A 57671-nucleotide genomic window follows, 5' to 3' on the forward strand; every position below is an offset into this window, starting at 1 on the left:
TTATATGTTTAAGTTTATTTATTCAGTAGATAAAATACTAAATAAAACTAAAGACAGGGAAGGAAGGAAGCCTCTACTTTACTGGGATGCAGATGAGTTCAAGTCTGATTTTTTACATAAAAATATATTGCATTTCATTAAGTTAAATGGCTGCCTTATAGATAGCTATTCTGAGTTTAAATATGCGATAAATAAACTGTTTGAGATTAAATCGGTAAAGCGTAAGTCTCAGGAGAATAATGAGACCATATATTACACTATAGAAGAATTGTATTCCTCTATAAAATACCTAGATAACAAAGAGTTGGCTGAAAAATTCAGGTATAAAAAGCGCGGCAAGTATTTAACGCTTCAATTGGATACGGAAAGCAGTGATTGGCTTTTGAATCATGCTTTTGAGGAAATGTATTGTGGGTATATGAAAAAGGCGAGTAATGGTGACTTCAATTTAAATGCTTTCAAGAATGTTATTCTTTTGCTTGCATTTTCAGATGAGCCCCATAAAGATAAAAGCCCTCTTCACAAGAAAATAACCACACTTGTAGAAAACGGTTTTTTCTATTCCGATTTAATTGAATGTATTTCTGACTACGTTACAATTTGCTTCAATAATAAAAGAGATGGCTTTGATAAGAGTTTTGTGGCTGAACTGATGAACTCCATGATAAAGTTATCTACTTCTACATTTGAAAATGACCATGGCTATCTTATTCTTAGAAAGGCTCATAATATTTTCTTGATTGCATCAGAGTTAAGCGTGGAATTCAATGACATTAATCACCTTAAAGAATTAATATCCTCGATTAGTGAACTACCAGTTACTCGACAGGCTAGTTACATTGAGTCATTATTGTATGATTTATTTATTGTTGGTGATGATAAAATAAAGGATGATATTAAGGAATATGTTAAGAATATGGGGATTGAAAAGCTTGATTATGAAAAGAAAAATAGACTTAAGCTTTTTTTAGTTGCATCAAATATAATTGAAAAAGAAGAAGGTTTAGAACATGAAATACTTGAGATGATAAGGAAGTTACCTGCTAATAAATTTAGCACGGAATTGTATTCCATTCGTAGCATGTTGGATTTTTTAGTTAGAAATGGCGAAGATTCATTTACTGTAGCTCTTGAAGAGCTGAAAGAAACGATAGCTAAATTAGAAAAGAAATTCTTTAATTGAAGATTATATGGGATAGTTAATGAGAGTGAGTCTTAGAGATGTAATCTGCCTGGATTTGATAAATTTTCTTTATCAGACCTCAGCGTGCAATGCTCTCCCCGCCACGTCTGCCCGCTTAAGGGGGCGCTTTTAATGCAGGTGCATGACCAGCCTCAGGGCAGCCAATGCTAGCGCTGGAAGGGGATCCAGTGTCGCTAAACGCATGCAAAACCATGCACCTTATGCATGCATGGCTTTTATACGTAAAAATTGCGGGATTTTCGGGGTTTTTAAGCGGACTACTGAAGCAGAACCTGATTGGGGAATTCGAGCACGCAGTTACTGGTGCTGCTATCATTGTCACTTCGAACAAAATAAGAGCGGCTAAATAGAGTCTTTTGTATCGATTGTTTTTATGCTGGCACAGTGTACCTTGGAGAGCCTCGGTCTGTTCGGTTAGTTGCAGGGCAATACTTCCAGAATGTACTGACAGCGGCAGCAGTGCCAGTACATAAAATACGGTTATCTTCATTATTATCTCTTGTTAGTAGAAATCGCATCTTTCCACGCTGCCGGAATTTGATCTCATTTCTGACGATACCGAGCTTTGACACATGGTGAGGGATGGTAGGAATCTGCAACTTCATAACCACGAGCCTTTAGCCCTTTTCTCGCTTTTTGGGCCTGTTCCACTACAAAAATTATGGTTTTTAGGTTAGATAGTAAATGGAGTAGCTCATCAAGAATTTCAATGCCTTTACGAACATGTAGGGCCTGATATGCTCTTGAGTTATCCCAAGCAGGAATGGTATTCCAAAGCAGCGTTCGTTTTCTATCCAAGCCTATACTTTGCATAAAGCAAAAGATTGCTTTGGCCGCGTCATCGTTATTATCACGTGAGATAAAACCAGAACCACCGTATCTAAGGTCAGTTTGGGGGCCTGGTTTCTCGAAAAGGAAAATAAATTCGGCATTGATCCCACCATCTAAAGGATCAAAGTCAGGGATGAATACATTGTCACCAAGCCTTTCACGTATGCTTTTGACATACGCTGTTAACGGCCGCATATGAGGAGCTGCGAGTAGGCTCTGTCTGTGGCGTATGTTTGATTCATACTTGAGTGATTTTGGTTCTGTTGAAAGAACTGACTCCACAACCATTTTCTACCCTCATGAATACTTAAGCTCTTTCTTGAGTCAGTTTACCTCCTCCTGCTTAAAATATCCTCAGTTCTATTGACGATCTGTTCGGCAGCTGCTTTGGCCGCTAACTTTCTTGCTGGGATCTGTGGCAAATATCCTCACGCTACCCCTGGGGCCGACCCACTTAAATTCCATGTTCTTATCGCTGAGCCTGGGCATCAAAACTGCCATCACTGTTCAGAGAGCTCCCCATGGACTTACAAGTACCTCGATTATCCATAGCTCATAGCCCCGTTAAGAAAGTGGCTATGAAGAGTGATGTCTAGATAATATTTTGCGCCCAGGCCCCCCTGTTCAAACCGTTAATCCAGTAATTTCATCTCCAGCGCCCGGCTCATCGCTTGAGTGCGGCTATTCACTTTAAGCTTCGCGTAGATGTTTTTGATATGCCATTTGACCGTCTCGGCAGAAATAGCGAGGGAGCGAGCGATTTCTTTGTTCATCTGACCTTCAGCGATCAGCTGTAATATCTGCAACTCTCGCTCGCTGAGCTCCTCATGAATATCGGGGCTTCCACTATTAAACGGTGTTCTATCTGCAGGCCAGCGCTTGTCGGCCCAGGGACCTTGCACTCCCCCTTCCTCTTTACAAGCCGAAGAGGATTCATTCATACCGGCAAGCAAAGGTTGCAAGGTATCGCCAGCGTCAAGAAAGAGGCCTTTGAGATGCTGTTGTTCAGCCAGCTGCAGCACTGGTTGAAATGTCATGCGCGCAGCGGCAGTTTTGCCGCTGTTCCACAAGGCTAATGACCAGAGCGTACGCAGACGCGCTGCGGTTAACCTGTCCCCCCGGCTCTCCTGATCGGAGACCATCTCAGCCAGTAAAATGCAGGCTTGCGGCGCCTGGCCTCTGGCGAGAAGAAGCCGGCTGCGGCTAAGGGATGCAGACATAACGATGGCGCGTTGGCGGGGATGTTCGGCATCCATTCTGAAGCTGGCGGCCATTTGTTCAAGCTGCCGTTGCAGTTGCTCTGCGCCGGTGAAATTGCCGCGCTGCAGCCGCACCCTCACCTGCTCGGCTAACATCATGGCCTGGAGCCGTTGCCAGCCGCGAGACACCGCAAGGCGCTGCGCATGCTCCAGCAATCGCTCGGCCTCATACGGCATATCGCCATCCAGAGCCTGACGCGCGAGATAGGTATAGCAACGACTCAGCGCGTCGGGTGGACTGAATCGGTCGATGAATTCGAGCCGGTCGGCTAACAGATGCTCGGGCGAGTCACCCCTCTGACATTCATAGGCTATCTCCGCCAGCAGCGGCGCCAGCGTCGCGCCACTGGTCGACTGGGTACCGGTATAACATTCAGCCTGACGCAACGTTTTCTCTGCATACCACCCGGCTTTTCCCAGATCGCCCTGACAAAGATGGCACTGGGCAATAATAAAAGCGCGATAAACCGAGACAAACAGATTATCTAAAGGACTTTCCGGAGAGGGCATATGCTGTTGAACCTCCAGCGCGTCGTGATAGCGCTGGTTAACAACATGGCAATAGCTGAGAATATTGCATATCAGACCATCAACCCAGGTGTCACCGCAGGGCACTTCGGCCAGCAACGGCTGAACAATAGCCAGACTCTCCGGGATGTTTTCAGCAAAGGCTTCGCAAATTGCCCGCACAACGCGCAATTTACACCAGGTGCTGCGGGTTAAATCCTCACGATGATGAAGTACCATCTGATCGAGGTTATCAAGCAGCTGCCTCGACTCATCAAAGTGGAAATAATGCGCCAGTGCCCAGGCCAGGTTAATTTGCAGGTCAATGCGCGAAGGATCGGTGCTGGGCGGTAAATGATGCATCCATGAGATCAGGGTATCGATATCCCCTTCTTCCGCCAGTGACTGAGCGCTTGCGCCATCCTGCACGGGGCTATGCACCGGCTTGCCTGCGCTGAGCGCATGGCGTACCGCCTCAGACCACAGCTTCTGTTCGACGAACCAATGACTGGCTAATTCATGTAGCTGTTTGCGATCAATAGCGTTGTTCTGCTGCAGCATAGTCCGAAGATTTTCCTGTAACAGAGGATGGTAGCGGAACCAGTAGCCTTGTTCGTCAAGGGCTGACAAAAAAAGGTTGTGTCGCTCAATCCATGCCAGCATCGCTTGACTATCATCTCGTCCTGTCACTGCATTGCATAGTTCGGCATTTAACCGGCTGAGGAAGGACGTTTTTACCAGGAAATCGAGAACCTCTTCCGGCAGCGGGTCCAGTACCACCTCTTTCAGATAGCGGGCAATGGACCGTGTTCCTCCATGCATATTGCGCAACAGATGCTCGGGATCATGCTGTAATTCTGCCGACAATGAAGCGATCTTCATCCCTGCAATCCAGCCCTCTGTCACGGACTGTAGCCGCTGTGCATGGTGGTTGCTGAGGGGTAGCGCAACCGTGCGGCTAAAATAGTGTTTTGTTTCTTCGAGCGTGAATTGCAGGTCTCGATCATAGATCTCCACCAGTTGGTCCTGGGCCTGCAGCTGGCTCAGCGCAAGATTCGGGTGGAAACGGCTGCCAATGATCAGATGCAAGGCGGCAGGCGCATGCTTGATTAAATACCCCAGCGCTTCATAGACCCCACGATCGTTAATCACGTGGAAGTCGTCGATAATCAGGTACACGTCATGCGGGCAGTAGTGTAGCTGGTTAATGAGCCCGGCCAGCAGTTGCTCGGAGCTGGAGAGCTTCTGTTCTTCCATATCACGCCAGAAATCGGCGTCCCAGTCAGCATAGAGTGGACGCAATGCTTGCAGCAGATAAGGAATAAACTGCCATACGTCATCATCATCCTCATCGAGGCTCAGCCAGGCGATACGTTCGCCCTGGGCGACCATCTGCTGATGCCATTGCGCCAACAGCGTGGTTTTGCCAAATCCAGCGCCGGCGCAGACGACGCCCAGCCGGCACTGCTGAACGGGACTGAGAAGCTGAAGCAGCCGGGGGCGCTCCAGCAATTGTATCGAGGAGCGAGGCGGGACGAATTTGGTCAGGATTAGCGGCAAGCCTCGCGTCAGCCGCAATGGCCCGGAGACCAGTGAGGGTGATTGGCGACTTTCTAAATCCGATGGCTTCATCCGTGGTTATCTACTCGCTTTGTTTTTTTCAATTGTACGCCAGCCCCCGGGATGACATGGGACAGCCAAACTTTATTACTACACAAAATTTAGAAAGTTTGACCTCAAGCATGAAAACCCCCACCTACCCCCCCATGAAGGTGGCTTCGCACTCCCTTTAACCGCTCGTAGATTCATTGCATGGGTGTGGCCAGGGTTATCCGCCCTGTCTGTTGGCCCCGCCTGGGTGACCTTTATTGAGGAGAATTAAACGATGCTCAGCAAACAGGCGTTATTGCAGGCTTACCGCAAGATGCGGGAGATCAGGACCTTTGAAGAGCGGTTGCATCAGGAAAATACCAGCGGTGATATTCCGGGCTTCATTCACCTTTACACCGGCGAGGAAGCCATCGCGGTGGGGGTCTGCGAAAATTTAACGAGCGCAGATTTCATTGGTTCAACACACCGTGGACATGGCCACTGTATTGCTAAAGGTTGCGACATTCACGGCATGATGGCCGAAATATTCGGTAAGGACAGCGGGTTATGTCGCGGTAAGGGCGGGTCGATGCACATTGCCGATCTGTCGAAAGGAATGCTGGGGGCGAACGCTATCGTTGGGGGAGCCCCTCCTCTGGCCATCGGCGCCGCGCTAACGGCAAAGACGCTAAAAACCGGCAACGTCGGTGTCTCTTTTACGGGCGATGGTGGTTCTAATCAGGGCCTGGTCTTTGAAGCCATCAATATGGCCGTCGTGCTCCAGCTTCCAGCCGTCTTTATTTTCGAGAATAACGGTTACGGCGAAGGGACCGGCCATGACTACGCCGTGGGTGGGCGTGATATCGCCCGGCGCGCCGCTGGCTTCGGCCTGCCGGCAGTGACCGTCGATGGCACCGATTTCTTTGCCGTTTATGAGGCAACCTCAGAGGCGGTCAAGCGTGCGCGAGAAGGCGGTGGCCCAAGCGTCATTGAGGCCAAAGCCTTCCGCTGGCACGGTCATTTTGAGGGGGATCCCGCGCTATACCGCGCGGAAGGTGAAGTGCAACGCCTGCGTGAACAACATGATCCGCTGAAGATTTTCACCGCTAAGGTCAAACAGCATATCACCCAGGAAGAACTGGCGGCGATTGACGAGGAAGTAGAAGCCCTGGTCAACGATGCGGTATTGAAGGCCCGCGCCGCTGCCTATCCGGCTCCGGAAGACCTGCTGACAGACGTTTATGTCTCATACTGAGGGTGATAACTATGGCGATTAAAACCTATCGTGAAGCGGTCAAGGAAGCCCTGGCTCAGGAAATGGAACGCGATGAACGCGTGGTGCTCATCGGTGAAGATTTGCGTGGCGGTCATGGCGGAAATGCGCCCGAAGAGGCGAAGATAGAAGCTTTTGGCGGTGTGCTCGGCGTCACTAAAGGGCTGTGGACGCAGTTCGGCTCCGATCGGGTGATCGACACGCCCATTACCGAGTCGGCCATCATCGGAATGGCGGCCGGCGCCGCAGCGACGGGTCTACGGCCGGTCGCGGAATTGATGTTCATGGATTTTTTTGGCGTGAGTCACGATGCGCTGTACAACCAGGCGGCTAAGTTCCGCTACATGTTTGGTGGCAAAGCCAGGGCCCCGCTGGTGATGCGAGGTATGATCGGCGCGGGGTTTTCCGCCGCGGCCCAGCATTCACAGTCACCCTATAATATCTTTGCCACCACCCCAGGGCTGAAGGTGGTGGTGCCCTCGACGCCTTATGACGTCAAGGGTCTGTTAATCCAGTCCATTCGCGACGACGACCCGGTGGTATTCTGCGAGCATAAAATGCTGTACGACCTCAAGGGCGAGGTACCGGACGAGAGCTATACCATCCCGCTAGGTGTAGCCAACTATACCCGCGAAGGAGAGGACGTCACCATCATTGCGTTGTCGGCAATGGTGCATAAAGCCAACCAGGTGGCGGACAAGCTGGCTAAAGAGGGGATCTCGGTCGAGGTAGTCGACCCGCGAACCATTTCGCCGCTGGATGAGGAAGGGATTCTGGAATCGGTGGCTTCCACGGGGCGGGTCGTGATTGTCGACGAATCCGCAGCACGCTTCGGTTTTGCTCATGATGTCGCGGCGCTGATTGCGTCCCAGGCATTCCATTTCCTCAAAGCGCCCGTTCTGCTGGTGACGCCGCCACACACGCCGGTCCCGTTCTCCCCTGCTCTCGAAAAACTCTGGATCCCTGGTGTAGAACGTATCGAAGCCGCCGTCCGTCAAGTGCTGGAGGATTAACCTATGAGCGAAATCAAGACGCTTGAAATGCCAAAGTGGGGGCTTTCCATGGAGGAAGGCTTGCTCGCTCGGTGGGCAATCCAGGAGGGTGACAGCTTCACCCCAGGGCAGGAAATCTGTGAGATTGAAACCAGTAAAATCGTTAATGTGCTGGAGGCACCCTTTGCTGGTACGTTACGTCGGATAATCGCCCGCGAGGGTGAGACGCTTCAGGTAGGCGCCGTGCTGGCCCTGGCGGCTGACGCGTCGGTCAGCGATGCTGAATTGGACGAATTTGCTGCCAGCCTGGCTTCGGCGAAACCCGCAGCCCCTGGCCCGGAGTCTGCCGCGCCGGGCATAGCGGCACAGGCAGGCGCTAAGCCAGCTTCCGTTGTTTCCCCGCCATCCAACAGCCCCGAGCCCCCTGTTGGGCAGACCGATATCCCCGTCAGTCTGCAAGGCGTGACCGATGTGACTCAGGTTAATGCCACGCCCCATGCGTTAAGACTGTCTGCCCGCTGGGGTGTCGACCTGAAAAAAGTCCGCGGCAGCGGGCGCGGGGATCGTATCTCTGTTTCTGATCTGGAAAGCGCGATCGTTGCCGCCGGCGGTCGTCTGGCCTCTCCGACGCCCCCCGTTCGTCGCAGTAAAGCGCCCCGCTCGCATGCCGATGATAGCCAGGTATCGGCCACCCCGCTGGCGCGCCGTCTGGCCGGCAAACTGGGTATCAACTTACATGACTGCCGAAGCAGCGGTTCACGCGGTCGAGTGAGTCGCGATGATGTGCTGGCCGCGGCGTTGTTACTCGACGAGCACCCGCAGACCAGCCCTGTGCAGGAGAGTGCCCCGGCACCCTTTGAGAGCATCTCGATGTCCGGTATGCGGCGGGCTATCGCTTCTCGCCTGCAAACGTCCAAGCAACAGTCTCCCCACTTCCGTTTGAACGTCGATCTCGATCTAGAACGACTGTTAGCGTTACGTCAGGACATTAACCGCGAAGTACCCGGCGTCAAGATTTCGGTTAATGACCTGTTGGTGAAGGCCTGCGCCCTGGCTCTGGTGGCCGTGCCTGACGTCAACATCCAGTTTGATGAAGCGACACAAAGTATCCGCCGCTTTGCGGATGCCGACATTTCGGTGGCCGTTGCGCTGCCTGCCGGGCTAATTACCCCTATTGTTCGCTCGGCGAACCGGAAATCGATTAGCGACATATCGAACGAAATTCACTCGCTGGTGACCAGAGCCAAAGCGGGCACGCTGAAGCCGGAAGAGTTCCAGGGCGGGACCTTTAGCGTGTCAAATCTGGGAATGCTCGGCGTCCGGCAGTTTGACGCCATCATCAATCCACCGCAAAGCGCAATCCTCGCCATTGGCGCCGGCGAGCTCCGGGCGGTAGTACGCGACGGGCAAATCGTCGCGCGCCACCAAATGACGGTATCGCTATCCTGCGATCACCGGGTCATCGATGGCGCGGCAGGTGCGGCTTTTCTCCGGGAACTCAAGCGACTGATTGAAACCCCGACCTTGATGTTTATCCAGGAGACGAGCTATGCACGATAAATACGATGTGCTGATCATCGGCGGTGGTCCTGGGGGATACGTTGCCGCCATCCGTGCCGGTCAGCTAGGGTTTCGTACCGCATTAGTGGAAAAACAGCATCTGGGCGGCATCTGCCTGAACTGGGGATGCATTCCAACCAAGGCGCTGCTGCATGGTGCTGAGGTTGCGCACACTATCACCCATGCCAGTCAGCTGGGCATCAGCGTGGGCGAGGTGAACGTCGATCTGCAAAAACTGGTGCAGTTTAGCCGTACCGTATCGCAACAGCTCACCGCAGGGGTTGCGTACCTGTTGAAGAAAAATGGCGTGCAGGTCATTGATGGCACAGCGCGGCTGCGCGGCAAGGGGCAAATAACGGTCGAGGATGGCCGAGGGAAGGCGCGCGATTACCGGGCCGATCACGTGATCCTGGCAACCGGCGCCCGGCCACGCGCATTACCAGGCATCGCACCAGATGGCGAATATATCTGGACCTATTTCGAGGCGCTGCGGCCTAAGCGATTGCCCAAGTCGCTCTTAATCATCGGTTCAGGGGCGATTGGCGTCGAGTTCGCCAGCCTTTATAACGATCTGGGCTGTAAAGTAACGCTGGTCGAGCTAGCTTCGCAGATTTTGCCAGTGGAAGATGCCGAGGTGTCTGCAGCAGTGCGTAAGTCATTCGAAAAACGCGGTATTCAGGTCCATACCCAGACCCTGGTGACGCAAGTACAGCTCACCGATACCGGGGTGCGCTGCACATTGAAAAACACCGGCGGCGAATATTCCCAGGATGTCGAACGTGTGCTGCTGGCGGTCGGCGTACAGCCGAATATTGAAGATCTGGGGCTGGAAACGCTGGGCGTTGAGTTAGACCGCGGTTTTATCAAGACGGACGCGGCTTGTCGCACTAACGTATTCGGGCTTTATGCCATCGGCGATGTAGCCGGCCCGCCGTGTCTGGCGCACAAGGCCAGCCACGAAGGCGTGATCTGCGTTGAGACACTGGCCGGTATCGAAGGCGCCCATCCGCTTGATCGCGACTATGTGCCCGGTTGCACTTATGCCCGGCCTCAGGTTGCCAGTCTGGGCCTGACGGAATCGACGGCTCTGGCCAGGGGACGGCCCGTCAGGATCGGTAAGTTCTCTTATCAGAGCAATGGTAAGGCGCTGGCCAGCGGCGAGACAGAGGGTTTTGTGAAGACGATTTTCGATGCTGAAACCGGCGAGTTGCTGGGCGCGCATATGGTTGGCGCACAGGTCACGGAACAGATCCAGGGCTTTGGCATCGCCCGTCACCTGGAGGCCACAGACGAAAGTCTCCTGTCGATGATCTTTGCGCATCCGACACTTTCCGAAGCGATGCATGAATCCATACTCGCGGCCTGCGACCAACCGTTGCATCAATAAAAAATAAGGGAGGCGATAGCTGTGCGATACGGAGTAAGTTCCCGTTATCCCTCCCGCACTCCCCGACAGAAGATCCCCAACAACGGTTACGGCAGGATCTATTGATCTGAAACGCTAAGCACCATGCGTAAATTCTGTATGTTTAGTAGACAACCAAACGACAGGAGGGGCGATCTATGACACAGCACGAAAGGTTTTGCCAGGCCTGCGGAATGCCGATGTCCGCACCTGATGCGCAAGGGGCCAGCGATAAATATTGCGCGTATTGCAGCGACAGCGACGGTAATCTGAAATCCTGGGAAGAGGCCGTATCCGGTCTGGCGGCTTTTCTCGACTCCTGGCAAAAGGTGGGCGTAGCGGAATCACGGAAACGGGCAAAACGTTATCTGACGGCGATGCCTGCCTGGGCGCACAAAGCGGACGAGTAATTTACCCGGGCGGCAGGATGAAATCAGTAGGGACAGATCGCCATGCCGACAACATTGCTATAGCGTTTTTGTACGCCATCCGGACAGGAATAAATGCGCGTTGTAGATGACGACCTGCAGGCATAGGCATGCATGGATGCGATCTTCATGCGGATGAAATAAACGCCTGGCGTTCTCCCCCTTTTCCGGATGCGTTATTGCCTGGTTTTTAAAGGTTCTGTTTCTGTATTTAACCCGGCACTTCTCATGGAATACAACATATTGATGTGATGAATCTCTCATTTCAACGATACCAACTGGACAATAAGTTATCGCGTGTGTTAGTTATTTAATCACGCAAGAGAACAGATTTAATTTAAAAAAGTTAAACCTTTCTCACTTTGCTAAAAAATTACATTGATAATGCTTTGGAATCCCGAACCATTATCAAAAGGGTATGTGAACAGAAAGCCCTCAGAGACGCGAGTCTCTGAGGGCTTTTTTTTGTTTTTTTATCTCAGGAGTAAATAAATGTCTAAAGAACGTCGTCTCTCAAGAATATTCGCAAAAGACGGTAAATCCGTGACCTTAGCGCTGGATGGCTACTATTTTTCCACGAAAACAAATGGTATTGATAATACGATAAATCAGCTCCCTGCTCTGGTGGAACACGGCCTGGATTGCGCGCTCGTCACGTACGGCATGTTGAAGAATTATCGGGAAGCATTGAACAGCGTTCCCGTTGTGTTACGCGTCGACAGCACGGTCAGTATCTTTGACAATACCGTTCCCGATACTACCCCCGTTTTTTCCGTCGAAGATGCGCTTAAAGTCGCTGCCGAGGGCGTGGTCTGCATGACCTTCCCCGGCGCCTTCAATGAAGAAAAAACCCACATTATGGCGATGCAACTCGCACAGGCAGCGGATCGCTGGAATGTACCGCTGATTGTCGAATCGCTCCCGTATGGTTATCCCGTCACCAGCGATGACTCTAACAATCCGGCCATCATCGCTGCATCGGCCCGCGCAGCGGTGGAGCTGGGCGCGGACGTCATCAAAACGCGTTTTACCGGTTCACCAGAGGACCGACTGATCGTTGAAGCTGCTGGCGTGCCGGTGCTTGCCTTAGGAGGGCCAAAAACCGGCATCGACGGTTACTTCAAATTTGTTCAGCACTGTATGCAGATGGGTGCGAAAGGCGTGGCTGTGGGACGAAACATTACCCAGGATCCGCAGCCGGCGAAAGTGGTAGCAGGTCTGAATGCCATCATCCATGAAAACGCAACAGCGGAAGATGCATACAGCCTCTACATGGCTAAATAACATCGGAAATTAATATGATTTCAAATAACACCATCATCCCTTCCATCAGGAAGTATAAATACTTTGAGAAAGCATTATCCTGCCAGTCAGAATATGTGCTGCTATCCGAAGCGAATATCGGCAATCTGCAGTCGCTGATTGGCAAATGCCATCAAAGCGGTAAGAAGGTCCTCGTTCACCTTGAATTACTGGGCGGCTTTAAACCGGATCAGGCGGGGATCAATCTGCTGAAAAATTATTACAAGGTTGATGGTGTTATTTCTTCCAATCTCTCCGCGCTACGCTACGCCAAAAAAGAGGGATTGCTGACCGTATATCGGGTTTTACTTATCGATTCGCGATCGCTTGATCAGTCGCTCGATATTGTTAAACACAGTCCACCGGACGCAATTGAAATCTTACCTGCTGAATATGCCTGCCAGTGTCTGGAGTTGATTAGCCGAAATTTGAAAGGCTTTGATGTGGTATTCATCGCCGGAGGCTTTGTTAAGCGCAAATACCTTGTAGATAAAATATTCCATGCCGGATTTAAAGGGATAACCACCAGCGAGCCCGGCTTATGGTAACCAATAAGGAGTCCACGCGAATGAAAGATGAATACGTCATGGGCATCGACAATGGTGGAACCGTCACCAAGGCAGCCATCTATGACCGTAAAGGACAGGTGCTCGCCATCGCCTCAAAATCCACGCAGATGCTGACACCCCGGGAATTCAACACAGAGCGCAGTATCGATGAGCTGTGGGCCGCGAATGTCGAAGTGATTAAAAAAGCGATTGAGCAATCAGGTATCGACGCCAGCCAGATAAAAGGAGTGGCCGTCACCGGTCATGGTAACGGTCTGTATCTGGTCGACGAAGAAGGTCACCCGGTGCGTAACGGCATTATATCCACCGATAGCCGGGCAAAAGAGTACGTTGAGAGATGGCAACGCTCACCAGAATTCCTTACCGACATTTTGCCAAAAACGATGCAGTCCATCTGGGCCGGACAACCTGTCGCCCTGCTGGCATGGCTGAAGGATTTCGAGCCCGAGACGCTGCAAAAAGCGCGTTATATTTTTATGGTCAAGGACCTGATCCGTTTTTACCTGACCGGAGAGGCTTTTCTTGAGCTGACCGATATCTCAGGGACCAACCTGATCAACGTACGTGACTGCCAGTATGACGATGAACTACTGGCATGGTGGGGACTTGATGAACTGCGGGACAAATTGCCCCCCATCAAACGCTCAACAGAATGCTGCGGAAAAATCACTGACGACGTGGCCCGTCTGACCGGTTTATGCGCAGGTACGCCGGTTTCTGGCGGGGTGTTTGATATCTCGGCCTCTTCCATTGCCTCGGGGATTAACAGTCTCGATAAGATGGCGATCGTCACCGGCACCTGGAGCATAAACGAATACGTTACCGACCACCCGGTTATTGATAAAGATCTGTTTATGACCTCCATTTATCCCATTGAAGGTAAATGGCTCATCACCGAGGCCAGCCCCACCTCCGCGAGCAACCTGGAGTGGTTTATTAACAACTTTATGGAGAGCGACCGGAAAACCTCCGCCGAACAAGGATCGTCGGTCTATGACCTGTGCAATAAGCTGGTTTCATCAACGGCGCCGGATGAAAGTCACCTGCTGTTCTTTCCGTTCGTGTTTGGCTCTAACACCATTCCCGACGCCTCGGCCGGCTTTATCGGTGTCAACAGCTTCCATAAAAAAGCCCATTTTCTGCGGGCGATTTATGAGGGCGTGGCCTTCAGCCATCTCTACCACACCGAACGCTTACGCAATATTAACCCAAAGTTAAGCCGCACTATTCGTATTGCTGGCGGCGTCACGAACTCCCCGGTCTGGCTGCAGATATTCGCCGATATCTTCCAGGCCACGCTGGAAATCGTTGACGTCAAAGAGCACGGGACCCTGGGTACCGCGATGACCGCCGCCGTCATGGTGGGCTGGTTTGCAGAGGTATTTGCTGCCTCAAACGACATGGTCCATGTCTCACGCACCGTCTCCCCTAATCCGGAAAACCACCGGGTCTACCAGACCAAATACCAGCTTTATAAAAACCTGTTATCAGAAATGCAGTCGCCGTGGAAAAGCTGCAGCAACTACATCGCGCACTAAGTGAGGGAAAAATGGATCTGAATTTAACGAATCGTACGGCCATCGTGACAGGCGGCGCAACCGGCCTGGGGAAAGAGTTTGTTCTTTCTCTCGCCAAAGAAGGCGTCAATATCTGCTTTACCTATATGCGTGAGGAAGAGCATCCCGAACGGCTGATCGAAACGGTGAAGGCCAGCGCGAACGTAGAGATCATTGCGGTCAAAACCGATCTCTCTGACGAGCAGAGCCGGGAAAATCTGTTTGCCACCTGTATCGACAGACTGGGCAAAGCCGACATTCTGGTGAATAACGCCGGGATCTGGCTGAGCGGCTACGTCACCGAGATCAGCCCGCAGGACTGGGATCTGGTGATGAATGTCAATCTGAAAGCCATCTTCCATCTCAGCCAGCTGTTTGTAAATCACTGCCTGCAGCATGACCAGATGGGCAGCATTCTGAATATTACCTCGCAGGCCGCGTTCCACGGCTCCACGACGGGACATGCGCACTACGCGGCAAGTAAGGCCGGCCTGGTCGCCTTTGCTATCTCTCTGGCGCGGGAAGTCGCCAAACAAAAAATCAATGTGAACAATATCGCCGTTGGGATCATGGATACTGCGATGATCCGTAAGAACATTGAGCAAAACCCTGACTATTACGTCAGTCGTATTCCGGTGGGCCGCGTGGCCCAGCCGCAAGAAATTGCCGACATCGGAGTCTTCATGGTTTCTCCTAAGACCAGCTATATGACGGGAGCAACTCTGGACGTTACCGGCGGTATGTTGATGCGTTAATCTAGGGAGAATCATTATGAAATGTCTGGCAATTGCCGATCTGTTTATCAATGCAGCGATGATGGAATCAGGCCTGAAAGCGCTCAGGGATAAGGGAATTGAAGTGGAAATACGCGAGTGGTCACATGACTCCGTTGAGAAACTTCAGGAAGATAATCTGCGGGTTGAACAGGAAGGAGCAGAAGCGGTGGCCTTACCGGAAGCGCTGCTTCAGGGAACGGATGATATTGACATCCTGATCACTCAGTTTGCCCCCGTCAATACTGCGGTGTTCGATAAAATACCAAAGCTGAAATATGTAGGCGTGCTCCGCGGTGGCGTGGAAAACGTGAATCTTCAGGTGGCGAACGCCCGGGGCGTTGAGGTGATAAACACACCGGGGCGTAACGCTCGCAGCGTCGCCGAATTCACGGTCGGCATGATCCTGGCGGAAATGCGCAATATCGCCCGTTCACACGATGCCCTGCGTGACAAATACTGGCGTAAAGACAGTCCGAACCATCAGGCGATCCCGGAACTTGGCGGAAAAGTCGTGGGGCTGGTTGGCCTCGGTCATATTGCCCAACTGGTCGCGGGATTTCTCAGCGGCTTTGGCACGGAGATTATCTTTTACGATAAGTACGTTGCAGGCCATGAACGTTATGAGAAAGTCGATTCTCTGGACGAACTGGTACAACGCGCCGACGTTATCTCGTTACATGCTCGCCTGACGCCGGAAACCGAAAATCTGATTAACGCACACCATTTCGCGCTGATGAAGCGCAGTGCCATCATTGTTAACACGGCACGCTCCGGGTTAATCAATGAAAAAGAGATGATTGATGCGCTCAGATCCGGGCAAATCATGGGCGCCGCGCTTGATACCTTTGATGACGAGCCACTCCCTGACGACAGTGCATTCTATACACTGAATAACGTGACCATTACGCCGCATATTGCCGGGAGTACCATTGACGCATTCAGTAATTCGCCCAAACTCTTCGCTGAGATCCTTTTAAAGAAACTCAGTTAAATACTAAAAGAACCATTAAAGGTATTAACAGGGCCCAATGGGCACGGGTTAACTCGTGCCCAATTCGCCCGCCTTTTAAGGAATCATTATGGATATTATCAACAGCATTATTAGTCTGGGGGCATCAGTAATGATGCCAGTAATATTCTTTATTATCGCGCTTTGCTTTGGCGTTAAAATCGGTACGGCATTTAAAGCAGGAATGCTGGTAGGCATTGGTTTTGAAGGGGTGGGGCTGGTGATTGGCCTGCTGCTGACAAATCTGGGCCCCGCATCGCAGGCGATGGTTGAGCGTATCGGCCTGCAGTTAACGGTCGTTGATACCGGTTGGCCTACCGCATCGACCATTGGCTGGGGTTCGCCACTGATGCTGCCCGTCGTGGTGGGCTTTATCGTCATCAACTTGGCTATGCTTCTGTTGAAATTAACCAAAACGGTGAATATCGATATTTTTAACTACTGGATTTTCCTGATCATGGGGTCTGTGGTCTATGCCGGAACGGGAAATTACTGGCTTTCGGTCGGTATTACATTCGCTATTTTTGTGTTGACGCTATTGGCGGCAGATTTAACGGCTCCATATTTACAAAAAAACTATAATCTTAAAGGGATATCATTCCCACATCTTACCTGTATAGCTTACGTGCCGTTTGGCATTGCCTGTAATTACATCATTGATAAGATCCCGCTTATCAATAAAATCAATTTCGATCCGGAAAGTATTAATAAAAAATTCGGCGTTTTTGGCGAGCCTCTTACCCTGGGATTTGTGCTGGGACTGCTGTTGGCCTTCCTGGCGGGATATGACGTTTCTGCTGCCGTTTCACTGGCCATTAAGGTTTCAGCCGCCATGCTGCTACTGCCTAAAATGATTGAAATTCTGGTGCAGGGATTGTTGATTGTCCGTGATGCCGCTGAAGCAAAACTGAAGGCTAAATTCCCGGGGCGCGATTTTTACATCGGGATGGATACGGCGTTACTGATCGGTGAACCTTCGGTACTGGCGACCGGTCTGCTGTTAATCCCTATGGCTGTGGTGCTGTCTATCATTCTGCCCGGCAACCGCGTACTGCCCTTTGTCGATCTGGCTTCATTAATGTTCCTGCTGGCAATGGTCACGCCGTTCTGTAAACGAAATATGTTCCGCATGTTCATAACCGGAACCCTGATCGTGACCTGCATCCTGTATGTCGGGACGGACATTTCGCAAGAATACACTCAGGCGGCGGTGAACTCGCATATTCCAGTGCCGGAAGGGATGGCCGAGATCACCAATATCGTCGGCGGCGCCACGACGCCTGTCGGCTGGCTGGCCGTCAAGTTTGGCGAGTTTTTTAGCGCCACACCTTAGTACAAGACCACACAAGTAAACAGAGGGCAAACTGCTGCCCTCTGTTTCTTCCTCTTATACTGTGTACTGAATAGCTGGCTCAGCTACGCCCCTGGTTTGAACATCTGACCAGCGCGTCCGCCCCCTGCGCGGCGAGGTGGTTCATTTCTTTTGTGCCCCCTCCTCTTTTCAACCCAACCTGCTATGCTCCTTCTTTCATTATTCTCTGGAGATCCCGATGTTGACCATCTGGGGCCGAAAAACCTCCTCTAACGTGCAGGCGCTGATGTGGTGTGTTGGCGAGCTTGGGTTGGACTATCTCCGGTTCGACGTGGGGCATCGCTATGGCGGTACCGACAGCGAGGCGTTTTATCAGCTCAATCCCAATCGTACGGTGCCAGTGCTGCAGGATGACGAAAATCCGCCGCTGTGGGAAACCGGCGCGATCCTTTGCTATTTAGCCAGTCGCTACGCCGACGACGCCTTCTGGCCGGGCGAACTGCTGGCTCGTACTGAGGTTGATCGCTGGGCCGAGTGGTCAAAGCAGAATATCGCCCTCGGCTTTACGGCGCCGGTGTTCTGGCACGTGGTGCGCACGCCCGCCGCCGAGCGGGATCCGCGGGCCATCGCCGCGGCGGTGACGGCCCTGGAGCAAAAGCTGGCGATTGCCGAGGCACGTCTCGCCGGCAGTCGCTATCTGGTGGGCGATACCTTCACCCTGGCCGATATCCAGTTTGGCCATGTGCTGTACCGCTACTTTGCCATCGATATCACCCGTCGTCCCCTCCCCCACCTTGCGGCGTATTATGCACGGCTAACCGCACGGCCCGCCTTTCGCCAGCACGTCATGGTCAGCTACGACGAGCTGAAGGTCTGAAAATGGTCGGTAGCGCCTCCTGACGCTACCGACATACCGGTTAACGCGCCATCAGGACAAACACGCCCCAGCCGAGATATTCCCGGGTCCAGGTGACGTGGTGTAGCGGCGCAGTGGTCAACTGCTGGCGAACCTCCGGCGCGAAGTCATCGTGCGGATTGGCCTCCAGCCAGCGGCGCATCGTCAGCCATTTCGCCGCTTCATAACGATCCCAGCCCTCCTGGTCGGCCAGTACCATCTCCACCACGTCATAGCCCAGTTCGCCAAAGTGAGCGACCAGCGCCGGCAGCGTCAGGAAGTCATCGGGTGACTGCGCGCCGCAGGCAACCGCTTCTTCCGCCGTGGCGGGGCGTTTGCGCCACCATGGCTCGCCGATAAGCAGCATGCCGCCTGGGTTAAGACTCTGCTTCAGCAGCGCAATCGTGCCTGCCACTCCGCCGCCGATCCACGTTGCCCCCACGCAGGCGGCAATATCGCACGGCTGACTGGCGACATACCCGCTGGCATCCTGGTGTATGAAGGTCACCCGGTCGCTCACCCCGAGCGCTTCTGCCCGGGCGGCCGCCTGCTGACTGAATAGCAGACTCATGTCCACCCCGGTGCCGACGATCTGATGATCGCGCGCCCAGCTACAGAGCATCTCGCCGGAGCCGCTGCCGAGGTCAAGAATGGCGGTGCCCGGCGCCATTCGCAGCGCCAGTCCCAGCGTGGCGTACTTTTCCGGGGTAAAAGGGTTATGAATACGGTGTTCGCTTTCACTGATAGTAAAAATGCGAGGGATATCGATCATGGGTGTTTCTCCTTGAGAGCCATACGCCCGGGCAGCGACCCTGCCCGGGTCGCTGTATCAGCGGTTGTCCGCCTGTGCGCGAACGTTATTCAAACCGGTGGTGTTGATCCGGTACGGCTGGCCATTCACCGACTTAATCAGCTTTTTGGTTTTGAGCTTTTTGAAGACCGCGAGGGTACAGTCGCTCAGCAACAGCCCTTCCCGGGTGTAGCATTCGACGGCGGTAATGCGGCCGGAGGTATCGCGGACGTGCGCAATACGGCCACCTTTGGCGAGTACGTGTAAGGTCCGTTGTTCCTGACGGGATAAATTCATACTGAAACCTGTTCATTATCATGTGCGAAAACATGCCTACACCCGCAGGTGTGTGCGTAAGGTTTAAGCGCAGCGATAATCAGTCCGGCCTGGGCAGGTCGGGAAGCTGATTATCTGATAATGACATTCTCCAGCATCGAAGCCTCGGTGAGCATTGAAAGGTATTTACCGGCTGAATATTAACACCTTCATCTGGTAAGGGTATTGTGCAGATTAAAAACTGTGACCGGTATTACGATTTCCCGTCAGCCTACCCCCCATTTTTTGCGCTATCCGCCGCTCGCTCTGCTCCTCAACTTTCACCACCACCTTATCCCCCTCCCGCATTGTTAAATAATTGTTGTCAGATCACAAAATGGAAACAAAAAGGCCATTTCGTACGCATTTTATAAAAATGTAGATATTTTTAATTTATGGCTACGAAATGAACATCACCCTGACCTTACAGCGAGGAACGATCCTGATGAACGCCCTGACCGCAGTAAAACCGACACCCGCGCCGTTAGCCCAGCAATACCCTGGCTTTACCGTCTCCCCTTCCGCCCAGTCGCCGCGCCTGCTGGAGCTCACCTTTTCCGCGGACACCACCACCCAGTTTCTGCAGCAGGTCGCGCAGTGGCCGGTGCAGGCGCTGGAGTACAAATCTTTCTTACGCTTCCAGGTGGGCAAGATCCTCGACGATCTGTGCGGCAACCAGCTGCAGCCGCTGCTGATCAAAACATTGCTCGATCGCGCGGAAGGCGCGCTGCTGATCAACGGCGAAGGGATCGATAATGTCAGCCAGGCCGAAGAGATGGTCAAGCTGGCCACCGCCGTCGCCCACCTGATTGGCCGTTCCAACTTCGACGCCATGAGCGGCCAGTATTACGCCCGCTTCGTGGTGAAAAACGTCGATAATTCGGACAGCTACCTGCGCCAGCCGCACCGGGTGATGGAGCTGCACAACGACGGTACCTACGTCGAAGAGCAAACCGACTACGTGCTGATGATGAAGATCGACGAGCAGAACATGCAGGGCGGCAATTCCCTGCTGCTGCATCTCGACGACTGGGAGCACCTCGACGAATTCTTCCGCGACCCGCTCGCCCGCCGCCCGATGCGCTGGGCCGCGCCGCCGAGCAAAAACGTCAGCAAAGATGTTTTCCACCCGGTGTTCGACGTCGACCAGCTGGGTCGCCCGGTGATGCGCTATATCGACCAGTTCGTCCAGCCGAAAGATTTCGAAGAAGGCACCTGGCTGAGCCGCCTCTCCGACGCGCTGGAGACCAGCAAAAACATTCTTTCTATACCGGTGCCGGTAGGCAAATTTCTGTTGATTAACAACCTGTTCTGGCTGCACGGCCGCGACCGCTTTACGCCGCACCCGGACCTGCGCCGCGAGCTGATGCGCCAGCGCGGCTACTTTGCGTATTCCACGAATCATTACCAGACTCATCAATAAGGGTTTTCAGGCGAAGGAATTGAGCGGATGTATGATTTCGTGATTATCGGCGGCGGCATCATCGGCATGTCGACCGCCATGCAGTTAATTGAGATTTACCCGGACGCCCGCATTGCGCTGCTGGAAAAAGAGTCCGGCCCGGCCTGCCATCAGACCGGCCACAACAGCGGCGTGATCCACGCCGGGGTGTATTACACCCCCGGCAGCCTCAAGGCGCAGTTTTGCCTCGCCGGCAACCGCGCTACCAAGGCCTTTTGCGAGCAGAACGGCATCCGCTATGACGTCTGCGGCAAGATGCTGGTCGCCACCTCGCCGCTGGAGATGGAGCGGATGCGCGCCTTGTGGGATCGCACCGCCGCCAACGGCCTGCAGCGGGAATGGCTAAGCGCCGGGGAGCTACGCGAGCGCGAACCGAACATCAGCGGGCTCGGCGGGATATTCGTCCCTTCCAGCGGCATCGTCAGCTACCGCGACGTGGCGGCGGCGATGGCGAAGAACTTCGAATCGAAAGGCGGCGCCATTGTCTACAACGCCGAAGTCAGCGCCCTGAAAGAACACGCCAGCGGCGTGGTGATCCGCACCCGTCAGGGCGGTGAGTATGAGGCCTCGACGCTGATTACCTGCTCCGGGCTGATGGCCGATCGGCTGGTGAAAATGCTCGGCGTCGATCCCGGGTTTATCATCTGCCCGTTCCGCGGGGAGTATTTCCAGCTTGCCCCGCAGCACAATCAGATCGTCAACCATCTGATCTATCCGATCCCCGATCCGGCGATGCCGTTCCTCGGCGTCCACCTGACCCGCATGATCGACGGCAGCGTCACCGTCGGCCCCAACGCCGTGCTGGCCCTGAAGCGCGAAGGCTATCGCAAGCGTGATATCTCGCTGGCCGATACCCTGGAGATCCTCACCTCGCCCGGCATCCGCCGGGTGCTGCAAAACAACCTGCGCTCCGGACTGGGCGAAATGAAGAATTCGCTGTGCAGAAGCGGCTATCTGCGGCTGGTGCAGAAATACTGCCCGAGCCTGACGCTCAGCGATTTACGCCCGTGGCCGGCCGGCGTGCGGGCGCAGGCGGTGTCGCCGCAGGGCAAACTGATCGACGATTTTCTCTTTGTCACCACCGCGCGTTCCATTCACACCTGTAACGCGCCGTCGCCGGCGGCGACGTCGGCTATCCCGATCGGCGCGCATATCGTCAGCAAGGTGCAGACCCTGCTGGCCAGCCAGAGCAATCCCGGACGCACGCTGCGTGCGGCACGTAGCGTGGAGACACTACACGCCGCTTTTACCCGTTAACCCCCTGAAGACAGGAAGCGATTATGCAACTCAACGATATGACTCTGTTTCGCCAGCAGGCGCTGATTGATGGTCAGTGGCGCGATGCGCCCAACGGCGACGTGATTGCGGTGACCAACCCGGCCAACGGCGAGCAGCTCGGCAGCGTGCCGAAAATGGGCGCCGACGAAACCCGACAAGCGATCGAGGCCGCTAACCGCGCCCTTCCCGCCTGGCGTGCCCTCACCGCCAAAGAGCGGGCGAACATTCTGCGCCGCTGGTTCGATCTTATGATGGAGAATCAGGACGATCTCGCTCGTCTGATGACCCTCGAGCAGGGGAAACCGCTGGCGGAAGCCAAAGGTGAAATCAGCTACGCCGCCTCCTTTATTGAGTGGTTCGCCGAAGAAGGTAAGCGCATTTACGGCGACACCATTCCTGGCCACCAGGCCGACAAGCGCCTGCTGGTGATTAAGCAGCCCATCGGCGTTACCGCCGCCATCACCCCGTGGAACTTCCCGGCGGCGATGATCACCCGCAAAGCGGGCCCGGCGCTGGCTGCGGGCTGCACCATGGTCCTGAAACCGGCCAGCCAGACGCCGTTTTCCGCGCTGGCGCTGGCCGAACTGGCCAATCGCGCCGGGATCCCCGCCGGGGTGTTCAACGTGGTCACCGGCTCAGCCGGCGCGGTCGGCGGCGAACTGACCAGTAACCCGCTGGTGCGCAAGCTCTCCTTTACCGGCTCGACCGAGATTGGCCGCCAGCTGATGGAGCAGTGCGCGAAAGACATCAAAAAAGTCTCCCTGGAGCTGGGCGGCAACGCGCCGTTTATCGTCTTCGACGATGCCGACCTCGACAAAGCCGTCGAGGGGGCGCTGGCGTCGAAGTTCCGCAACGCCGGGCAGACCTGCGTTTGCGCCAACCGCCTGTACGTCCAGGATGGGGTATATGACCGTTTCGCCGAGAAGCTGCAGCAGGCGGTGGAAAAACTGCGCATTGGCGACGGCCTGCAGGACGGGGTCACCACCGGCCCGCTGATCGACGAGAAAGCCGTCGCCAAAGTTGAAGAACACATTGCCGACGCCATCGCCAAAGGCGCGAAGGTGGTCACCGGCGGCAAACCGCACGCCCTGGGCGGCAACTTCTTCCAGCCGACCATCCTGGTCAACGTTCCCGACAGCGCCAAAGTGGCGAAAGAGGAGACCTTCGGCCCGCTGGCCCCGCTGTTCCGCTTTAAAGATGAAGCCGACGTCATTGCCCAGGCCAACGATACCGAGTTCGGCCTCGCCGCCTATTTCTACGCCCGCGATCTGAGCCGCGTTTTCCGCGTCGGCGAAGCGCTGGAGTACGGCATCATCGGCATCAATACCGGCATTATCTCCACCGAAGTCGCCCCGTTCGGCGGCGTTAAGGCCTCCGGCCTCGGCCGCGAAGGGTCGAAGTACGGTATCGAAGACTACTTAGAAATCAAATACATGTGTATTGGCCTTTAACAGGAGTGTCGGATGAACAGCAATAAAGCATTAATGGCGCGTCGCAGCGACGCGGTCCCGCGCGGCGTCGGCCAGATCCATCCTATCTTCGCTGAGCGCGCGGAGAACTGCCGGGTGTGGGACGTCGAAGGGCGGGAATATCTCGATTTCGCCGGCGGTATCGCGGTGCTCAATACCGGCCACCTGCATCCGCAGATTGTCGCCGCCGTGGAGGACCAGCTGAAAAAGCTGTCCCATACCTGCTTCCAGGTGCTGGCCTACGAGCCCTACCTGGCGCTGTGCGAAAAGATGAACCAGAAGGTGCCAGGTGATTTCGCCAAGAAAACCCTGCTGGTCACCACCGGGTCGGAAGCGGTGGAGAACGCGGTGAAGATCGCCCGCGCGGCAACCGGGCGCAGCGGCGCTATCGCCTTCACCGGCGCCTATCACGGCCGTACCCACTACACCCTGTCGCTGACCGGTAAAGTGAATCCTTACTCCGCCGGTATGGGCTTAATGCCGGGCCACGTCTATCGCGCCCTCTACCCGTGCGCGCTGCACGGCGTCAGCGATGACGAGGCGATCGCCAGCATCCATCGCATCTTCAAAAACGATGCCGCGCCGGAAGATATCGCCGCCATCATTATCGAGCCGGTGCAGGGTGAAGGCGGATTCTATGCCGCCTCCCCGGCCTTTATGCAGCGCCTGCGCGCCCTGTGCGACGAGCACGGCATTATGCTCATCGCCGATGAGGTTCAGAGCGGCGCGGGCCGCACCGGTACCCTGTTCGCCATGGAGCAGATGGGCGTCGCGGCGGATATCACCACCTTCGCCAAATCCATCGCCGGCGGTTTCCCGCTGGCGGGCGTCACCGGCCGTGCGGAGGTGATGGACGCCATCGCCCCCGGCGGACTGGGCGGCACCTATGCCGGCAACCCCATCGCCTGCGCCGCCGCCCTGGCGGTATTGCAGATTTTCGAGCAGGAAAACCTGCTGGAAAAAGCCAACCAGCTCGGCGATACCCTGCGCCAGGGCCTGCTGGCGATCGCTGAAGATCATCCGGAGATCGGCGATGTCCGCGGTCTGGGAGCGATGATCGCCATCGAGCTGTTTGAAGAAGGCGACCACAGCAGACCGAATGCAAGACTCACGGCGGATATCGTCGCCCGCGCGCGCGACAAAGGCCTGATCCTGCTCTCCTGCGGGCCGTACTACAACGTACTGCGCATCCTGGTGCCACTGACCATCGAAGAGGCGCAGATCGAGCAGGGGCTGAAGATCATCGCCGACTGCTTTACCGAGGCGAAACAGGCATAAAACAACAGATATGCGGACACGAAGTACGTTAGTAAGGGAATGAAGACGAGACCTGCAAAACAACAATAATACGCGTGCCCCGGCGCGGGAATGTCGGGGCGCTCTCCCAGGTGACACACTTCGAGAGGGTAAATGATGGGGCAACTGTCGCAATCACAGGATTTAGGGGCGGGACTGAAGTCGCGCCACGTCACAATGTTATCTATCGCCGGGGTGATCGGCGCGAGTTTATTTGTCGGATCCAGCGTCGCCATTGCCGAGGCGGGCCCGGCAGTGCTGCTGGCCTATCTGTTTGCCGGGCTGCTGGTGGTGATGATTATGCGTATGCTGGCCGAAATGGCGGTCGCCACGCCGGATACCGGCTCCTTTTCCACCTATGCTGATAAAGCCATCGGCCGCTGGGCGGGGTATACCATCGGCTGGCTGTACTGGTGGTTTTGGGTCCTGGTTATTCCGCTGGAAGCCAATATCGCGGCGATTATTTTGCATTCATGGGTGCCGGGCGTCCCGGTGTGGTTGTTCTCCCTGGTCATCACCCTCGCCCTCACCGGCAGTAACCTGCTGAGCGTCAAAAACTACGGCGAATTCGAGTTCTGGCTGGCGCTGTGCAAAGTGGTCGCTATTCTGGCGTTTATCGTACTGGGCGCGGTCGCCATTACCGGTTTTTATCCCTATGCCGAGGTGAGCGGCATTTCGCGGCTGTGGGATCACGGCGGCTTTATGCCCAACGGCTTCGGCGCGGTGCTCAGCGCGATGCTGATCACCATGTTCTCGTTTATGGGCGCGGAGATTGTCACCATTGCCGCCGCCGAATCGGATACTCCGGATAAACATATCGTGCGCGCCACCAACTCGGTGATCTGGCGTATCTCTATTTTTTATCTGTGCTCGATCTTTATCGTCGTCGCTCTCATCCCGTGGAATATGCCGGGGCTGAAGAGCATCGGCTCCTACCGCTCGGTGCTCGAGCTGCTGCATATTCCCTATGCCAAGCTGATTATGGACGGCGTGATCCTCCTGTCGGTCACCAGCTGTCTGAACTCGGCGCTGTATACCGCTTCGCGGATGCTCTACTCCCTGAGCCGCCGCGGCGATGCGCCGGCCATCATGGGCCGGACCAACCGCAGCAAAACGCCGTACGTGGCGGTGCTCCTCTCCACCGGCGCGGCATTCCTCACCGTGGTGGTAAACTACTACGCGCCTGCCAAGGTGTTTAAATTCCTCATCGACAGCTCCGGCGCCATCGCCCTGCTGGTCTATCTGGTGATCGCCGTTTCGCAACTGCGGATGCGCAAAATCCTTCAGGCGCAAGGCGGCGAGATCCGTCTCAGAATGTGGCTCTATCCGTATCTGACCTGGCTGGTGATCGCCTTTATCACCTTCGTGTTGGTGGTGATGCTGTTCCGTCCGGCGCAGCAGCTGGAGGTGATCTCTACCGGCCTGTTAGCATTGGGAATTATTTGTACGGTACCGATTATGTCGCGCTGGAAAAAGCTGGTATTGTGGCAAAAACTGCCGCTGCAAAATACGCGTTAACCCTCTTCCCGGCGCCCGCCGGGAAGAGTATTCAGGAGTAAGAACATGACCGCCATTTCCCAGGCGACGGCCATTGACGGGTACCGTTGGTTAAAAAACGACATCATCCGCGGGGTCTACCAACCCGATGAGAAGCTGCGGATGAGCCTGTTGACCTCGCGCTATGCCCTGGGGGTCGGTCCGCTGCGCGAGGCGCTTTCGCAGCTGGTGGCCGAGCGGCTGGTGACGGTGGTCAATCAGAAAGGCTATCGGGTAGCGCCCATGTCGGAACAGGAGCTTCTCGATATCTTCGACGCGCGCGCCAACATGGAAGCCATGCTGGTGCGCCTCGCCATTGAGCGCGGCGGCGATGAGTGGGAAGCCGAGCTGCTGGCCCGCGCCCATCTGCTCAACAAGCTGGAGTCGTGCGAAGCGAGTGAGCACTTACTCGATGAATGGGACCAGCGCCATCAGGCATTTCACACCGCCATCGTCGCCGGCTGCGGTTCGCAGTATCTGCTGCAGATGCGCGAACGGCTGTTCGACCTGGCGGCCCGCTACCGCTTCATCTGGCTGCGCACCACTGTGCTGTCGGTGGAGATGCTGGAAGATAAGCATGTCCAGCATCAGACTCTGGTGGACGCTATTCTGGCGCGCGACGCTGAACAGGCCAGCGCGCTGATGCGCGAGCACTTACTGACTCCGATCCCGATTATTCAGCAGGCGATGGCCGGCAAGCTGCAGCCGCAGGTAGTGTGAGTCAGGCGGCGGGGTAGAAAGTACGGGGATGCCGGCAACGTCTTCGTCACGCTCCTCCACGCCGCACGGGCGTGGAGAAATCGTATCCGTAGATCAATCAGGCCCGCAGACGAACCGGCTCGCTGAAATCGTCGGCCGGTTCCAGCTTCAGATTAAAGGTGGTCAGCAGCGCTGCCGCGCGCTCGTGAAACTCGCGCAGCGTTTTTTCCAGTCTGTCGCTCACTTCCGGGTCGTCAATGTCGACCGCCTGCCATGACCCTTCTTTATTGAACAGACCAAACTGGTAGCTATAGGTGAAACGTGACTCTTGTGCTTCCATTTCCATCCACCAGCCCCAGAATTCACGCTTCTCCGGCGCGGGCTTAACATTGACGCAAACTGCCAGGCAATCGAAAAAGAAACGGTTGTCATGGCACTGCTCTTCGCGAATGTAAGGCCCTAGCGCCGTGAATTTCTTGATCAACTTACTTTTCAGGTGTCCACTCGGTAACGTCATTGCGATCTCCTTTAGTGATGCAACTGTTTTACCAAACCAATAGAATTTAGCAATAAATTAACCAAATCTATGATTGATCCAGCGGGCGATCTGTCGCAATGCGTGATCAAAATTGCGATACACCGGGTTAAACGGGATCTCCAGCAGTTTGCCATCGGCAGATGACGAGGTGATTAACCGCGACTCCTCTTCAGGGCTGAACGGATCATCCTTCCAGAAGCCGGAGAGCATCGGCGTCGGGCAACGGCGCCCCAGCAGTCCCTGGGTTTTGAGCGAATAGCGATTGAGCTCCACGCGCAGCGCTTCATCGGATGCGTCATGCATGCCCAGCCGCGAGGCCAGCACGTCGAGGTACATCTCCGGCACGCGCCCCTGATGCAGGGGATCCACCAGCAGACCGTGGACCACCGGCCCCAGACAGGCTACGGCCTTCAGCCGCTGCGGCTCCAGGTAACCGAGACGCACCGCGATATTGGCGCCAAAGCGGAAGCCGAAGGCGGCGACCCGGGTATGGTCAATCCACGGCACATTTTCCAGATGGCGCAGCGCGTGCTGATGCAGCAGGCTGGTGTCCTGATTCAGCGTCCATTTTGATGAGAAGCCGATGGAGGGCATATCAAGGGTCAGCATGGCAATGCCGAGCGGTGAGAAGTAGTTTTCATACAGGTTGTAATAATCGGTCTGCAGCGAGTCCAGCCCCCCGCACATCAGCACCGTCGGAAACGGCCCCTCGCCTTTCGGCATATGCAAAAAGCCGGTTATCGGCGAGCCGCCAGGGATAGTAAACTCCAGCTCGCGCAGGGCGCCAGGCAGTCGCTGGGCGGCCTCTTCATACGCCCGGTTGGCTAAAGCCTGCGCCTGTTCCGCCAGCTCATCGCCTTTGATATGCGGATAAGCGGCAATGCTGTACAGGTTCGAAGCATGCAGCCAGTGGCGGCCGCTCAGCAAAGGATCGGCTTCCTGCCCGGCCTTTTGCTGCCACTGCATGGCTTCTTTCGCCCACTCAAAAATCCAGTTGCCGCCGCGATAGCCGATAACGGTATCGAACAGCTCGGGATCGGTTCGTTCGGCCTCGCTCATCACAATGCGCGCTTGCACATCGAGGATCTCCTGCGGGGTTACGCCGCGCCAGATCCACATTAAGCGATTGATCAGACGGTACCAGTGATCGACGTGATTGCCGCTCAGCGCTGACTGCATCGCCTGGGGTTTTCCGGCAGAAAACCGGCGCACCAGCGTAGAGGTTTCGGGATGTTTGAAGCGAGGTTTAAACAGCGTTTCGCTAAGGTTAGCCTGTGACATGTGCAGTCTCCGTCGTAGTGCCACTCCGGATATTGTAACCTGCTAAAGGATAAAAAAAACCACGCCCGGCAAGCCGGGCGTGGTAAATAGCACTGTCCTGAAGAATTAACGACCTGCGATAGGCGGTACAAACACCACGCCCATATCCCACGGCTGTTCAATCCAGGTATCCTGCGGAATATCAACCACGTAATCATCCACCAGCGGACGGCCTGCCGGTTTGGCGAAAATGGTGACAAAGTGCGCTTTGGGATACATTTCGCGGATCGCCACAGCGGTCCCGCCGGTATCCACCAGATCGTCGATAACGATAAAGCCTTCGCCATCGCCTTCCGCACGTTTCAGCACTTTCAGCTCGCGCTGGTTATCATGGTCGTAGCTGGAGATGCATACGGTATCAACATGACGAATGCCCAGTTCACGCGCCAGTAACGCTCCCGGTACCAGTCCGCCGCGGCTAACGGCAATAATGCCTTTCCATTGCTCAACCGGCAGCAGACGGCTGGCCAGTTTGCGGGCGTGAATCTGCAACATGTCCCAGGTGACGACGTATTTTTCGCTCATGTGAAGTGTCCCAGCCTGTGTAATACGGCTTAAATAATGTTCGAGGGGGAAAATGGTTGCGCGAGATTATAGAGATCTGACGCACTAAAAACCAGTGTTAAGCGGTTTGCGCAACGCTTTTTGCGTTGTTTACACTACCTGCGGCGGTGGAAAGTGGTATTCTCAACCCCATCGCGCAAGCCCGGGCTTGTTGTGTATTTTAACGCTAACCCTCGTCCTGCAACCGCTGTATGCAGGAGTCTGTAAGGAGACTTACCGTGTCTGAACTGTCTCAACTATCCCCGCAGCCGCTTTGGGATATTTTTGCCAAGATTTGCTCCATCCCGCACCCGTCCTATCACGAAGAACAGCTCGCCGAGCACATTATGGGTTGGGCAAAAGAAAAAGGCTTACACGCGGAACGCGACCAGGTTGGCAACATTCTGATTCGTAAAGGCGCGACTGCCGGTATGGAAAACCGTAAGCCGGTAGCGCTGCAGGCGCACCTCGATATGGTGCCGCAGAAAAATAACGACACCGTCCACGACTTCGCCAAAGATCCGATTCAGCCGTACATTGACGGCGAATGGGTGAAAGCGCGCGGCACCACGCTGGGCGCGGACAACGGTATCGGGATGGCGTCCGCACTGGCGGTACTGGCCGACGACAGCGTCGCTCACGGCCCGCTGGAAGTGCTGCTGACCATGACCGAAGAAGCCGGCATGGACGGTGCCTTCGGTCTGCAGGCCAACTGGCTGCAGGCCGATATCCTGATCAACACCGACTCCGAAGAAGAAGGCGAAATCTACATGGGTTGCGCCGGCGGGATCGATTTCACCTCTAACCTGGCGCTGACCCGCGAAGCGATTCCGGCCGGGTTCCAGAGCTTTAAAGTCACCTTAAAAGGGCTGAAAGGCGGCCACTCCGGCGGTGATATTCACCTTGGTCTGGGTAACGCCAACAAGCTGCTGTCGCGCTTCCTCGCCGGCCACGCCGATGAGCTGGATCTGCGTCTGGTCGATTTCAACGGCGGCACGTTGCGCAACGCCATCCCGCGTGAAGCTTACGCTACTGTCGCCGTCGCCGCGGATAAAGCCGATGCGCTGAAAGCGCTGGTGAATACTTACCAGGCGCTGCTGAAAAACGAGCTGGAGGCCAAAGAGAAGAACCTGGTGGTGCTCGTGGAAGCGGTCGATAACGACAAAGCGGCGCTGACTCAGGCTTCCCGCGACACTTTCATCCGTCTGCTGAACGCCACGCCGAACGGGGTTATCCGCAACTCTGACGTGGCGAAAGGCGTAGTGGAAACTTCGCTGAACGTCGGCGTCGTCACCATGACCGATGACAACGTACAGATCCACTGCCTGATCCGCTCGCTGATCGACAGCGGTAAAGACTACGTGGTCAGCATGCTGGATTCTCTGGGTAAGCTGGCGGGGGCGAAAACCGAAGCCAAAGGCGCTTACCCTGGCTGGCAACCGGACGCCAATTCGCCGGTGATGCACCTGGTGCGCGAGACCTATCAGCGTCTGTTCAACAAGACGCCGAACATCCAGATCATCCACGCCGGTCTGGAATGCGGCCTGTTCAAAAAACCGTATCCGGAAATGGACATGGTCTCCATCGGGCCGACCATTACCGGTCCGCACTCTCCGGATGAGCAGGTACATATCGAAAGCGTCGGCCAGTACTGGACGCTGCTGACCGAGCTGCTGAAAGCCATTCCGGCTAAATAAGCACCACCACCGGCGGCAGTCCGCCGCCGGTTTTTCACCCGCCTCACCTTAGCGACCCGCGCTTTCCATCCGGTAGTTAATAAACCACTCTCCGCGCGCCGCTACCCGCTGCTCAGCCACCACCTTAAAGCCATGGGCTGTAAAACAGGGTTTTGCCGTAATGCTGGCGTCCACCGTCAGGATTTGCGCAGGATACTGAGCGCAGAGCGCCTCGATAAGCGCGCCGCCGATACCCTGCCGGCCATGATCCGGCGAGACGAAGAGTAAATCGATATGCGTCCCGATGGCGGTGATAAAGCCAACCGGTTGATGCTCTACTTCCGCCACCAGCCCGATTGAATCAGCCAGCTTTTGCCGCCAGCGCGTCTCATCCACCTGCGCCCAGGCCGCAATCTGCGCCGGGGTATAGTCCCGGCTGGCCGTTTCCCGCACCGCGCGCAGAAAGATCTGGCAGAGCAGTGGTAAATCGCTGTCGTGGTAAGGGCGAATGTGCATGGTTAAATCCCTAATAAAAGCTGCCTTTCCAGCTGCGGATCGAGCAGCGTTACGTGGAGCCCAACCAGACGCACGCCACGTCCGCCACGGCGCTCATCCCAGGCCTTGTGCGCGGTGGCAATCAGATCCGCTTTGTTCAGCCGCGGCCAGACGTGCTCCTGGGTGGTCAGCTGGAAGTCATTGAATTTCAGTTTAATCCCCTGACGGGCGATCAGCAGGTCCGGTTTAACCTTCGCCAGCCGGCGCTCCAGCTCCGGGTAGAGGTTTTCGATTATCGCTTCGCACTCCGGCCATTCGTGAATATCTTCCGCCAGGGTGCGCTCCACGCCCACCGACTTGCGCTGGCGGTCGTTATGGATTTCCCGCTCATCAATCCCGTGGCTGCGCTCCCACAAAATACGGCCAAATTTACCGAAGCGCTTAAGCAGCATGGCCAGATCGCTGTTCTGCACATCGCCACAGGTACGCAGGCCCATATTTTCCAGCTTCGCTGCCGATACCTTCCCGACGCCGGGTATTTTCGCCAGCGGCAGCGCCCGCACAAACTCAGCCACCTGATGGGGAGCGATAACGAACTGGCCGTTGGGTTTATTCATGTCAGAGGCGATTTTGGCAAGAAACTTTACCGGCGCGACCCCCGCCGAGGCGGTGAGGCGCAGCTCCCGTTCAATGGTTTCGCGGATCTCCTGGGCTATCAGGGTGGCCGACCCGTGACAATGCACGCTGTCGCTGACGTCAAGATAGGCTTCATCCAGCGACAGCGGCTCAATGCGCGAGGTGTAGCGGGAGAAAATTTCGCGGATATGGTTCGAGGCTTCTTTGTAGGCATCGAAGCGGCCGGGAAGCAGTGTGAGATGCGGGCACAGCTTGAGCGCTGTCGCCGTCGGCATAGCGCTGCGCACGCCAAACTTGCGCGCAGGATAGTTCGCGGTACTAATCACGCCACGCTGTACCCGACTGCCGCCTATTGCGAGGGGGATATCGCGCAACGCCGGGTTGTCGCGCATCTCCACCGCCGCAAAGAAACAGTCCATATCGACATGGATAATTTTACGCATCGTCAGACTCAACACTGTATACCCATACAGCATAGCAAAACTCGCTGCGAATTTGATGCTTTTTTTATTTCATCGGCTAAAAAAGCGGTCAAAACATAAAAATGCAATGAATTATGTTTATTTTCATAAAGTTAACCAATGAATCTGGAAGGTGTAATCATGAAGAAAATACTTACCGCACTTTGCCTGCTGGCCACCGCCGGCGCCTGGGCAGCCCCACAGCTGATTGCCCACCGCGGCGGCACCGGCGATGCGCCGGAAAATACCCTGCCAGCGATCAAGCTGGCGCTGGAGAATAACGCTGAGGCCATCTGGGTCACCGTGCAGTTAAGCCGCGACGGCGTGCCGGTGCTCTACCGGTCAAGCGATCTTTCCGCATTGACCAATAGCGAGGGCAAAGTTTCCAGTTTGACCGCCGCCGAGCTGGCGAAAGTCGATGCCGGCTGGAAATGGGGTGATGACAGCCACCCCTGGCGTGGCAAGCTGGCCACCATTCCCACGCTGCAAGCCGTTTTGCAGCAATGGCCGCACACGTTCTTCTACATCGACATTAAATCTCCTGATGCCGACCCGACCGTGATGGGCGAGCGCCTGCTTGCGGTGTTAAAAGCCACGCACAGCCTCAATCGCGTACGGGTCTATTCCACCGAAGACCGCTATATCGCCGCGCTGCCGCCGGCTATTCCCCGCTTCGTCACCCGTAGCGAAACCCGCACCAGGCTCGCCAGTATTTCGCTCAGCCATCAGTGCCAACCTGCCAGCCAGCGCAAAGGCGAACAGTGGTATGGGCTGGAGCTGAAGCGCAAGGTAGAGGTGGTGGAGAAATTCACCCTTGGAGAAGGGATCTCCCCGGCGACGCTCACCTGGGATAAAGAGGCGATGGATTGCTTCCGCTCGCAGGGCAAAGCGCACATTATCTTCTTCGGCATCAACAGTGCGGAAGATTACCGCACGGCGAAGGCGCTGGGCGCTGACGGCGTGATGGTTGATTCCCCGGCGCAGGCGAAAAGCTGGCAGTAAGGGCGCAAAGGGATAAAAAAGGCCGCGAAAGCGGCCTCACGTTGCTGGCATGTTGTTGCCGGGTGGCGGCTAGCGTCTGACCCGGCCTACAAAACCGAAGCAGCAGGCCCGGCAAGCGCAGCGCCTCCGGGCCAAAATGGCCAAAGATTACAAAATACGCCGCTGCTGGCGCTGCGCCTCGCGGGCGAGACGTTTCTTACGCGCGTCGCAGGGCTCAGGACAGTCGCAAACTTTCTCCAGCCCCAGCGAGGAGATCCCGCCGCAGCTGCCCTGAATGCTCTTGCGCTTCACCAGGTAGCCCAGCGACATCCCGAGGATCACCAACGCAAAAATCACAAAGGTTGCGACAAACACCGTCAGCATCGTCAGCCTCCAAAGTCGTCGAGCAGAATATTCTCGTCCTCGACGCCCAGATCCTTCAGCATCTTAATCACCGCGGCATTCATTACCGGCGGCCCGCACATGTAGAACTCGCAGTCTTCCGGCGCCGGGTGATCGCGCAGATAGTTCTCGTACAGAACGTTATGGATAAAGCCGGTATGCCCCGTCCAATTATCTTCCGGCAGCGGATCGGAGAGCGCGACGTGGAAGGTAAAGTTCGGGTTATCCCGCGCCAGCTGTTCAAACTCATCATCGTAGAACATCTCGCGCAGCGAGCGCGCTCCGTACCAGAAGCTGATTTTGCGTGTGCTGTGCAGGCGCTTGAGCTGGTCGAAAATATGCGAACGCATCGGCGCCATCCCGGCGCCGCCGCCGATAAACACCATCTCGGCGTCGTTTTCTTTGGCAAAGAACTCGCCGAACGGCCCGGAAATCGTCACCTTATCGCCCGGCTTCAGCGACCAGATATAGGACGACATGATCCCCGGCGGGGCATCCGGCACCTTCGGCGGCGGCGTCGCAATGCGCACGTTGAGCATAATGATACCCTTCTCTTCCGGATAGTTAGCCATCGAGTAGGCGCGCAGGGTCGGCTCTTTCACCTCAGAGACGTAGCGGAACAGGTTGAACTTGTCCCAGTCCGAGCGGTATTCATCCGGAACATCGAAGTCAGCATAGGCCACTTTATGCGGCGGGCATTCGATCTGAATATAGCCCCCCGCGCGGAACGGCACCACCTCCCCCTCCGGGATCCGCAGCTTGAGCTCTTTAATGAAAGTGGCTTTGTTATCATTGGAGATAACTTCACACTCCCATTTTTTCACACCGAAGATTTCCTCCGGTAGCTCAATCTTCATGTTCTGCTTCACCGCGACCTGGCAAGCCAGACGGCAGCCGGCTTTGGCTTCACGTTTGGTAATATGCGAAAGCTCGGTCGGCAGGATATCGCCGCCGCCCTCTTTGATAGTCACCCGACACTGGCCGCAGGAGCCGCCGCCGCCGCAGGCGGAGGAGACAAAAATCCCGTTGCTCGACAGCGTGTTCAGCAGCTTATCCCCCGCCGGGGTGCGGATCTGCTTATCCGCTTCGTTATTGATCTCAATAACCACGTCGCCCGCGTTCACCAGCTTTGAGCGCGCTGCCAGGATAAGCCCCGACAGCACCAGCACAATCAGCGTGAACATCACGACGCCAAGAATAATTTCCATACTTATTCGCCCTTATAGCTGCACGCCGGAGAAGGACATAAAGCCCAGCGCCATCAACCCGGTGGTGATAAAGGTGATCCCTAACCCGCGCAAGCCGGCAGGCACGTTGGCGTACTTCATCTTTTCGCGGATCCCCGCCATCGCCACAATCGCCAGCATCCAGCCGATGCCGGAGCCGAAGCCGTAGACGATGGATTCCGGGAAGTTGTAATCACGCTGCACCATGAACGACACACCGCCAAAAATCGCGCAGTTAACTGCAATCAGCGGCAGGAAGATCCCCAGCGCGTTGTATAGCGCCGGGAAGTACTTATCGAGGATCATCTCGAGGATCTGCACCAGCGCGGCGATCACCCCGATAAAGGTGATGAAGTTCAGGAAGCTGAGGTCCACCCCTTCCACCAGCGCGCCGTCGCGCAGCACCAGGTTATACACCAGGTTGTTGATCGGTACGGCAAGACCCAGCACCACCGTCACCGCAACGCCGAGGCCGAAGGCGGTGGAGACCTTTTTCGACACCGCGAGGAAGGTACACATCCCGAGGAAGAAGGCCAGCGCCATGTTCTCAACGAACACCGCGCGGACAAACAGGCTAATGTAATGAGCCATCATCGATTACTCCTTTTCCTGCTGTTCAGGCTTCCAGCTACGCAGGGCCCAGATCAGCAAACCGATAATGAAGAACGCGCTCGGCGCCAGCAGGAACAGGCCGTTCGGCTGATACCAGCCGCCGTTCTGCACCGTCTCCAGCACCGTGATCCCGAACAGCTTGCCGCTGCCGATAAGCTCGCGCAGGAAGCCGACGATAATCAGGATCGCGCCGTAGCCGAGACCGTTGCCGATACCGTCCATAAAGCTGGCCAGCGGCGGCGACTTCATGGCGTAAGCTTCGGCGCGGCCCATCACGATGCAGTTGGTGATGATAAGCCCGACGAATACCGACAGCTGCTTGGAAGTCTCATAGGCGAAAGCCCGCAGTAGCTGATCCACCACGATAACCAGCGAGGCGATGATCGCCATCTGCACGATGATGCGCACGCTGTTGGGAATGTGGTGGCGGATCATCGAGATAAACATGCTGGAGAACGCCGTCACCAGGGTTACCGCAATGGTCATCACGAAGGCGGTTTCCAGTTTAGTGGTGACCGCCAGCGCGGAACAGACGCCCAGCACCTGCAGGGCGATGGGGTTATTGGCAATGAGCGGGCCCACCAGCACGCGCTTCACCTCTTTCATATCGCTCTGTTCAGCCATTGTTCAGCCCTCCTTCACGCACCTTTTTCAGGAACGGACCAAAGCCCAGTTCACCCATCCAGAAATCGAAGCTGTGCTGTACGCCATTTGACGTCAGCGTGGCGCCCGATAAGCCATCAACCGCATGCAGGTCACCAGCGCGCGCGCCGCCTTTGACCACTCTCAGCGCCGGCATGCCGTTGTCATCCAGCACCTGCTTGCCGACAAACTGCTGGCGCCAGTTCGGGTTCTCCACTTCGCCGCCCAGCCCCGGCGTTTCGCCCTGATCGTAGTAAGTAATGCCTTTTACCGTGCGGCCATCGACGTCCAGCGCCACGAAGGCATACATCATCGACCACAGGCCATTGCCATAAATGGGCAACACCACCTGCTCAATCTTCTGCTGCGCGTCACGCACCAGGTAGATTTCCGCCAGGTTGCTGCGGCGTTTTATCCCGGCCGGATCCTGGCTGGCGTCCAGCGCCATACTCTGTTGCGGATCCTTCAGCGCCTGGGCCTGATTGAATTTTGACGGGTCTTTCTCCAGAAGCTCACCGGTCGCCAGATTCACCAGTCGCGGCGAAATGCGCGCCGCGAAGGTGTCGGCGACCGCATCAGCATCCATGCCGGGCTGCATCAGGCCGGACACCGCCAGGATATTACGCTGCTTATCCAGCGCCCGTTGCGCCTGCTGGCGGGATTTCAGCCCCACGGCCGAGCCCGCTACTACAATGGAGCAGACCAGACAAAGCACCAGCACAACCAGCAGCGTTTTGCCGATGCTATCGTTACTTTTCTTCTCAGCCACGCGACTTCCTCCGCTTAATATTGGCCTGCACCACCAGGTAGTCGAACAGCGGTGCGAAGAGGTTGGCGAAGAGGATCGCCAACATCATCCCTTCCGGATAAGCCGGGTTCACCACGCGGATCAGCACGCACATCACGCCGATCAGCACGCCGTAACTCCATTTCCCTTTATCAGTAAACGAGGCGGATACCGGGTCCGTCGCCATAAACATCATGCCGAAGGCAAAGCCGCCGAGCACCAGATGCCAGTACCATGGCATAGCGAACATCGGGTTGGTGTCGGAGCCGATAACGTTAAACAGGGTGGCGGTGGCGATCATGCCGATCATGACCCCGGCGACGATGCGCCAGGACGCGACGCGGCCAAAGAGGATGATCGCGCCGCCGATCAGGATCATCAGCGTGGAGACTTCGCCAATCGAGCCCGGAATATTACCGAGGAAGGCGTCCATCCAGCTCACCGGGATGCCGGTAGCGACGTTCACCAGCGCTTCACCGCCGCCGCTGGCCCACTGAGAGAGCGGCGTAGCGCCGGAGAAACCGTCCGCTGCCGTCCACACCAGGTCGCCGGAGATCTGTCCCGGATAGGCGAAGAACAGGAACGCGCGCCCCGCCAGCGCCGGGTTGAGGAAGTTGCGCCCGGTGCCGCCGAAGATCTCCTTAGCGATCACCACCCCGAAGGAGATCCCCAGCGCCGCCTGCCACAGCGGCAGCGTGGGCGGGACGATCAGCGCAAACAGAATCGAGGTGACAAAGAAGCCTTCGTTGATCTCATGCTTGCGCACGATAGCGAACAGCACTTCCCAGAAGCCGCCGACGATAAAGACGGTGATATAGATAGGCAGGAAGAAGACCGCGCCTAAGGTCATCATGCTCAGCCAGCCGGCGTCGACGCTGAAGCTCACCCCTAACCACTGGGCGACGCTGTAGTGCCAGTTGTTGGCGATCGCCTGCTGCAGTTGTTCGGCGCCGTAAAGCTTATGCAGCGCCGGAATGGTCTGCAGCCCAACGTTGTACATGCCCCAGAACATTGCCGGGAATACGGCAAACCACACGAGGATCATCATCCGCTTGAGGTCGATGGCGTCGCGCACGTGCGCCGCGCCGCGGGTGACCTGGCCTGGAGTGTAGAAGATGGTCGCCGCCGCCTCATACAGCGGGTAATATTTTTCCAGCTTGCCGCCGTGCGTGAAATGCGGCTCAAGTTTTTCAATCAGATGCTTTAAGCCCATCTCTTATCCTTCCTGCTCAATCCGGGTTAATACGCTGCGCAGCGCCGGGCCATATTCATACTTCCCGGGGCAGACGTAGGTGCAGAGCGCCAGATCTTCTTCATCCAGCTCCAGACAGCCCAGCGCCTGAGCGCTGTCGGTGTCCCCGGCCAGCAGATCGCGCAGCAGTATGGTCGGCAGGATATCCAGCGGCATCACCCGTTCGTAGTTGCCGATCGGCACCATCGCCCGCTCGCCGCCGTGGGTATCGGTGGAGAAATGAAAGCGCTTGCGCTTGAAGAAATGGCCTAGCGTAGTGCGGGTAATCGAGAACTTCTCTTTGCCCGGCATCACCCAGCCAAACAGCTCTTTTTCCCGACCTTCGCGAACCACGCTCACCTGCAGATGGAAACGCCCGAGGAAGGCGTGGGGGCCGTGGGCGCGGGTACCGCTGAGCACCGAGCCGGAAATGACGCGGTTTTCCCCCTCCTCCAGCTCGCCCGCCAGCAGATCGTCCAGACTGGCGCCCAGCGTCGTTTTGACCAGCCGCGGCGACTTCACCTGCGGGCCGCCGAGCGCAATCACCCGCTCGCAGTTCAGCTCACCTTCAAGGAAAAGCTTACCAATGGCGATCGCGTCCTGATAATTGAGGTGCCAGACCTGCTTATTCAGGCTCACCGGCTCCAGAAAGTGAATATGCGTTCCCGGCAGCCCCGCCGGGTGCGGCCCGGTGAACTGGTTAAAACAGACCTGGCCAGCTGGATGACCGCCGAGCTTACCGCCGCTGGGCTGGCAGACGTGGACTTTCCCGTCGGTCAGACGCGTCAGCACGGTAAGGCCGGCGTCGAAAGCGGCCCGTTCGGCCAGAATAATCGGCTGCGGCTCCGCCGCCAGCGGATTGGTATCCATGGCGTTAACAAAGATAGCAGCCGGCACGCTGCCCGGGCGCGGCGTTTTACTGAATGGCCGGGTGCGCAGCGCCGTCCACAGGCCCGACGCCAACAGCTGCTGCTGCACGGTGTCGCGCGGCAGTTCAGCCAGCGCGTCCGCGGCGTAACGGGTAAACGCCACCGCGTCATTGCCCTCGATATCAATCACCACCGACTGCAACACGCGCCGTTCACCGCGGTGGATCGCGCTGACGACCCCGCTCGCCGGGGCGGTAAAGCAGACGCCGGGGATCTTTTTATCTTCGAACAGGATCTGACCTTTTTTGACCCGATCGCCTTCTTTGACCGCCATGGCGGGACGCATGCCGACGTACTCTTCTCCGAGTAGCGCGACGCGCTTCACCGCTGGCGCGGAAGAAATCTGCTGTAATGGCATGCCAGCTATGGGCAAATCCAGCCCTTTCGTGATTTTAATCATATCGTTAGCAGGTATCCGTAACCTCAACCCCGACGCAGGCCGGGGCCAGCTTATTGACAGAATGGTAGAGAAGAAAGGGCAAAACGGCGCCAGTAGCGCTCAGGACGGAAGAGAAGCATCCTTTCTTACTCTGGTGATGAACCGGCGCAAGTGTAACATTTCGTGAGCGGCGGCTGTAGCGCAAGGGGCGATAAGTGCTTCTAAAATGCGAGCTATTGCGCAAAGTTCTCACTGTGTTTTCGTCGCCGTCAGGGTATAAAGTGAGGCGGAATTGTAAACGCCGCCACGTCGCCCTTGCGAAAAAATGCCGTGATGCTAATGTGAGCGCTCTAAATCCAGAAAACTCTGATTTCGGGTCTCTCTTGCCGTCCTGGCAATGTGGCTATTTTGTTTTATCAAGGAACAAGCAGTATGCGCAAAATCGCATTATTTATTGCGATGCTTCTGCTGCCGTGCGTGTCATTTGCCGGGCTGCTCAGCAGCAACAGCCCGACGACGCCGGTTAGCAAAGAATATAAGCAGCAATTAATGGGTTCACCGGTTTACATTGAGATCTTTAAAGAAGAGCGCATGCTCGACCTTTACGTCAAAATGGGTGAGACCTACCAGCTCCTCGACAGCTATCGGATCTGCAACTACTCCGGTGGCCTGGGCCCGAAACAGCGCCAGGGCGATTTCAAGAGCCCGGAAGGGTTCTATAACGTCACCCGCAGCCAGCTCAAACCCGACAGCCGCTTCTATAAAGCGATTAATATCGGCTTCCCGAACGCCTACGATCGCGCCCATGGTTATGAAGGGAAATACCTGATGATCCACGGCGACTGCGTTTCTATCGGCTGCTACGCCATGACCGACCGCGGGATCGATGAGATCTTCCAGTTCGTGACCGGCGCCTTAGTCTTCGGTCAGCCAAGCGTGCAGGTGAGTATCTATCCGTTCCGCATGACCAATGCCAATATGGAACGCCACAAATACTCCTACTATGCGGATTTCTGGAAACAGCTAAAGCCTGGCTATGATTATTTCCAGCAGACCCACAAACCGCCGATCGTATCAGTGACCGACGGCCGCTATGTGGTGAGCAAGCCGCTCAGCCACGAGGTTGTCCAGCCGCAGCTGGCCTCAAACTATACGCTCCCCGAGACAAAATAACGCCCACTCGCCTGGCATGATCTTATGCCAGGTTTCATTGGCCGTAAGCGGCTGCGTGGCGATAACCGTGACCACATCGTTGGGTGTGGTCTCGCGTTGAAAGTCGATCTCCACATCCTGGTCCAGCAGTTTTGCCACGCCGAACGGCGCCCGCCGGGTGATCCAGTGCAGGTTGGTCGAGCAGAACGCCATCACATAGCGTCCGTCCGACAGCAGCATATTGAACACCCCTTTCTCACGCAGCTCCCCCGCCAGGGTGGCGATATACTTAAATACGCCCAGCATATTGCCCGGCGTACGCGGGTAGCGCTCGGTTAAGCGGTGCAGCAGCCAGCAGAAGGCCTTTTCACTGTCGGTTTCACCTACCGGGTGGAAATTGCCGGTTTTCAGCGATTTATAGCCTTTGAGCTGCCCGTTGTGCGCGTAGGTCCAGTTGCGCCCCCACAGCTCGCGGGTGAACGGATGCGTATTCTCCAGGGCCACCATCCCGCGGTTGGCCTGACGAATATGCGCGACGACGGAACAGGACTTAATCGGGTAATCCTGGACCAGTTTCGCGATCGGCGACTGAAAGCTCGGCTGCGGATCTTTGAATGTGCGACAGCCTTTGCCTTCATAGAAGGTGATGCCCCAGCCGTCTTTATGCGGCCCCGTCCCGCCTCCGCGCTGTACCAGCCCGGTAAAGCTAAAACAGATATCTGTTGGCACATTGGCGCTCATCCCGAGCAGTTCGCACATAGATCACCTCACCATCACAAATCACGACGGCGCCAAAGCGAGGCCGCCGTCAACAGTACACACTCACCTGCCTGTTAGCCTTTCGCCATCTCTTTTTCGATCAGCATAATCAGGATATGGATCACTTTGATGTGGATCTCCTGAATGCGGTCGGCGTAGCCAAAGTGCGGCACGCGAATTTCAACATCGGCGCTACCGGCCATTTTACCGCCGTCTTTACCGGTCAGGGTGATCACTTTCATCCCCTGCGCCCGCGCGGCTTCAATGGCCTTGATAACGTTGCCGGAGTTGCCGGAGGTGGAGATGCCAAGCAGCACATCGCCCGCGCGGCCGACGGATTCAACGTAGCGGGAGAATACATACTCATAGCCAAAATCATTGCTCACACAGGAGAGATGGCTGACGTCGGAGATCGCAATGGCCGGATAACCCGGGCGGTTTTCGCGATAACGTCCGGTCAGCTCTTCCGCAAAATGCATCGCATCGCAATGGGAACCGCCGTTACCGCAGGACAGCACTTTACCACCCGCCTTAAAGCTATCCGCCAGCAGGACAGCGGCACGCTGGATAGCATGGATATTGGCTTCGTCCTGCAGAAAGTTAGCCAGCGTTTCCGCGGCTTCGTTCAGTTCGTTACGAATAAGATCCTGGTACATGAGGATAATCCTTCAGTATGAGTGGAATAACCCTGGCAGTGTACCGGATAGCCGCCGAAGCGAGAAGCAGCAGGCAGCGTTATCCCCCGCCCTTTTGATTTTATGTGCCGCTTTTGCATACAACAATGTGAGCAAGGTTGTAATTATTTTGTAAACACATTGCTAAATAAAAAAGCATGCACTACAACCAATACATCACAAGTGGTCAGACCTCCTACAAGCACAGGGAGCATTTCTCTATGATGATTTTGAGTATTGTTGCAACCGTTGTTTTACTCGGTGCGCTCTTCTATCACCGAGTCAGCCTGCTGCTCAGCAGCGTGATCTTGCTCGCCTGGACCGCAGCGCTCGGCGCGGCCGGTCTGTGGAATATCTGGCTGCTGCTGCCGCTGGCGATCATTCTGTTACCGTTTAACTTTGCGCCTATGCGTAAATCCATGATTTCCGCACCGGCGTTTCGCGCTTTCCGCAAGGTGATGCCGCCGATGTCGCGTACTGAAAAAGAAGCCATCGACGCCGGGACCACCTGGTGGGAAGGGGATCTGTTTCGCGGCAACCCTGACTGGCACAAGCTGCATAACTATCCGCAGCCGCGTCTGACCGCCGAAGAGCAAGCCTTCCTCGACGGCCCGGTGGAAGAAGCCTGCCGGATGGCCAACGACTTCGCCATCACCCACGAAATGGCCGATCTGCCGCCGGAGCTGTGGGCGTATCTGAAAGAGCATCGCTTCTTCGCGATGATCATTAAGAAAGAGTATGGCGGGCTTGAATTCTCCGCTTATGCCCAGTCGCGGGTGCTGCAGAAGCTCTCTGGCGTCTCCGGCATTCTGGCGATCACCGTCGGCGTCCCGAACTCACTGGGGCCGGGCGAGCTGCTGCAGCATTACGGTACCGAAGAGCAGAAAAACCATTATCTGCCGCGTCTGGCGCGCGGGCAGGAGATCCCCTGCTTCGCTCTCACTAGCCCGGAAGCGGGCTCTGACGCCGGCGCCATTCCGGATACCGGCGTGGTCTGCATGGGTGACTGGCAGGGCCAGCAGGTGCTGGGTATGCGCCTGACATGGAACAAACGCTACATTACACTGGCGCCTATCGCCACCGTGCTGGGACTGGCGTTTAAACTTTCTGACCCGGATCGTCTGCTGGGGGGAGAAGAAGAGCTGGGCATCACCTGCGCGCTGATCCCGACCTCCACCCCGGGCGTGGAAATTGGCCGTCGTCACTTCCCGCTTAACGTCCCTTTCCAGAACGGCCCAACCCGCGGCAAAGATATCTTCGTGCCGATCGATTACATCATTGGTGGGCCGGGGATGGCCGGTCAGGGCTGGCGCATGCTGGTTGAATGTCTGTCGGTGGGACGCGGTATTACTCTGCCGTCCAACTCCACCGGCGGCCTGAAATCGGTGGCTATGGCGACCGGGGCTTACGCCCATATTCGCCGCCAGTTCAAAATCTCGATCGGTAAAATGGAAGGGATTGAAGAGGCGCTGGCGCGCATTGCCGGTAATGCTTATGTAATGGACGCTGCGGCGTCGCTTATCACCTACGGCATTATGCTCGGCGAGAAACCGGCGGTGCTCTCCGCGATCGTGAAATATCACTGCACCCACCGCGGCCAGCGCTCCATTATCGACGCAATGGATATTACCGGCGGGAAAGGCATTATGCTGGGCGAAGGCAACTTCCTCGCCCGGGCCTATCAGGGCGCGCCTATCGCCATCACCGTGGAAGGGGCGAACATTCTGACCCGCAGCATGATGATCTTCGGTCAGGGTGCGATCCGCTGCCATCCGTACGTGCTGGAGGAGATGGCCGCCGCGCAGAACAACGACCTGAACGCCTATGACAAGCTGCTGTTCAAACATATCGGCCATGTCGGCAGCAACAAAGTACGGAGTTTCTGGTTGGGCCTGACCGGCGGACGCACCAGCAGCGCGCCGACCCGCGACGTCACCCGCCGCTACTATCAGCAAATGAACCGCCTGAGCGCGAACCTGGCGCTGCTGTCAGACGTCTCGATGGCGGTGCTGGGGGGCAGTCTCAAGCGTCGCGAACGTATCTCCGCGCGTCTGGGGGATGTGTTAAGCCAGCTGTACCTGGCCTCGGCGGTGCTGAAACGCTATGACGATGAAGGACGCAACGAAGCCGATCTGCCGCTGGTTCACTGGGGGGTGCAGGATGCGCTGCATCAGGCCGAGCAGGCCATCGACGATCTGCTGAAAAACTTCCCCAACCGTCTGGTGGCTGGCGCAATGCGGCTGGTCATCTTCCCGACCGGTCGTCATCATCATGCGCCGTCGGATAAGCTGGACCATAAAGTCGCTAAAATTCTGCAGGTGCCCAGCGCCACCCGCTCCCGCATCGGTCGCGGTCAGTACCTGACGCCGAGCGAGCATAACCCGGTCGGCCTGCTGGAAGAGGCGCTGCTGGAAGTGATGGCGGCCGATCCTATCCACCAGCGTATCTGTAAAGAGCTGGGTAAAAATCTGCCGTTCACCCGTCTCGACGAACTGGCCACCCATGCCCTGGCGAAAGGCTTAATTAATCAGGATGAAGCCGCCATTCTGACCCGAGCAGAGCACAGTCGCTTGCGCAGCATTAACGTCGACGACTTTGCGCCAGAGGAGCTGGCAACCCAGCCGGTAAAGCTGCCGGAAAAAGTTCGCAACGTTGAAGCCGCATAATAAAGCAACAACCACATCACAGGCCGGGCGGGGAATTTTCCCCGCCTTTTTTTCGTCTCGCCTTCACCCGTGGTTCCTGTTAGTAGCATTTTTTTAACAAAATATTCCGCGGACCGCCGCGAGGCTGATAAGGTGTTACAGTTAACTTAACCCCCTCATGAGAATGGAGTTGACCATTGTGCCTGGCCTGAAAATTACGCTGTTGCAACAACCGCTGGTCTGGATGGACGGCCCTGCTAACCTGCGCCATTTTGATCGCCAACTGGAAGGGATTGTCGGGCGCGATATCATTGTTTTACCTGAGATGTTTACCACCGGCTTTGCGATGGAAGCGGCAAAACAGTCTTTACCCGAGGCCGAGGTGGTGGCGTGGATGCATGCCCGGGCGGCGCAAACCCAGGCGTTGATCGCCGGCAGCGCCGCGCTGCAAACTGAGCGCGGGGCCGTTAACCGCTTCCTGCTGGTCGAGCCTGACGGCACAGTTCATCATTATGATAAACGGCACCTGTTTCGTATGGCGGATGAACACCATCACTATGAGGCCGGGGACAAGCGCGTGGTCTTTGAATGGCGCGGATGGCGGATCCTGCCGCTGGTCTGTTACGACCTGCGCTTCCCGGTATGGTCGCGTAACCTTAACGATTATGATCTGGCGCTGTATGTGGCGAACTGGCCGGCGCCGCGCTCGCTGCACTGGCAGTCGCTGCTGGTCGCCCGCGCGATTGAGAACCAGGCCTACGTCGCCGGCTGTAACCGGGTCGGCACCGACGGCAACGGTCATCATTACCGCGGTGATAGCCGGGTTATCAGTCCCCAGGGGGAGATTGTCGCCACCGCCGATCCGCATCAGGCCACTCGTCTTGACGCCGAACTGTCGCTGAGCGCCCTGCAGGAATATCGTGAAAAATTCCCCGCCTGGCGCGATGCCGATCCTTTTACTCTGGATTAATCCCCCTCCGCTTTCTTCCCCCCTTCTGCGGGAAAAGAAAGCGGAATTTCCTCTTGCAGCGCCCAACAGAATATTTACAGGGCGCCTTTCATTTCTGTTCTACACTCATTAAAAGACCCCACAACCAAACGGGCGGAGATCATTTTCAATTCACTTCTGCTTTGTAAATCATGAGTTTTCTATTGCCAGCTTGTTTTGTTGAACCCGGCTGAGCGTTGGCGTATGAATATTTAATGAGCGTAATGGAAAATGGATAATAATAATCTTCAGTTAATAGAAAAACGGCTGGTCACCCGCTTTCTCGATATGTTTATTCGGTTCGGTCTTATTCTGGCGCTGGCCTCATTCTGTTTTACCGTCTTTTCTCCCTTCGTCAATATGATGCTCTGGGCGTTGATTCTGGCCGTGGCGCTCTATCCTTTACATCAGTATTTTGCCAGACTGTTAGCGGGAAAACAGGGACTGGCGTCGGTGGCGCTGGTGCTGTTAGGTATTTTACTGATTGTTATCCCCACGGTGCTAATGATCACCTCGCTGGCGGAAAGCGCCAGCGCCATGATTGACAAGATGGGTAGCCAGAGCTTTACCATTCCCCCGCCCTCTTCACGAATTGCCTCTTTACCGATCGTTGGCGAGCGGCTTAGCGCCCTGTGGATGCGGGCTTCCGTGGATCTCCCGGGACTGCTCAACAATTACCGTTCGCAAATCGGCGACATTGCCAAACAGTTTCTCAGTATTTTGGCCAGCATGGGCGGCGGGCTGATTGGCTTTATTATTTCGTTTATCGTCTCGGGAATTATGATGGCCTGGGGCGCAGCGGGCGCCATCAGCGCCCAGCGTATTGCCATCCGTATTACCGATGAAAATAAAGGCGTGACCCTCACCCGCCTGTGTACCAGCACCATCCGCGCGGTCGCCCAGGGCGTCATCGGGGTGGCATTGATCCAGGCGCTGCTGGTCGGTGTGATCATGCTGATGGCCAGCATTCCCGCCGTCGGGATCTTCTTTATACTTGCCCTGATCCTCGGCATTGCCCAGGTGCCGGTGATCCTGGTGACGGCCCCGGCCATCGCACTGATGTGGAGTCTCGGCACCCACAGTACCGGAATGGATATCTTCTACACCATCCTGCTGATCGTCGCCGGTATGGCCGATAACGTCCTCAAACCTCTGCTGCTGGGGCGCGGAGTCGATGCGCCAATGCCGGTGGTGCTGCTGGGCGCCCTCGGTGGAATGGCCTCTAACGGCATTCTCGGTATGTTCCTCGGCGCCACCCTGCTGGCCATCGGCTACCGAATCTTCATGACCTGGGTAAATGAAGGGCAACCCGCCCTGCCGCAGGATAAATAACCGCAGGGGAGCGTTACGCTCCCTTATTTCATTCCATAAACATTCGTACCGCGCACCAGACCAGCAGCAGCGCCAGCAGCAGATTTAACCCTCTTCCATGGCGTTCGAACACCGGCTGAAACAGATGACCGGCCAGCGCCCAGCAAAGATTGCCGGCAACGCCTATTACTGATAGCAACAGGCTTATCATCACCAGCCAGAATGGCTCGCGAGTCACCGGCAGAACAAAGGTCGACAGGGCCGTGATGCCGTACAGGATAATTTTTACATTCACAAACTGCAGCCCCAGGCTGGCCCAGAAGCTGACAGGCCGCTCCTCCTGCCCACCGCTGGCCGGGTCGCTGCGCGCAATGTGCCAGGCCAGCCACAGGATATACCCCGCGCCGACCCAGCGTAGCAGGGAGGTTATCCCCTCATCCAGGGTAACGAGAGTGAACGTCAGCCCGGCACAAATCAGCATGATGATCACAAACCCCAGGCTCATGCCGGCCAGAACCCGCATGCTCCGTCGAAAGCCGTGCGCGGTGACGCTGCTCAGCGCCAGAATATTATTCGGCCCGGGCGTCAGGGCGGTGATCAGGGTGTAAGTTAAAAAGGCGCTAATCAGGGTAGGTGTCACGTGTTTTCTCCTCTTGACTGGCAGACAGTACCCGAAGCTGATAATTTAAAAAAATGAATGTTTTTTCATTCTGAATTCGAGAATGTCGATATAAAGAGGAAATATGGATCTGCGACGCTTTATCACCTTCAAAACGGTTGTCGAAGAAGGATCCTTTCTGCGCGCCTCGCAGAAACTGTGCTGCACCCAGTCCACCGTAACCTTTCATATCCAGCAGCTTGAGCAGGAGCTTGCTATCCCGCTGTTTGAGAAAATTGGCCGGCGGATGTGTCTCACCGCCGCGGGTAAGAATGTCCTGCCGCACGTCTACGATCTGACCAAAGTGATGGCGTCGATTCGCCAGGCGGCGCGCCAGGACGATGAACCCGGCGGCGAACTTCGCGTCGCCACTGGTGAAACCCTGCTGGCGTACAAAATGCCGCCGGTGCTGCAGCGTTTTAAGCAACGCGCCCCGAAGGTCCGCCTGTCACTGCAGTCGCTCAATTGCTACAGCATCCGTGATGCGCTGCTCGCTGACGAAGTCGACTTGGGGGTGTTTTACCGGGTTGGCAACGATGATGCACTCACCATGATGGAACTTGGCCCGCAGCCGCTGGCGCTGGTCGCGTCAGTCGATCAGGCGCCGGTCGACTTCCTGCGCCCGCGGCAGCATATCCCATTGAGCTTTATCATCAACGAGCCCCAGTGCGTGTTCCGGCAGATTTTTGAAAGTACCCTGCGCCAGCGCGGCATTACCATGGAGAACACCATCGAACTGTGGAGCATTGAAAGCATCAAACAGTGCGTGGCGGGCAATCTTGGGGTGAGCTTCCTGCCGCGCTTTGCGGTAGAGGAGGAACTCAAACGCGGGACGCTGGTCGAGCTGCCGTTCAGCGAGACGCCGCTGACGATCCATGCGCTCTGCGCCCATCACGCCGGGAAAGCAATCAGTCCTGCGATGCGGGTATTCATGCAGTGTATGCAGGAGGAACAAGAGGCGCGCTGAAATTCGGCGACGAAAACGACGAAAGCCTGAATCATTGCTGATTCAGGCTTTCTGAATAGTGGCGGAACGGACGGGACTCGAACCCGCGACCCCCTGCGTGACAGGCAGGTATTCTAACCGACTGAACTACCGCTCCGCGTTGTTGTTCCGTTGGGAACGAGGCGAATATTACGGATTCCCCTCTACCCCGTCAACGCTTTTTCTACCGTTTTGAATCGTTTGCTGCAAAAATCGCCCAACCGCCTACTTTTAATCCATTTTAGTGGTTATCAGGCACGCCACAGGCAGCTTCCGCCTTTCTTTTGTACCAGATCGAGGCGGGATTCATGGTTCACCAGTTCTTCATCAGAGGCATAAACTACCCGTAACTGGCTGGCGGCGCGGACGACGCGCTGAATGCCCATCTCTCCCGCCTGCTGCTGGCTTTCGCCTTCCATAGAGAACGCCATCGACGTCTGGCCGCCGGTCATCATCAAATAGACATCGGCAAGGATCTGGGCATCGAGTAATGCCCCGTGCAGCGTGCGCTTGCTGTTATCTATTTCGTAACGCGAACATAACGCATCCAAACTGTTGCGTTTGCCGGGAAACATTTTCCGCGCCAGCGCCAGACTGTCGGTGATTTTACAAAAGGTCTCGGTTTTTCCGATGCCGCGGTTTAGCTTACCGAACTCGTAATCCATAAAACCGATATCAAACGACGCGTTATGGATCACCAGCTCCGCGCCGCGAATGTAATCCATAAATTCATCGGCAACGTCGGCAAAGGTGGGTTTATCCAGCAGGAATTCATCGGCGATCCCGTGCACGCCGAACGCCTCCGGATCCACCAGCCGATCGGGCTTCAGATAGACGTGGAAATTGTTACCGGTCAGGCGGCGGTTGATCACCTCCACGGCGCCGATCTCAATGATCTTGTGTCCTTCGTAATGCGCCCCGATCTGGTTCATACCGGTGGTTTCGGTATCGAGAACAATCTGGCGCGTAATTGCAGTGCTCATAGCGGTCATTTATGTCAGACTTATCGTTTACAAATCGATTTCAATTACAGGAAGTCTACCAGAGATGCTCAAACAGGTAGAAATTTTCACCGACGGCTCTTGCCTGGGAAATCCAGGACCCGGCGGTTACGGCGCCATCATGCGCTACCGCCAGCACGAAAAGACCTTCAGCGCCGGCTACCGTCTGACCACCAATAACCGCATGGAACTGATGGCGGCAATCGTCGCTCTCGAAGCGTTAAAAGAGCATTGCGAAGTGGTGCTCAGCACCGACAGCCAGTATGTCCGCCAGGGGATCACCCAGTGGATCCACAACTGGAAAAAGCGCGGCTGGAAAACGGCTGAGAAAAAACCGGTAAAGAATGTCGACCTCTGGCAGCGGCTGGACGCCGCGCTTGGCCAGCATAAGATCAAATGGGAGTGGGTGAAGGGCCACGCCGGCCATCCAGAAAACGAACGCTGCGACGAGCTGGCCCGCGCGGCGGCCTCCCATCCCACTCAGGACGACATCGGCTACCAGCCGGAGAGCTAATTCTGCCCCTTGCGCCACTGCCGGGTGGCGCCGACTGCCGGCCGCAGCTGGGTTTTCGCTTTACCGGATTTCATCGGATTGAGCGTCAGCGGAATGGTCCGTTTGCGGGCGACAATCAATTGCAAACAGCCCAGCGCTGGCAGATGGGTGCTCAGCAGTTTGCCGCCATGCCGCGACCAGGGTAAAACCTGATAACGCCCATAGTGCAGCACTTCAAAGTTGAGCAGCGACAGCCAGTCCAGCTGGCGCATCAGCGTAAACATACGGCTGTTGTACGGCGTGCCTTTGCGCAGGACCGGCACCAGTTTACGCAACCCCATCAGGCTCACCGGATTAAACCCGGTCAGGATCATCCAGCCATCATCGATCAGGACGCGATCGGCCTCCCGCAGCAGGCGATGCGGATCGCTGCACCACGGCAGGGTATGCGCCAGCAGGCAGGCGTCGACGGACTTTTCGGCAAAGGGCAAATGCAGCGGGTCGGCCCGGACCTGCATTGGGTTTCCCGCCAGCGAGACATTCACCTGGTGCGAGATGGCGCAAGCTTCGGTATTGATTTCCGCGCTCAGATTGCCAATCTTAAGCAGATGAAAGCCATATAATTTAGCCAGCCATGGCTTCATCTGCTGTTCAAGCGTTTCGCGATAGTATTCGCCCCACGGCATACTGGACCAATGCTCAGGCGCTGTCACTGTATGAGGTATCCTTGCCGGCTTCATTGCCACCTTCCGCTACGCTTTAGAGGTAATTTATGAATCTTATCAGTATTCCCGCGTTTCAGGACAACTACATCTGGGTTCTCATTGAGAATCACGGCCGCTGCATCATCGTTGACCCGGGCGAGGCCGCGCCGGTTCTGGCGGCAATCGAGGAAAACCAGTGGCAGCCCGAGGCCATTTTACTGACCCATCACCATCAGGATCACGTCGGCGGCGTAAAACAATTACGTGAAAAATTCCCCTCTCTGGTGGTTTACGGGCCGGCAGAAACCCAGGATAAGGGGGTTACTCAGGTAGTAGACGATGGCGATCGGTTGTCAATTCTGGGTCACGATTTTTCCATTTTCTCCACGCCAGGTCACACATTAGGACATATCTGTTACTACAGCGAACCTTATCTGTTTTGCGGCGACACGATGTTCTCCGGCGGCTGCGGAAGGCTGTTCGAAGGTACCGCAGAGCAAATGTATCAATCATTTATGAAAATTAACGCCCTTCCTGCAGAAACCATTATATGTTGCGCACATGAATATACGTTAGCGAATATGAAGTTTGCGTTGAGTATCCTGCCTGATGATAGGGACATAAACGATTACTATCATAAAGTTAATGAGTTACGTGCAAAAAAACAAAAGACACTACCCGTAATTCTGAAAAACGAGCGGCGTATAAATTTATTTTTACGCGTAAATGATGTTGATTTAATTGATAAAATTAACAAAGAAACAAAATTGCAACACTCTGTGGCGCGATTTGCGTGGTTAAGGTCAAAGAAAGACGAATTCTGACATTTAATTCTTGTCATCGGCTAACTTCGCCGTTATCCTTGGTCGTCTTTTAAGCAACTATTGACACACACATGAAGGCACGAGCGATATTATTCGCCTCTGTCCTGCTGGTGGGGTGCCAGGCGTCTAAGCACGATGGCACCGTCGAACAGCGAGCACAGAGCCTTTCTGCGGCTGGTCAAGGGGAAGCAGGCAAGTTCACAAGTCAAGCGCGCTGGTTAGATGATGGAACCTTCTACGCGCAAGACCAGGATCTGTGGACTTCCATAGGCGACGAGCTAAAGATGGGAATACCGGATAACCCCCGGATTCGCGAGCAAAAACAGAAGTATTTGAGAAATAAGAGCTATCTCCACGATGTAACTTTACGGGCAGAGCCGTATATGTACTGGATAGCCGGGCAGGTTAAGAAACGTAACATGCCAATGGAACTGGTATTACTACCCATAGTGGAGAGCGCTTTTGACCCACACGCGACGTCTGGCGCCAATGCCGCAGGCATCTGGCAGATCATTCCGAGCACAGGGCGCAATTATGGTTTAAAACAGACCCGCAGTTACGATGCGCGTCGTGACGTTGTCGCATCGACAACCGCGGCGCTGGACATGATGCAACGTCTGAACAAAATGTTCGACGGCGACTGGTTGTTAACGGTCGCGGCATATAACAGCGGCGAAGGTCGGGTCATGAAGGCAGTGAAAGCGAACCGTTCGCGTGGCAAACCCACCGATTTCTGGTCGCTGTCTCTGCCGCATGAAACGAAAGTCTACGTACCGAAAATGCTGGCATTGAGCGACATCCTCAAAAATAGCAAACGTTACGGCGTAAAGTTGCCTACGGCTGATGAAAGCCGTGCGCTGGCGCGCGTTCGCCTCGACAGTCCGGTTGAGATTTCTCAGCTCGCGGATATGGCCGGTATGCCGGTCAGCAAGCTGAAGACCTTCAACGCCGGCGTAAAGGGGTCAACGCTGGGCGCTAGCGGGCCAAAGTATGTCATGGTGCCGCAGAAGCACGCAGCCCAACTGCGTGAATCGCTGGCCTCTGGCGACATTGCCGCCGTACAGCCGACGCAGCTCGCGGATAATACGCCGCTGACCAGCCGAAGCTATAAGGTGCGTTCCGGTGACACCATTTCCGGGATTGCTTCCCGTCTCGGTGTGACGACCCGCGATCTGCAGCAGTGGAATAACCTGCGCGGCTCTGGGTTGAAGGTTGGACAGAACCTGGTTATCGGCGCCGGCAGCAGCGCGCAGCGTCTGGCGAATAACAGCGATAGCATCACCTATCGCGTTCGCAAAGGTGACTCGCTGTCGAGCATCGCCAAACGTCATGGCGTTAATATTCGCGACGTTATGCGCTGGAACAGCGATACCGACAATCTGCGGCCTGGCGATCAGCTAACCCTGTTTGTGAAAAACAGCGATCGACCAGAGTCCTGATACGTCAGGGTTCGATAAAAAGGCACCGACTTCCCCCGGTGCCTTTTTTGTTGTCCGTATTAAACCGCTTTATGCGCTTCAAACATGATGGTATCGCTGGTAAAGGAACCATCCTGCTGTAACTCAAAGTAGGCTTTCACCTCCGCCGAGGCGCTCTGCTGGTATAAACGAATCGCCTCCACCAGCGGCTCAGGGGTACGCATCCGCGCCACCCACGAACTGAATTCCAGCGGCAGGCGATCGGTCAACAGCCGATTAATCACCAGCCCCGCCTCCGTCGCCAGCGTCAGCCACTCGCCGCTGGAATAATTACGCACGTGCGAGGTATCGCGCAGGGCTTCTACGGTCTGCAGCCAGACATCACGCACCGCATGGCCCGGCGACATCACGTCCATCACGATCATCACCCCACCCGGCTTGAGAACACGCTTCACCTCGCGCAGCGCCTGGCCAACGTCATGCCAGTGATGAGCGGAATAGCGGCTGATAACGATATCAAAGCTGGCATCAGCGAACGGCAGCGTTTCGGCATACCCCTGCTGGGTCACGATATTGCTAAAACCTTTATCCTTTGCTGCGGCGGCAACGACCTCCAGCATCTGGCTCGATAAATCATAGGCGGTCACCTCGGCAACCTGTCCCGCCGCGGTAAAGCTGGCGTGCCCTGCCCCGCAGCCCATATCCAGCACTTTCGCCTGCGGAAAATCAGCCAGACGTTCCGCCAGCCGCTGCAGATCGCGACCAGAGGCATGTACGGCGCTGGTCAGATAGGCGCTGGCCTGGGAGCCGAACTGCTTTTCAACGTTGTCATGGTGAGAGCGTGTTGTCATGTTGTCTTGTCCTTACGGTTTTTTGAGTAATAAAAGGCAGCACTATGCATGCACAGGCCTGCCCCATGGCAGGCCTGACCAACCTTAAATTAATCAGGCTTGCCGGGACTGAATTCGACTAGTAGCGGGTTGTGGTCGGAGGCGCGGGTTACCAGCACGGAAGCATCGTGCACGCTTAACCCACGGTAGAACACAAAATCGAGCGGGCGACCAAACGCGCGACGGCGCTGGTCGTCAGAGAAACGAACTTCACGCAGCGACATCTCGCGTGCAAAGCGGTACAGCGCGTTCATTCGCGGCCGGCTCCAGGCATTGAAGTCCCCGGCCATAATCACCGGCCCGCTGTGATGGGCAATCTGATCGCCGATCGGCAGCAACTGCTTGCTGTAGACATCGACGCCAAGGCTAAAGTTGACGGCATGGATATTGACCACCATTAACAACCGCGCATCGGGCAGCGGATAAACGGTCACTAAGGCCGATTTCGGCAATCGCAAAATAGGCTCGCGCTCGCGCAGCGGACAGCAATAGATGGGGTGAGCGGAGGCCAGCGTCATCACGCCGGAAGGATGCTGGGGCAGCACCAGCGCCGGCACCTGATCGGCGGCCAGATAGTTTGAAGTCGCGAACCTGACCAGTTCTGGGGTGGTTTGCGCCTCCTGCAACAGGACCAAATGCGCATCTTTGCCGAAATTTTTGAGGACCGACTGCCACTCTGCACGCTGCTGCTTGAAGATATTCCACACCAGCACGCGGATCTTCTCATCGCTGCTTAACGGCGTGCCGGCGGAATAAACCGGACTCACGCCCGCAAACGCCCCCGGAGGCAATATTCTCTCCGCAGGTTGTCCGGCGACATAGCGCATGGCGTAGGTGTTCTTTCGCAATTTGGGCATTAATCCTCGATAACAGAAACCAGCCCGACGACGACTGGTTCTTCTGTTATAGGGATTTTCCCATACACTTTCAATGCAATTTGCGAGAAACCCTTAGCCTTCGGGAGAAAGCGCTGCCGAACGGCGCGGCAATTTATCTAAACGCCCGCTCAGAACCACCAACAGCAAAGCGACCAGCACAATCACCGCGCCAATCCACGGCGTCTGCGCCAGACCGTACCGCTCGACCGTCTGTCCGCCGACGATCGATCCCAGCGCGATGCCGACGTTGAAGGCGGCGATATTCAGACCGGAAGCGATGTCGACAGCCCCCGGGGTATACTGCTCTGCTTTTTGCACCACATAGACCTGCAGACCCGGCACGTTGCCGAAGGCGAAAACGCCCATCACCAGCACCGTTGCCAGCGCGGCATAGTGAACGCTGGCGGTCAGCTGGAACACCAGCAGCAGCACAACCAGCGCGGCGAAGATAAACTTCAGCGCGGAGACGGCGCCATGCTTATCGGCCAGTTTGCCGCCCCATACGTTGCCGATAGCCACCGAGACGCCATAGCCCAGCAGGATCCAGCTCACCGCTGAGGGGCTGAAGCCGGCCAGCTCCTGCATCATCGGCGCAAGGAAGGTAAAAGCGGTAAACACGCCGCCATAGCCCAGCGCGGTAATGGCATAGATCATCAGCAGGCGCGGATGGGTTAAGACTTTAAGCTGATCGCGCAGGCTGGCGCTGGCGCGGCCCGGAATATTATTCGGCACCAGAATCAGACTGCTGATTAGCGCAATCACCCCGAGAATCGATACCGCGAGGAAGGTTTCCCGCCAGCCGAAATGCTGGCCAATAAAGGTGCCAAAGGGAACGCCGGTCACCAGCGCGACCGTCAGGCCGCCGAACATAATGGCGATGGCCGAGGCTGCTTTCTCTTTTGCCACCAGGCTGGTGGCGATTGTCGAGCCAATAGAGAAGAACACGCCGTGCGCCAGGCCGGTCAGCAGGCGCGCCAGGATCAGCGTTTCATAGCCTGGAGCCTGCCAGGCCAGCACATTACCCGCCGTAAACAGGACCATCAACGCCAGCAGCAGCTGTTTACGCGGCATACGCCCGGTTAATGCCGTCAGCACCGGGGCGCCGATCGCCACGCCCAGCGCGTAGATAGAGACCAGCAGTCCCGCAGAAGATAGAGAGATAGAGAGTTGTTGGGCAATCGTCGGGACCAGGCCGACAATCACGAATTCAGTGGTGCCAATTGCAAAGGCACCGATGGTTAAGGCAAATAGCGCCAGTGGCATAATTTACTCCGTAGCATCAGGATTAAGATGACACGTAGTATGAAGGGTTGTATAAATAACAAAAACTATCAAAGTATCAATATAATTTTGCTACAGGTGCAATAATGAGAGCCACATCCGAGGAGATCGCCATCTTTGTGGCGGTAGTGGAAAGCGGGAGTTTCAGCCGGGCAGCCGAACAGCTGGGTCAGGCCAACTCTGCCGTCAGCCGGGCAGTCAAAAAGCTCGAATCAAAGCTTGGTGTCAGCCTGCTTAATCGGACCACCCGCCAGCTCAGTCTGACAGAGGAAGGCGAGCGCTATTTTCGGCGGATGCAGGTGGTATTGCAGGAGATGGCGGCGGCAGAAAATGACCTGCTGGAAACGCGCACGACGCCGCGGGGCTTGCTGCGGGTGGATGCCGCGACGCCGGTGATGCTGCATTTTCTCATGCCGCTGGTGAAGCCGTTTCGCGAGCGTTACCCGGAAATGACGCTGTCGCTTGTCTCTTCAGAGACGTTTATTAACCTGATTGAACGGAAAGTGGATGTAGCGATACGGGCCGGAACCTTAACGGATTCCAGCCTGCGCGCCCGACCGCTGTTCACCAGCTATCGTAAGATCGTCGCCTCGCCAGCGTATGTCTCGCGCTACGGTGTGCCGCAGCATCCGTCAGATCTGAAACAACATCAGTGTCTGGGCTTCACTGAACCCGTCTCTCTGAACACCTGGCCAGTCTCCTGTTGCGATGGTCAGTTGTTAGAGATTGAGGCGGCGGTGTCATCAAACAGTGGGGAAACCCTCAAACAACTGTGTCTGACCGGCAACGGTATTGCCTGTCTGTCGGATTATATGGTGGATAAAGAGATAGCCAGTGGG

General features: G+C 56.0%; 54 protein-coding genes and 1 tRNA gene (2 of these 55 only partly in view). 30 read left to right on the top strand and 25 right to left on the bottom strand.

The window, feature by feature from the left end; translation table 11 throughout:
- Positions 1-1183 carry the final stretch of an SIR2 family protein gene (locus ABLV76_RS18785; RefSeq protein ID WP_141411375.1) on the top strand. Its footprint begins 1556 nt before the window's first position, so 1183 of the gene's 2739 nt are visible here — the last part of the coding sequence; its start codon lies beyond the left edge, outside the window; the stop codon is at positions 1181-1183.
- Between the two features lie 564 nt (positions 1184-1747).
- Here ABLV76_RS18785 and ABLV76_RS18790 read toward each other — a convergent pair.
- Together ABLV76_RS18790 and ABLV76_RS18795 are read right to left on the bottom strand one after the other, a co-directional pair.
- Complete coding sequence (locus ABLV76_RS18790; RefSeq protein WP_348878412.1) at positions 1748-2323, bottom strand: uracil-DNA glycosylase; 576 nt, start codon at positions 2321-2323, stop codon at positions 1748-1750.
- Positions 2324-2667: 344 nt separating this feature from the next.
- The gene (locus tag ABLV76_RS18795) at positions 2668-5433 is read right to left on the bottom strand and encodes a LuxR C-terminal-related transcriptional regulator (protein WP_348878413.1); all 2766 of its coding nucleotides are present in this window, start codon (positions 5431-5433) and stop codon (positions 2668-2670) included.
- A gap of 253 nt (positions 5434-5686) precedes the next feature.
- Between ABLV76_RS18795 and ABLV76_RS18800 the strand changes: the two genes are divergently transcribed.
- From ABLV76_RS18800 to ABLV76_RS18855, 12 genes are all read left to right on the top strand, one after another.
- Positions 5687-6646: a thiamine pyrophosphate-dependent dehydrogenase E1 component subunit alpha gene (locus tag ABLV76_RS18800; protein ID WP_002889884.1), complete on the top strand. Its 960-nt coding sequence runs from the start codon at positions 5687-5689 to the stop codon at positions 6644-6646.
- A gap of 11 nt (positions 6647-6657) precedes the next feature.
- On the top strand, positions 6658-7677 hold the full coding sequence (locus tag ABLV76_RS18805) for an alpha-ketoacid dehydrogenase subunit beta (protein WP_017901010.1): 1020 nt from the start codon (positions 6658-6660) through the stop codon (positions 7675-7677).
- Between the two features lie 3 nt (positions 7678-7680).
- Complete coding sequence (locus ABLV76_RS18810; RefSeq protein ID WP_348878414.1) at positions 7681-9216, top strand: 2-oxo acid dehydrogenase subunit E2; 1536 nt, start codon at positions 7681-7683, stop codon at positions 9214-9216.
- Positions 9206-10603: a dihydrolipoyl dehydrogenase gene (gene lpdA / locus ABLV76_RS18815; RefSeq protein ID WP_348878415.1), complete on the top strand. Its 1398-nt coding sequence runs from the start codon at positions 9206-9208 to the stop codon at positions 10601-10603. The genes ABLV76_RS18810 and lpdA overlap by 11 nt, the downstream gene beginning before the upstream one ends.
- A 176-nt stretch (positions 10604-10779) precedes the next feature.
- Complete coding sequence (locus ABLV76_RS18820) at positions 10780-11031, top strand: zinc ribbon domain-containing protein (protein WP_023288528.1); 252 nt, start codon at positions 10780-10782, stop codon at positions 11029-11031.
- A gap of 510 nt (positions 11032-11541) precedes the next feature.
- Complete coding sequence (locus tag ABLV76_RS18825; protein WP_002889868.1) at positions 11542-12333, top strand: phospho-2-dehydro-3-deoxyheptonate aldolase; 792 nt, start codon at positions 11542-11544, stop codon at positions 12331-12333.
- A gap of 14 nt (positions 12334-12347) precedes the next feature.
- Positions 12348-12899 (top strand): glycerol-3-phosphate responsive antiterminator, encoded by a 552-nt coding sequence (locus ABLV76_RS18830; protein WP_002889866.1) that lies wholly within the window; start codon positions 12348-12350, stop codon positions 12897-12899.
- A gap of 20 nt (positions 12900-12919) precedes the next feature.
- Positions 12920-14458, top strand: coding sequence for an FGGY-family carbohydrate kinase (locus tag ABLV76_RS18835; protein WP_348878416.1), 1539 nt, complete (start codon positions 12920-12922; stop codon positions 14456-14458).
- Between the two features lie 11 nt (positions 14459-14469).
- Positions 14470-15231, top strand: a complete 762-nt coding sequence (locus ABLV76_RS18840) for an SDR family oxidoreductase (RefSeq protein ID WP_004204674.1) — start codon at positions 14470-14472, stop codon at positions 15229-15231.
- Positions 15232-15247: 16 nt separating this feature from the next.
- Complete coding sequence (locus tag ABLV76_RS18845; RefSeq protein WP_049004160.1) at positions 15248-16243, top strand: 2-hydroxyacid dehydrogenase; 996 nt, start codon at positions 15248-15250, stop codon at positions 16241-16243.
- 88 nt (positions 16244-16331) lie between these two features.
- Complete coding sequence (locus ABLV76_RS18850) at positions 16332-17594, top strand: PTS transporter subunit IIC (protein ID WP_004204671.1); 1263 nt, start codon at positions 16332-16334, stop codon at positions 17592-17594.
- Between the two features lie 217 nt (positions 17595-17811).
- Positions 17812-18450: a glutathione S-transferase family protein gene (locus ABLV76_RS18855; RefSeq protein ID WP_154041605.1), complete on the top strand. Its 639-nt coding sequence runs from the start codon at positions 17812-17814 to the stop codon at positions 18448-18450.
- Positions 18451-18490: 40 nt separating this feature from the next.
- On the opposite strand, the gene ABLV76_RS18860 is transcribed toward ABLV76_RS18855, so the two are convergent.
- Both ABLV76_RS18860 and ABLV76_RS18865 read right to left on the bottom strand, forming a co-directional pair.
- Positions 18491-19240 carry a class I SAM-dependent methyltransferase gene (locus tag ABLV76_RS18860; protein ID WP_348878417.1) on the bottom strand — a complete coding sequence of 250 codons (750 nt, stop codon included), beginning with the start codon at positions 19238-19240 and terminating at the stop codon, positions 18491-18493.
- A 57-nt stretch (positions 19241-19297) separates the two neighbouring features.
- Positions 19298-19555 (bottom strand): YjhX family toxin, encoded by a 258-nt coding sequence (locus tag ABLV76_RS18865; protein WP_002889848.1) that lies wholly within the window; start codon positions 19553-19555, stop codon positions 19298-19300.
- Positions 19556-20018: 463 nt separating this feature from the next.
- Here ABLV76_RS18865 and glaH point away from each other — a divergent pair, with 463 nt between their 5' ends.
- The 6 genes from glaH (at position 20019) to csiR (ending at position 27334) form a co-directional block, all read left to right on the top strand.
- Entirely contained in the window at positions 20019-20996 is a 978-nt protein-coding gene (gene glaH, locus ABLV76_RS18870) for a glutarate dioxygenase GlaH (RefSeq protein WP_025999352.1), read from the top strand.
- Between the two features lie 27 nt (positions 20997-21023).
- A complete protein-coding gene (gene lhgO, locus ABLV76_RS18875) occupies positions 21024-22292 on the top strand; it encodes an L-2-hydroxyglutarate oxidase (RefSeq protein ID WP_017901317.1) in 1269 nt (422 codons plus the stop codon).
- Between the two features lie 23 nt (positions 22293-22315).
- On the top strand, positions 22316-23764 hold the full coding sequence (gene gabD / locus ABLV76_RS18880) for an NADP-dependent succinate-semialdehyde dehydrogenase (protein ID WP_004204664.1): 1449 nt from the start codon (positions 22316-22318) through the stop codon (positions 23762-23764).
- A gap of 12 nt (positions 23765-23776) precedes the next feature.
- On the top strand, positions 23777-25060 hold the full coding sequence (gene gabT, locus ABLV76_RS18885; RefSeq protein ID WP_004204663.1) for a 4-aminobutyrate--2-oxoglutarate transaminase: 1284 nt from the start codon (positions 23777-23779) through the stop codon (positions 25058-25060).
- Positions 25061-25195: 135 nt separating this feature from the next.
- Positions 25196-26596, top strand: a complete 1401-nt coding sequence (gene gabP / locus ABLV76_RS18890) for a GABA permease (protein ID WP_004204661.1) — start codon at positions 25196-25198, stop codon at positions 26594-26596.
- Positions 26597-26641: 45 nt separating this feature from the next.
- Entirely contained in the window at positions 26642-27334 is a 693-nt protein-coding gene (gene csiR / locus ABLV76_RS18895; protein WP_004204660.1) for a DNA-binding transcriptional regulator CsiR, read from the top strand.
- A gap of 97 nt (positions 27335-27431) precedes the next feature.
- Here the strand turns inward: csiR and crl are convergent, their stop codons facing one another.
- The 3 genes from crl to gpt all read right to left on the bottom strand — a co-directional run bounded on the left by crl (position 27432) and on the right by gpt (position 29696).
- Complete coding sequence (crl, locus tag ABLV76_RS18900; protein WP_002889793.1) at positions 27432-27830, bottom strand: sigma factor-binding protein Crl; 399 nt, start codon at positions 27828-27830, stop codon at positions 27432-27434.
- Positions 27831-27887: 57 nt separating this feature from the next.
- The gene (gene frsA, locus ABLV76_RS18905; RefSeq protein WP_042937964.1) at positions 27888-29132 is read right to left on the bottom strand and encodes an esterase FrsA; all 1245 of its coding nucleotides are present in this window, start codon (positions 29130-29132) and stop codon (positions 27888-27890) included.
- 105 nt (positions 29133-29237) lie between these two features.
- A complete protein-coding gene (gene gpt, locus ABLV76_RS18910) occupies positions 29238-29696 on the bottom strand; it encodes a xanthine phosphoribosyltransferase (protein WP_002889733.1) in 459 nt (152 codons plus the stop codon).
- 257 nt (positions 29697-29953) lie between these two features.
- Here gpt and pepD point away from each other — a divergent pair, with 257 nt between their 5' ends.
- A complete protein-coding gene (pepD, locus tag ABLV76_RS18915) occupies positions 29954-31411 on the top strand; it encodes a cytosol nonspecific dipeptidase (protein ID WP_004204643.1) in 1458 nt (485 codons plus the stop codon).
- A 48-nt stretch (positions 31412-31459) separates the two neighbouring features.
- Here the strand turns inward: pepD and ABLV76_RS18920 are convergent, their stop codons facing one another.
- Positions 31460-31906 carry a GNAT family N-acetyltransferase gene (locus ABLV76_RS18920; RefSeq protein WP_023319792.1) on the bottom strand — a complete coding sequence of 149 codons (447 nt, stop codon included), beginning with the start codon at positions 31904-31906 and terminating at the stop codon, positions 31460-31462.
- A gap of 2 nt (positions 31907-31908) precedes the next feature.
- On the bottom strand, positions 31909-32964 hold the full coding sequence (dinB, locus tag ABLV76_RS18925) for a DNA polymerase IV (RefSeq protein WP_004204641.1): 1056 nt from the start codon (positions 32962-32964) through the stop codon (positions 31909-31911).
- Positions 32965-33123: 159 nt separating this feature from the next.
- Here dinB and ABLV76_RS18930 point away from each other — a divergent pair, with 159 nt between their 5' ends.
- The gene (locus ABLV76_RS18930; RefSeq protein WP_064190134.1) at positions 33124-33984 is read left to right on the top strand and encodes a glycerophosphodiester phosphodiesterase family protein; all 861 of its coding nucleotides are present in this window, start codon (positions 33124-33126) and stop codon (positions 33982-33984) included.
- A gap of 147 nt (positions 33985-34131) precedes the next feature.
- On the opposite strand, the gene nqrM is transcribed toward ABLV76_RS18930, so the two are convergent.
- The 7 genes from nqrM to ABLV76_RS18965 are packed head-to-tail and all read right to left on the bottom strand — an operon-like array spanning position 34132 to position 40192.
- The gene (gene nqrM, locus ABLV76_RS18935; RefSeq protein ID WP_004204638.1) at positions 34132-34347 is read right to left on the bottom strand and encodes a (Na+)-NQR maturation NqrM; all 216 of its coding nucleotides are present in this window, start codon (positions 34345-34347) and stop codon (positions 34132-34134) included.
- A 2-nt stretch (positions 34348-34349) separates the two neighbouring features.
- A complete protein-coding gene (gene nqrF / locus ABLV76_RS18940; protein WP_348878418.1) occupies positions 34350-35573 on the bottom strand; it encodes an NADH:ubiquinone reductase (Na(+)-transporting) subunit F in 1224 nt (407 codons plus the stop codon).
- A gap of 12 nt (positions 35574-35585) precedes the next feature.
- Complete coding sequence (nqrE, locus tag ABLV76_RS18945) at positions 35586-36182, bottom strand: NADH:ubiquinone reductase (Na(+)-transporting) subunit E (protein WP_004177335.1); 597 nt, start codon at positions 36180-36182, stop codon at positions 35586-35588.
- 6 nt (positions 36183-36188) lie between these two features.
- A complete protein-coding gene (locus ABLV76_RS18950) occupies positions 36189-36827 on the bottom strand; it encodes an NADH:ubiquinone reductase (Na(+)-transporting) subunit D (RefSeq protein ID WP_002889716.1) in 639 nt (212 codons plus the stop codon).
- Positions 36820-37614 (bottom strand): Na(+)-translocating NADH-quinone reductase subunit C, encoded by a 795-nt coding sequence (locus ABLV76_RS18955; RefSeq protein ID WP_032455592.1) that lies wholly within the window; start codon positions 37612-37614, stop codon positions 36820-36822. Before ABLV76_RS18955 ends, ABLV76_RS18950 begins: the two co-directional genes overlap by 8 nt.
- A complete protein-coding gene (locus tag ABLV76_RS18960) occupies positions 37607-38845 on the bottom strand; it encodes an NADH:ubiquinone reductase (Na(+)-transporting) subunit B (protein ID WP_165708278.1) in 1239 nt (412 codons plus the stop codon). Before ABLV76_RS18960 ends, ABLV76_RS18955 begins: the two co-directional genes overlap by 8 nt.
- A 3-nt stretch (positions 38846-38848) precedes the next feature.
- Positions 38849-40192, bottom strand: coding sequence for a Na(+)-translocating NADH-quinone reductase subunit A (locus tag ABLV76_RS18965; RefSeq protein ID WP_004204633.1), 1344 nt, complete (start codon positions 40190-40192; stop codon positions 38849-38851).
- Positions 40193-40603: 411 nt separating this feature from the next.
- Between ABLV76_RS18965 and dpaA the strand changes: the two genes are divergently transcribed.
- Positions 40604-41344, top strand: a complete 741-nt coding sequence (gene dpaA, locus ABLV76_RS18970; protein WP_032455591.1) for a peptidoglycan meso-diaminopimelic acid protein amidase — start codon at positions 40604-40606, stop codon at positions 41342-41344.
- Here the strand turns inward: dpaA and ABLV76_RS18975 are convergent.
- Both ABLV76_RS18975 and lpcA read right to left on the bottom strand, forming a co-directional pair.
- A complete protein-coding gene (locus ABLV76_RS18975; RefSeq protein WP_004204630.1) occupies positions 41315-42082 on the bottom strand; it encodes a class II glutamine amidotransferase in 768 nt (255 codons plus the stop codon). The genes dpaA and ABLV76_RS18975 overlap by 30 nt on opposite strands.
- A gap of 74 nt (positions 42083-42156) precedes the next feature.
- On the bottom strand, positions 42157-42738 hold the full coding sequence (gene lpcA / locus ABLV76_RS18980; RefSeq protein WP_004145825.1) for a D-sedoheptulose 7-phosphate isomerase: 582 nt from the start codon (positions 42736-42738) through the stop codon (positions 42157-42159).
- A gap of 239 nt (positions 42739-42977) precedes the next feature.
- Here lpcA and fadE point away from each other — a divergent pair, with 239 nt between their 5' ends.
- The 3 genes from fadE to ABLV76_RS18995 all read left to right on the top strand — a co-directional run bounded on the left by fadE (position 42978) and on the right by ABLV76_RS18995 (position 47721).
- Positions 42978-45422 (top strand): acyl-CoA dehydrogenase FadE, encoded by a 2445-nt coding sequence (gene fadE / locus ABLV76_RS18985; RefSeq protein WP_023319786.1) that lies wholly within the window; start codon positions 42978-42980, stop codon positions 45420-45422.
- Between the two features lie 178 nt (positions 45423-45600).
- Complete coding sequence (locus ABLV76_RS18990; protein WP_004204628.1) at positions 45601-46371, top strand: amidohydrolase; 771 nt, start codon at positions 45601-45603, stop codon at positions 46369-46371.
- Positions 46372-46620: 249 nt separating this feature from the next.
- Positions 46621-47721 (top strand): AI-2E family transporter, encoded by a 1101-nt coding sequence (locus ABLV76_RS18995; RefSeq protein ID WP_004204627.1) that lies wholly within the window; start codon positions 46621-46623, stop codon positions 47719-47721.
- A 28-nt stretch (positions 47722-47749) separates the two neighbouring features.
- Here ABLV76_RS18995 and eamB read toward each other — a convergent pair whose 3' ends face one another.
- Entirely contained in the window at positions 47750-48340 is a 591-nt protein-coding gene (gene eamB, locus ABLV76_RS19000; RefSeq protein ID WP_004204623.1) for a cysteine/O-acetylserine transporter, read from the bottom strand.
- A gap of 103 nt (positions 48341-48443) precedes the next feature.
- On the opposite strand from eamB, the gene ABLV76_RS19005 reads away from it, so the two are divergent.
- Positions 48444-49325: a LysR family transcriptional regulator gene (locus ABLV76_RS19005; RefSeq protein WP_012968890.1), complete on the top strand. Its 882-nt coding sequence runs from the start codon at positions 48444-48446 to the stop codon at positions 49323-49325.
- Between the two features lie 59 nt (positions 49326-49384).
- On the opposite strand, the gene ABLV76_RS19010 is transcribed toward ABLV76_RS19005, so the two are convergent.
- Together ABLV76_RS19010 and dnaQ are read right to left on the bottom strand one after the other, a co-directional pair.
- Positions 49385-49461, bottom strand: a tRNA-Asp gene (locus ABLV76_RS19010).
- 133 nt (positions 49462-49594) lie between these two features.
- Positions 49595-50326 (bottom strand): DNA polymerase III subunit epsilon, encoded by a 732-nt coding sequence (gene dnaQ / locus ABLV76_RS19015; RefSeq protein WP_004204621.1) that lies wholly within the window; start codon positions 50324-50326, stop codon positions 49595-49597.
- Between the two features lie 64 nt (positions 50327-50390).
- On the opposite strand from dnaQ, the gene rnhA reads away from it, so the two are divergent.
- The gene (gene rnhA, locus ABLV76_RS19020; protein ID WP_004204620.1) at positions 50391-50858 is read left to right on the top strand and encodes a ribonuclease HI; all 468 of its coding nucleotides are present in this window, start codon (positions 50391-50393) and stop codon (positions 50856-50858) included.
- Here rnhA and ABLV76_RS19025 read toward each other — a convergent pair.
- Positions 50855-51577, bottom strand: a complete 723-nt coding sequence (locus ABLV76_RS19025) for a class I SAM-dependent methyltransferase (protein ID WP_004204619.1) — start codon at positions 51575-51577, stop codon at positions 50855-50857. The two genes, rnhA and ABLV76_RS19025, sit on opposite strands and share 4 nt — an antisense overlap.
- Positions 51578-51609: 32 nt before the next feature.
- Between ABLV76_RS19025 and gloB the strand changes: the two genes are divergently transcribed.
- Positions 51610-52365 carry a hydroxyacylglutathione hydrolase gene (gene gloB / locus ABLV76_RS19030; RefSeq protein WP_004204618.1) on the top strand — a complete coding sequence of 252 codons (756 nt, stop codon included), beginning with the start codon at positions 51610-51612 and terminating at the stop codon, positions 52363-52365.
- A gap of 71 nt (positions 52366-52436) precedes the next feature.
- Positions 52437-53804, top strand: coding sequence for a murein transglycosylase D (gene mltD, locus ABLV76_RS19035; RefSeq protein WP_004204616.1), 1368 nt, complete (start codon positions 52437-52439; stop codon positions 53802-53804).
- Positions 53805-53863: 59 nt separating this feature from the next.
- Here mltD and ABLV76_RS19040 read toward each other — a convergent pair whose 3' ends face one another.
- The 3 genes from ABLV76_RS19040 to ABLV76_RS19050 form a co-directional block, all read right to left on the bottom strand.
- Positions 53864-54634 (bottom strand): class I SAM-dependent methyltransferase, encoded by a 771-nt coding sequence (locus ABLV76_RS19040; protein ID WP_053810740.1) that lies wholly within the window; start codon positions 54632-54634, stop codon positions 53864-53866.
- A gap of 89 nt (positions 54635-54723) precedes the next feature.
- Positions 54724-55521, bottom strand: a complete 798-nt coding sequence (locus ABLV76_RS19045) for an endonuclease/exonuclease/phosphatase family protein (protein WP_074194120.1) — start codon at positions 55519-55521, stop codon at positions 54724-54726.
- Positions 55522-55623: 102 nt separating this feature from the next.
- Positions 55624-56814 (bottom strand): MFS transporter, encoded by a 1191-nt coding sequence (locus tag ABLV76_RS19050; protein WP_348878419.1) that lies wholly within the window; start codon positions 56812-56814, stop codon positions 55624-55626.
- 104 nt (positions 56815-56918) lie between these two features.
- Here ABLV76_RS19050 and yafC point away from each other — a divergent pair, with 104 nt between their 5' ends.
- On the top strand, positions 56919-57671 hold the 5' portion of the coding sequence (gene yafC / locus ABLV76_RS19055; RefSeq protein WP_004204612.1) for a DNA-binding transcriptional regulator YafC. Its footprint extends 153 nt past the window's final position; the window shows 753 of its 906 coding nt (coding positions 1-753); its start codon is at positions 56919-56921; its stop codon lies off the right edge, out of view.

This window comes from Klebsiella sp. GB_Kp047, from assembly GCF_040065235.1.
Classification (GTDB): Bacteria; Pseudomonadota; Gammaproteobacteria; order Enterobacterales; family Enterobacteriaceae; genus Klebsiella; species Klebsiella quasipneumoniae.

Coding starts and splice junctions, on each gene's coding strand:
- ABLV76_RS18950 (WP_002889716.1), bottom strand. CDS start 36,827: ATGGCTGAACAGAGCGATATGAAAGAGGTGAAGCGCGTGCTGGTGGGC.
- lpcA (WP_004145825.1), bottom strand. CDS start 42,738: ATGTACCAGGATCTTATTCGTAACGAACTGAACGAAGCCGCGGAAACG.
- gpt (WP_002889733.1), bottom strand. CDS start 29,696: ATGAGCGAAAAATACGTCGTCACCTGGGACATGTTGCAGATTCACGCC.
- fadE (WP_023319786.1), top strand. CDS start 42,978: ATGATGATTTTGAGTATTGTTGCAACCGTTGTTTTACTCGGTGCGCTC.
- ABLV76_RS18805 (WP_017901010.1), top strand. CDS start 6,658: ATGGCGATTAAAACCTATCGTGAAGCGGTCAAGGAAGCCCTGGCTCAG.
- ABLV76_RS18795 (WP_348878413.1), bottom strand. CDS start 5,433: ATGAAGCCATCGGATTTAGAAAGTCGCCAATCACCCTCACTGGTCTCC.
- ABLV76_RS18850 (WP_004204671.1), top strand. CDS start 16,332: ATGGATATTATCAACAGCATTATTAGTCTGGGGGCATCAGTAATGATG.
- lhgO (WP_017901317.1), top strand. CDS start 21,024: ATGTATGATTTCGTGATTATCGGCGGCGGCATCATCGGCATGTCGACC.
- ABLV76_RS18865 (WP_002889848.1), bottom strand. CDS start 19,555: ATGAATTTATCCCGTCAGGAACAACGGACCTTACACGTACTCGCCAAA.
- ABLV76_RS18960 (WP_165708278.1), bottom strand. CDS start 38,845: ATGGGCTTAAAGCATCTGATTGAAAAACTTGAGCCGCATTTCACGCAC.
- crl (WP_002889793.1), bottom strand. CDS start 27,830: ATGACGTTACCGAGTGGACACCTGAAAAGTAAGTTGATCAAGAAATTC.
- ABLV76_RS18810 (WP_348878414.1), top strand. CDS start 7,681: ATGAGCGAAATCAAGACGCTTGAAATGCCAAAGTGGGGGCTTTCCATG.
- ABLV76_RS18840 (WP_004204674.1), top strand. CDS start 14,470: ATGGATCTGAATTTAACGAATCGTACGGCCATCGTGACAGGCGGCGCA.
- lpdA (WP_348878415.1), top strand. CDS start 9,206: ATGCACGATAAATACGATGTGCTGATCATCGGCGGTGGTCCTGGGGGA.
- ABLV76_RS19050 (WP_348878419.1), bottom strand. CDS start 56,814: ATGCCACTGGCGCTATTTGCCTTAACCATCGGTGCCTTTGCAATTGGC.
- nqrF (WP_348878418.1), bottom strand. CDS start 35,573: ATGGAAATTATTCTTGGCGTCGTGATGTTCACGCTGATTGTGCTGGTG.
- gabT (WP_004204663.1), top strand. CDS start 23,777: ATGAACAGCAATAAAGCATTAATGGCGCGTCGCAGCGACGCGGTCCCG.
- ABLV76_RS18790 (WP_348878412.1), bottom strand. CDS start 2,323: ATGGTTGTGGAGTCAGTTCTTTCAACAGAACCAAAATCACTCAAGTAT.
- ABLV76_RS18830 (WP_002889866.1), top strand. CDS start 12,348: ATGATTTCAAATAACACCATCATCCCTTCCATCAGGAAGTATAAATAC.
- dpaA (WP_032455591.1), top strand. CDS start 40,604: ATGCGCAAAATCGCATTATTTATTGCGATGCTTCTGCTGCCGTGCGTG.
- ABLV76_RS18820 (WP_023288528.1), top strand. CDS start 10,780: ATGACACAGCACGAAAGGTTTTGCCAGGCCTGCGGAATGCCGATGTCC.
- mltD (WP_004204616.1), top strand. CDS start 52,437: ATGAAGGCACGAGCGATATTATTCGCCTCTGTCCTGCTGGTGGGGTGC.
- ABLV76_RS18800 (WP_002889884.1), top strand. CDS start 5,687: ATGCTCAGCAAACAGGCGTTATTGCAGGCTTACCGCAAGATGCGGGAG.
- ABLV76_RS18860 (WP_348878417.1), bottom strand. CDS start 19,240: ATGATCGATATCCCTCGCATTTTTACTATCAGTGAAAGCGAACACCGT.
- gloB (WP_004204618.1), top strand. CDS start 51,610: ATGAATCTTATCAGTATTCCCGCGTTTCAGGACAACTACATCTGGGTT.
- gabP (WP_004204661.1), top strand. CDS start 25,196: ATGGGGCAACTGTCGCAATCACAGGATTTAGGGGCGGGACTGAAGTCG.
- ABLV76_RS18825 (WP_002889868.1), top strand. CDS start 11,542: ATGTCTAAAGAACGTCGTCTCTCAAGAATATTCGCAAAAGACGGTAAA.
- ABLV76_RS18995 (WP_004204627.1), top strand. CDS start 46,621: ATGGATAATAATAATCTTCAGTTAATAGAAAAACGGCTGGTCACCCGC.
- ABLV76_RS18835 (WP_348878416.1), top strand. CDS start 12,920: ATGAAAGATGAATACGTCATGGGCATCGACAATGGTGGAACCGTCACC.
- ABLV76_RS19025 (WP_004204619.1), bottom strand. CDS start 51,577: ATGAAGCCGGCAAGGATACCTCATACAGTGACAGCGCCTGAGCATTGG.
- gabD (WP_004204664.1), top strand. CDS start 22,316: ATGCAACTCAACGATATGACTCTGTTTCGCCAGCAGGCGCTGATTGAT.
- ABLV76_RS18965 (WP_004204633.1), bottom strand. CDS start 40,192: ATGATTAAAATCACGAAAGGGCTGGATTTGCCCATAGCTGGCATGCCA.
- ABLV76_RS19040 (WP_053810740.1), bottom strand. CDS start 54,634: ATGACAACACGCTCTCACCATGACAACGTTGAAAAGCAGTTCGGCTCC.
- ABLV76_RS18855 (WP_154041605.1), top strand. CDS start 17,812: ATGTTGACCATCTGGGGCCGAAAAACCTCCTCTAACGTGCAGGCGCTG.
- glaH (WP_025999352.1), top strand. CDS start 20,019: ATGAACGCCCTGACCGCAGTAAAACCGACACCCGCGCCGTTAGCCCAG.
- nqrM (WP_004204638.1), bottom strand. CDS start 34,347: ATGCTGACGGTGTTTGTCGCAACCTTTGTGATTTTTGCGTTGGTGATC.
- csiR (WP_004204660.1), top strand. CDS start 26,642: ATGACCGCCATTTCCCAGGCGACGGCCATTGACGGGTACCGTTGGTTA.
- ABLV76_RS18975 (WP_004204630.1), bottom strand. CDS start 42,082: ATGTGCGAACTGCTCGGGATGAGCGCCAATGTGCCAACAGATATCTGT.
- ABLV76_RS18845 (WP_049004160.1), top strand. CDS start 15,248: ATGAAATGTCTGGCAATTGCCGATCTGTTTATCAATGCAGCGATGATG.
- ABLV76_RS18920 (WP_023319792.1), bottom strand. CDS start 31,906: ATGCACATTCGCCCTTACCACGACAGCGATTTACCACTGCTCTGCCAG.
- nqrE (WP_004177335.1), bottom strand. CDS start 36,182: ATGGCTCATTACATTAGCCTGTTTGTCCGCGCGGTGTTCGTTGAGAAC.
- dinB (WP_004204641.1), bottom strand. CDS start 32,964: ATGCGTAAAATTATCCATGTCGATATGGACTGTTTCTTTGCGGCGGTG.
- rnhA (WP_004204620.1), top strand. CDS start 50,391: ATGCTCAAACAGGTAGAAATTTTCACCGACGGCTCTTGCCTGGGAAAT.
- frsA (WP_042937964.1), bottom strand. CDS start 29,132: ATGTCACAGGCTAACCTTAGCGAAACGCTGTTTAAACCTCGCTTCAAA.
- dnaQ (WP_004204621.1), bottom strand. CDS start 50,326: ATGAGCACTGCAATTACGCGCCAGATTGTTCTCGATACCGAAACCACC.
- ABLV76_RS18930 (WP_064190134.1), top strand. CDS start 33,124: ATGAAGAAAATACTTACCGCACTTTGCCTGCTGGCCACCGCCGGCGCC.
- ABLV76_RS19005 (WP_012968890.1), top strand. CDS start 48,444: ATGGATCTGCGACGCTTTATCACCTTCAAAACGGTTGTCGAAGAAGGA.